41 protein-coding genes and 1 pseudogene (1 of these 42 running past the window's edge) are annotated in these 57671 nt (G+C 38.8%); 14 read left to right on the forward strand and 28 right to left on the reverse strand.

Translation table 11 applies throughout. The features are described from left to right. Positions 1 to 255: 255 nt before the first annotated feature. From OCI93_RS04575 to OCI93_RS04590, 4 genes are all read right to left on the reverse strand, one after another. Complete coding sequence (locus tag OCI93_RS04575) at positions 256 to 444, reverse strand: hypothetical protein (RefSeq protein ID WP_261625867.1); 189 nt, start codon at positions 442 to 444, stop codon at positions 256 to 258. A 58-nt stretch (positions 445 to 502) separates the two neighbouring features. Beyond that, complete coding sequence (locus OCI93_RS04580) at positions 503 to 3271, reverse strand: hybrid sensor histidine kinase/response regulator (RefSeq protein WP_261591403.1); 2769 nt, start codon at positions 3269 to 3271, stop codon at positions 503 to 505. 260 nt (positions 3272 to 3531) lie between these two features. Further along, complete coding sequence (locus tag OCI93_RS04585; RefSeq protein ID WP_261625868.1) at positions 3532 to 4422, reverse strand: cation diffusion facilitator family transporter; 891 nt, start codon at positions 4420 to 4422, stop codon at positions 3532 to 3534. 148 nt (positions 4423 to 4570) lie between these two features. Next, positions 4571 to 5053: a GAF domain-containing protein gene (locus tag OCI93_RS04590; RefSeq protein ID WP_261591401.1), complete on the reverse strand. Its 483-nt coding sequence runs from the start codon at positions 5051 to 5053 to the stop codon at positions 4571 to 4573. A 179-nt stretch (positions 5054 to 5232) separates the two neighbouring features. Between OCI93_RS04590 and OCI93_RS04595 the strand changes: the two genes are divergently transcribed. The 6 genes from OCI93_RS04595 (at position 5233) to OCI93_RS04625 (ending at position 16786) form a co-directional block, all read left to right on the forward strand. Continuing rightward, positions 5233 to 9930 (forward strand): ATP-binding protein, encoded by a 4698-nt coding sequence (locus OCI93_RS04595; protein WP_261626052.1) that lies wholly within the window; start codon positions 5233 to 5235, stop codon positions 9928 to 9930. 40 nt (positions 9931 to 9970) lie between these two features. Beyond that, a complete protein-coding gene (locus OCI93_RS04605) occupies positions 9971 to 11194 on the forward strand; it encodes an EAL domain-containing response regulator (protein ID WP_315942695.1) in 1224 nt (407 codons plus the stop codon). 126 nt (positions 11195 to 11320) lie between these two features. After that, positions 11321 to 12583 (forward strand): response regulator, encoded by a 1263-nt coding sequence (locus OCI93_RS04610; RefSeq protein ID WP_261625869.1) that lies wholly within the window; start codon positions 11321 to 11323, stop codon positions 12581 to 12583. A gap of 15 nt (positions 12584 to 12598) precedes the next feature. Further along, the gene (locus OCI93_RS04615; protein WP_261591399.1) at positions 12599 to 15256 is read left to right on the forward strand and encodes a PAS domain-containing hybrid sensor histidine kinase/response regulator; all 2658 of its coding nucleotides are present in this window, start codon (positions 12599 to 12601) and stop codon (positions 15254 to 15256) included. Further along, a complete protein-coding gene (locus OCI93_RS04620) occupies positions 15246 to 15614 on the forward strand; it encodes an Hpt domain-containing protein (protein ID WP_261591398.1) in 369 nt (122 codons plus the stop codon). The genes OCI93_RS04615 and OCI93_RS04620 overlap by 11 nt, the downstream gene beginning before the upstream one ends. A gap of 296 nt (positions 15615 to 15910) precedes the next feature. After that, positions 15911 to 16786: an AraC family transcriptional regulator gene (locus tag OCI93_RS04625; protein ID WP_261591397.1), complete on the forward strand. Its 876-nt coding sequence runs from the start codon at positions 15911 to 15913 to the stop codon at positions 16784 to 16786. 194 nt (positions 16787 to 16980) lie between these two features. On the opposite strand, the gene OCI93_RS04630 is transcribed toward OCI93_RS04625, so the two are convergent. After that, complete coding sequence (locus OCI93_RS04630; RefSeq protein ID WP_261591396.1) at positions 16981 to 18384, reverse strand: YfcC family protein; 1404 nt, start codon at positions 18382 to 18384, stop codon at positions 16981 to 16983. 571 nt (positions 18385 to 18955) lie between these two features. Between OCI93_RS04630 and OCI93_RS04635 the strand changes: the two genes are divergently transcribed. Beyond that, complete coding sequence (locus tag OCI93_RS04635; RefSeq protein WP_261591395.1) at positions 18956 to 19741, forward strand: hypothetical protein; 786 nt, start codon at positions 18956 to 18958, stop codon at positions 19739 to 19741. A 187-nt stretch (positions 19742 to 19928) separates the two neighbouring features. On the opposite strand, the pseudogene OCI93_RS04640 reads toward OCI93_RS04635, so the two are convergent. The 3 genes and pseudogenes from OCI93_RS04640 to OCI93_RS04650 form a co-directional block, all read right to left on the reverse strand. Next, positions 19929 to 21426: pseudogene (locus OCI93_RS04640) on the reverse strand (ISNCY family transposase); the annotation flags it as partial. A gap of 363 nt (positions 21427 to 21789) precedes the next feature. Further along, entirely contained in the window at positions 21790 to 22428 is a 639-nt protein-coding gene (locus OCI93_RS04645; protein WP_261591394.1) for a hypothetical protein, read from the reverse strand. A gap of 4 nt (positions 22429 to 22432) precedes the next feature. After that, positions 22433 to 23098 (reverse strand): class I SAM-dependent methyltransferase, encoded by a 666-nt coding sequence (locus tag OCI93_RS04650; RefSeq protein ID WP_261591393.1) that lies wholly within the window; start codon positions 23096 to 23098, stop codon positions 22433 to 22435. Between the two features lie 213 nt (positions 23099 to 23311). On the opposite strand from OCI93_RS04650, the gene OCI93_RS04655 reads away from it, so the two are divergent. Further along, positions 23312 to 23779 (forward strand): MarR family winged helix-turn-helix transcriptional regulator, encoded by a 468-nt coding sequence (locus OCI93_RS04655; RefSeq protein WP_261625870.1) that lies wholly within the window; start codon positions 23312 to 23314, stop codon positions 23777 to 23779. A gap of 304 nt (positions 23780 to 24083) precedes the next feature. On the opposite strand, the gene OCI93_RS04660 is transcribed toward OCI93_RS04655, so the two are convergent. Beyond that, positions 24084 to 25526 (reverse strand): M12 family metallo-peptidase, encoded by a 1443-nt coding sequence (locus OCI93_RS04660; protein WP_261625871.1) that lies wholly within the window; start codon positions 25524 to 25526, stop codon positions 24084 to 24086. 777 nt (positions 25527 to 26303) lie between these two features. Between OCI93_RS04660 and OCI93_RS04665 the strand changes: the two genes are divergently transcribed. Further along, on the forward strand, positions 26304 to 26978 hold the full coding sequence (locus tag OCI93_RS04665) for a type 1 glutamine amidotransferase domain-containing protein (protein WP_261625872.1): 675 nt from the start codon (positions 26304 to 26306) through the stop codon (positions 26976 to 26978). Between the two features lie 172 nt (positions 26979 to 27150). Here OCI93_RS04665 and OCI93_RS04670 read toward each other — a convergent pair whose 3' ends face one another. The 4 genes from OCI93_RS04670 to OCI93_RS04685 form a co-directional block, all read right to left on the reverse strand. Then, positions 27151 to 28458 carry a nuclease-related domain-containing protein gene (locus OCI93_RS04670; protein WP_261591389.1) on the reverse strand — a complete coding sequence of 436 codons (1308 nt, stop codon included), beginning with the start codon at positions 28456 to 28458 and terminating at the stop codon, positions 27151 to 27153. Positions 28459 to 28503: 45 nt separating this feature from the next. After that, positions 28504 to 29484, reverse strand: coding sequence for a WD40 repeat domain-containing protein (locus OCI93_RS04675; RefSeq protein WP_261591388.1), 981 nt, complete (start codon positions 29482 to 29484; stop codon positions 28504 to 28506). A gap of 15 nt (positions 29485 to 29499) precedes the next feature. Continuing rightward, positions 29500 to 30486, reverse strand: a complete 987-nt coding sequence (locus OCI93_RS04680) for a WD40 repeat domain-containing protein (protein WP_261625873.1) — start codon at positions 30484 to 30486, stop codon at positions 29500 to 29502. Positions 30487 to 30900: 414 nt separating this feature from the next. Further along, positions 30901 to 31788, reverse strand: a complete 888-nt coding sequence (locus OCI93_RS04685) for a LysR substrate-binding domain-containing protein (RefSeq protein WP_261591386.1) — start codon at positions 31786 to 31788, stop codon at positions 30901 to 30903. 111 nt (positions 31789 to 31899) lie between these two features. On the opposite strand from OCI93_RS04685, the gene OCI93_RS04690 reads away from it, so the two are divergent. Beyond that, positions 31900 to 32205: a hypothetical protein gene (locus OCI93_RS04690; protein WP_261591385.1), complete on the forward strand. Its 306-nt coding sequence runs from the start codon at positions 31900 to 31902 to the stop codon at positions 32203 to 32205. Between the two features lie 242 nt (positions 32206 to 32447). Here the strand turns inward: OCI93_RS04690 and OCI93_RS04695 are convergent, their stop codons facing one another. Continuing rightward, on the reverse strand, positions 32448 to 33500 hold the full coding sequence (locus tag OCI93_RS04695) for a DUF1570 domain-containing protein (protein ID WP_261591384.1): 1053 nt from the start codon (positions 33498 to 33500) through the stop codon (positions 32448 to 32450). A 267-nt stretch (positions 33501 to 33767) separates the two neighbouring features. Here OCI93_RS04695 and OCI93_RS04700 point away from each other — a divergent pair, with 267 nt between their 5' ends. Then, positions 33768 to 35159: an MATE family efflux transporter gene (locus OCI93_RS04700; RefSeq protein ID WP_261625874.1), complete on the forward strand. Its 1392-nt coding sequence runs from the start codon at positions 33768 to 33770 to the stop codon at positions 35157 to 35159. Positions 35160 to 35380: 221 nt separating this feature from the next. Here the strand turns inward: OCI93_RS04700 and OCI93_RS04705 are convergent, their stop codons facing one another. Beyond that, entirely contained in the window at positions 35381 to 36361 is a 981-nt protein-coding gene (locus OCI93_RS04705) for an LNS2 domain-containing protein (protein ID WP_261625875.1), read from the reverse strand. 587 nt (positions 36362 to 36948) lie between these two features. On the opposite strand from OCI93_RS04705, the gene OCI93_RS04710 reads away from it, so the two are divergent. From OCI93_RS04710 to nudB, 3 genes are all read left to right on the forward strand, one after another. Beyond that, positions 36949 to 37095, forward strand: a complete 147-nt coding sequence (locus tag OCI93_RS04710) for a hypothetical protein (protein ID WP_261591381.1) — start codon at positions 36949 to 36951, stop codon at positions 37093 to 37095. A 266-nt stretch (positions 37096 to 37361) separates the two neighbouring features. Further along, positions 37362 to 39602, forward strand: a complete 2241-nt coding sequence (locus OCI93_RS04715; RefSeq protein ID WP_261625876.1) for an alkaline phosphatase family protein — start codon at positions 37362 to 37364, stop codon at positions 39600 to 39602. Positions 39603 to 40109: 507 nt separating this feature from the next. Beyond that, positions 40110 to 40556, forward strand: coding sequence for a dihydroneopterin triphosphate diphosphatase (nudB, locus tag OCI93_RS04720; RefSeq protein WP_261591379.1), 447 nt, complete (start codon positions 40110 to 40112; stop codon positions 40554 to 40556). A gap of 248 nt (positions 40557 to 40804) precedes the next feature. Here the strand turns inward: nudB and OCI93_RS04725 are convergent, their stop codons facing one another. The 13 genes from OCI93_RS04725 to OCI93_RS04785 all read right to left on the reverse strand — a co-directional run. Then, positions 40805 to 42211, reverse strand: coding sequence for a hypothetical protein (locus tag OCI93_RS04725; protein ID WP_261591378.1), 1407 nt, complete (start codon positions 42209 to 42211; stop codon positions 40805 to 40807). Positions 42212 to 42247: 36 nt separating this feature from the next. Beyond that, positions 42248 to 43888 carry a cyclic peptide export ABC transporter gene (locus tag OCI93_RS04730; protein ID WP_261591377.1) on the reverse strand — a complete coding sequence of 547 codons (1641 nt, stop codon included), beginning with the start codon at positions 43886 to 43888 and terminating at the stop codon, positions 42248 to 42250. A gap of 39 nt (positions 43889 to 43927) precedes the next feature. Continuing rightward, positions 43928 to 44725, reverse strand: coding sequence for a thioesterase II family protein (locus tag OCI93_RS04735; protein WP_261591376.1), 798 nt, complete (start codon positions 44723 to 44725; stop codon positions 43928 to 43930). A gap of 29 nt (positions 44726 to 44754) precedes the next feature. Further along, entirely contained in the window at positions 44755 to 45447 is a 693-nt protein-coding gene (locus OCI93_RS04740) for an ABC transporter ATP-binding protein (protein WP_261591375.1), read from the reverse strand. Between the two features lie 12 nt (positions 45448 to 45459). After that, on the reverse strand, positions 45460 to 46716 hold the full coding sequence (locus tag OCI93_RS04745; RefSeq protein ID WP_261591374.1) for an efflux RND transporter periplasmic adaptor subunit: 1257 nt from the start codon (positions 46714 to 46716) through the stop codon (positions 45460 to 45462). Continuing rightward, positions 46709 to 46930: an MbtH family protein gene (locus OCI93_RS04750; RefSeq protein WP_261591373.1), complete on the reverse strand. Its 222-nt coding sequence runs from the start codon at positions 46928 to 46930 to the stop codon at positions 46709 to 46711. The genes OCI93_RS04745 and OCI93_RS04750 overlap by 8 nt, the downstream gene beginning before the upstream one ends. Before the next feature lie 19 nt (positions 46931 to 46949). After that, on the reverse strand, positions 46950 to 47447 hold the full coding sequence (locus OCI93_RS04755; protein WP_261591372.1) for a cytochrome b: 498 nt from the start codon (positions 47445 to 47447) through the stop codon (positions 46950 to 46952). Positions 47448 to 47460: 13 nt separating this feature from the next. Further along, complete coding sequence (locus OCI93_RS04760) at positions 47461 to 48378, reverse strand: cupin-like domain-containing protein (protein WP_261625877.1); 918 nt, start codon at positions 48376 to 48378, stop codon at positions 47461 to 47463. Between the two features lies 1 nt (position 48379). Then, the gene (locus tag OCI93_RS04765; protein WP_261591370.1) at positions 48380 to 49108 is read right to left on the reverse strand and encodes an aspartyl/asparaginyl beta-hydroxylase domain-containing protein; all 729 of its coding nucleotides are present in this window, start codon (positions 49106 to 49108) and stop codon (positions 48380 to 48382) included. A 52-nt stretch (positions 49109 to 49160) separates the two neighbouring features. Further along, positions 49161 to 51338 (reverse strand): M28 family peptidase, encoded by a 2178-nt coding sequence (locus OCI93_RS04770; protein ID WP_261591369.1) that lies wholly within the window; start codon positions 51336 to 51338, stop codon positions 49161 to 49163. Between the two features lie 44 nt (positions 51339 to 51382). Continuing rightward, positions 51383 to 53806 (reverse strand): ABC transporter permease, encoded by a 2424-nt coding sequence (locus OCI93_RS04775; protein ID WP_261591533.1) that lies wholly within the window; start codon positions 53804 to 53806, stop codon positions 51383 to 51385. 86 nt (positions 53807 to 53892) lie between these two features. Further along, positions 53893 to 54618 (reverse strand): aspartyl/asparaginyl beta-hydroxylase domain-containing protein, encoded by a 726-nt coding sequence (locus OCI93_RS04780; protein ID WP_261591368.1) that lies wholly within the window; start codon positions 54616 to 54618, stop codon positions 53893 to 53895. 236 nt (positions 54619 to 54854) lie between these two features. Continuing rightward, a protein-coding gene (locus OCI93_RS04785) for a type I polyketide synthase (RefSeq protein ID WP_261625878.1) crosses the window boundary here: on the reverse strand, positions 54855 to 57671 show its 3' portion. The gene runs 2310 nt beyond the window's last position; only the last 2817 of its 5127 coding nucleotides appear in the window; its start codon lies beyond the right edge, outside the window — the gene reads right to left on this strand; its stop codon occupies positions 54855 to 54857.

Below are 57671 nucleotides of genomic sequence, written 5' to 3' on the forward strand. Positions count from 1 at the left end.
ACCTTGCTCGGTTACTAATGCCACAACTTCTTGTTTAAATTCTGCTGTGTAACTTCTGTTTGTTCGTTTTGTCATTTAACACCTCAATAATTGGATTATATTCCATTATTAAAGTGTCCTGTTTGATTAAAGCAGATCAGTTTTCGGGATATGAAGAAATTGTTGATGAAGTTTCAAAGGCATGGGATCACTTTGTTTCAATACCGGATCGAGTGACGAAGATGTGTAGTCGAGAATGGATAAAGTTGATTTAATCTATATTCGGATTGGTATTAAACGAACTTTTTGAGCTCGCTCTACACCCACTATATCACTACAGTCACCCGGTGGTTCAACTGCTATTAAGTGTTGTTTTGTAAGCGCAGTAACTAACGGTGAGTAAGTTGCACGCCCTTGATAAGTATTAAGAGAAACCAATCTGTACGCACTTTTATCGTCAGTCACGCAAGCAATAGTGCTTGTAAGTATGGTATCCGTTAAGTGTTTAGGGTTATATCGCTATTTACGTAATATCTTGCTTACTACGTTTCAATGCTGTAAATAGCAACTCTTTATCAATTGGTTTGGCAACAAAGTCATTCATGCCTACTTGCAAACATTTTAACCTATCTTCACTATAAACATTGGCTGTAATAGCGATAATATAAGGTTGACCGTATTTTTGAGGCTCTTTGCGAATATGTTCTGTGCATTCATAACCATCCATATTTGGCATTTGACAGTCCATAAGAATGATATCAACGCTTTGATCTTGTAAGAACCTTAAGGCTTCAACGCCATCCATTGCCTTATACAAATTACACTGTGTACTTTGTAACGCTTTAGCGACAACAATTTGATTAACCATATTATCTTCAACAAGCAACACGGTTACATCACTGAGATCAAGCCTAGTCTGAGGCTGGCTAAATTCAACTGCAAGCTGCGCTTTTACTGCTGGTATACTTAATGTAAAACAGCTGCCTACTTCTGGTTCACTTAATACTTCTAAATCACCGCCCATCAAAGTGGCTAAACGTTTTGAAATAGTTAATCCAAGACCAGTACCACCATAACGACGGGTAGTAGATACATCACCTTGTGTAAACTCTTGGAACAGCTTTGCTTGCTGCTTGTTAGATATACCTATACCGGTATCTTTGACACAAACTTGCAATTGCTCATCTTGATAGCCCACTTGCAAAGTAATATTACCCCGCTCAGTAAACTTACCTGCATTATTAAGCAGATTATTGGCAATTTGCGTCACTCTCAACGAATCAATTAACAAGCATGCTGGTAATTCAGAAGACAATTGATACTCAAACTCTACGTGCTCTTTTAAGCCCGCTTGCTTGAAAAGTGATGCTATATTGTCAAACATTTTCAACACATCTGATGGGTGCGAGTCAATGGTTAATGCCCCAGCCTCTATTTTTGAGTAATCAAGTATATCATTTAGGATTAGTAACAAATTTTTGGCAGACGTGTGAACAATCTCTAATTGCTGTAAGGTTTCTTCATCCGCTTTTTTCTGTTCAAGTAAAATACCAGTTAAGCCAATAATACCATTCATTGGTGTACGAATTTCATGACTCATATTCGCCAAAAATCGACTTTTTGCCTTATTCGCATTATTAGCAGAAGCAACAGCCTCTAGCAGTTCCTCAGTTTTCTCGTTAACTTGTTGCTCAAGTTCACGATTAAAATTAGTAAGCTTTTTGTTTAACTCTTCATTTTCATTATTAGCTAACTCTAGTTTAGAAAAGTTCATCGTAAGCTTAAAAGCTAATTGATTGAAGTGCTGCTGCAAGGTAATAACCTCTAAGCAACTTGCGTCCTCGCTTGCAGAGTTTTTCAATAACGAGCTGGGTTCAAAACGATTTATATCGTCACTTAATGCACCAATGGGTTTTACCAAAAACCGTGATAATTGACTAACAAAAAAACTACTGAGAATTATTATAGCCAGTGCCAACAACAATGATTTCATCCATGCAGAAGCTGCCGCTAAACGAATTAGGTGGCCTTCTAAAAGGGTAACAACAGTCCAATTGAGTCCGTCGACTTTTACTGCATGGCGATAATATACTTCTCCTTGATCTGTAGTATAGGACGATTGCATATTATCAAACCAGCCATCAAGTATTGGGGGGGCCACAATATCAAGCGCACTGAATGATGAAGAAAGTGAACTGAATACAACTTGATTCGCGTTATCTAAGATGATTAAATCGCCTTTATTTGACAAAATATTCGGTTGAAAACGAGCAAATGAGCCAAAAAGTACTGAAGCTTCAACAATACCGCTAAACTCGCCCTTCTTAAAAACAGGTGCTGATATTGCAACAATTAGATCATTTCCAAAACCTCGGCCTTTTAAAATTGGCGAAATATAGCCATTAGGATAAAATGGAGCCTGAACAAAATACTCTCGCTCAACCACAGACAAAGACTCTTCGATACGGTTACTTTTAAACACCCTTGGGTAAAATGATTGAACCAAACCCTGATTATCAGCAAAAATTGCGGTTCTTAAGTCAGGCTGAAGGTCTACAAGAGATTTTAAAACTGAATGCTCATCTAAGCCTAACTCAACAGCTTTAGCCGACCCGACTACCGCGCGACGATAATTTTGTAAATAGTCATGCAGCTGAGTACTAATATTAGTGGCTGAGCCATGTAGTTGCTCTTGAACCTCAAACTCAATCCGACGATAGTTATTATTAGTTAAAACAATGGAAGTAATGAGCACAACTAGCACTATCAACAAGCTTATGGTGTAGTTTAAGATGGAATTAAGAGGCCGTGCCCGCCATAAGTGGCGAACAAAGAAAAAGCTAAGCAAGTCAACTACGGCAAGATAAAGTGCTGCATTGATAAAGTACTTAGCCAGCGCTGTCACAATCACTAAATTCGGCAAACTAAGTAAATAGTGTCCAAATATCAATAAAATAGGCAATCCAACTGCAAGCCAAAAGCCTAAGCCCCGTATAAAAAATGGTTTGCCTTTTTGCACGCAAAATATTTGCAACCAAATAATTTCTAATACAAAAACGACAGATGGCCAGCTATGTCCCCATCGATAAAAAATAAACCCTGCACCAATTGCCACAGCAAGCAGTGCATATTTCCAGCCAAACAATACCAAACATAACAATACAAAAAGCTGACCGAATAAAAATTCAGATGAGTCTAAAAAAAAGAAAGGGAGTAAATTGGCTCCTCCACCTAACCCACCAATAACAAGCGTTAAGATAAAAGGCATATATTTATGAAGATAATTTGGCACAGAGTATTCCTGATAAACTACCCTATAAAGGTAAAAGAAAATAAGCTTCTTGCCAACTATTTAGTCACTTTTGACAACTAAAAAACCAAATTTAATCTATATTATTGCAAATATAGTCATTAACAAGCGAAACATCGCTGTTGTGTATTTTTCTCGGCAACTTATCTTTAGTCCAAAGCAGTTAATCCATAAAGTCATCTTAGGGCATGATTTTGCTACAGTAAATTCAACAAAATTCATACCTCAAAGATAAACACACCCTAATGTAAAGGGCATTGATGGCTTTCTACTTGCAGCACACATTGCTCTACATTAAAACGATTTTTTAGTGCACCCTCAACTTGTAGCCTGCATGAAGAATCATGTAATTCAACAGTACAGTGATGCTTTAATACGATATGTGCACCAATAGCCAGCTGACCATCTAATTCACTAACAGTAATATTATGCACACTTTCAACATGCTCTGTAGATAAAATCTCTTTTTCAACTTGAATAATTTTTGGTAATTTTTTATGAGGCAGAAACAACCCAATAACACAGCTTTTCACTACCTTAATACCTGTAAATAAAACAAACACAGAAATCAGTAAGCTCGAGATAACATCTATGATTCCCCACCCTGTTACATAGATCATAATACCAGCTACAAAAGTAGAGACGGTAGAGAGTAAGTCAAAGAAAGAATGTAAAAACACTGCATATACGTTAATGCTGTCTTTTCTTCCTTTATACAATACCCAAGTAGACAAGCCATGAAACAAAAATCCAATAGCAGCAATAACAGACATTAGATAAGAATTAACTTCCAACTGATGACCATCATTGTGGTGAAGAATACGCTCTGTTCCTTCTGCCATGATAAGTATAGAAATAGCCAGATAAAGCATGCCATTAATAAGGCCGCCTACATACTCAGCTTTTTTATAACCATCGTTAAAATTTTTAGCAAGGTATACAGCAATACTCGAAGCGATCAGAGCGATAAAAAGCGAGCTATTGTGAACAAATAAGTGTCCAGCGTCTGCCAACACCGCTAATGAATTAGCATAATACGCTCCAATTAGCTGAATAACCATAAATGAGCAAGTGATTGCCAACGCAATAAGTAGCCTGCGCCTTGAAGCTTTGTGAGTTGTGATGTCAGTCATTGACAGATGGAAAACCTTAAAAAAGTGAAATGCACCGCAAGGGTAATGATATACAGTCTCAATTGTAACTATTTTTCATGCTTGGCGCATTAAAAACCTGACCTACACTTTATTTTTATTCATTTCTCCCACTAAAATATCTAATGCGCTAATGGCAAAACTCAGCCATTACTTTGTCTGCTACCTCACGTAGCACTTTAATATCGTCATCATCAAAAGCTCGAGGCTCAATATCAATCAAGCATAAAGTACCTAACGCACTGCCATTTTTATGAATTAATGGTGCACCAGCATAAAAACGAATATAAGGAGGACCAACTACCAAAGGATTATCCTTAAAGCTCGCGTCGGTTAGTGCATTGGAAACTACAAACACATCAGGCGACAAAATAGCATGACCACAAAATGAAATATCTCTGCCTGTCTGACATGCTTCTAGCCCAACTTTAGACTTAAACCACTGTCGGTCACTATCTACCAAGCTAATTAAAGCAACAGGTACACAAAATACATGCGCAACAAACTCGGTTAGTCTATCCAACTTAGGGTCAGGCTCCGAATCTAATATCCCAAGTTGATTGAGTGTTTGAATTCTTAACGGCTCATTTGCAGGTTGTTCGGGCTTTTTCATAATGAAAGTTAAATAGCAATTTGGAAACCTTGTTCTATAGTAGTTTATTAACGCCCCTTAGTGATATGAATATGCAAAAATTTTTTAAAAAACTCCTTTGCTTTATCTTACTATTGGGTTGCTTTTACATGTTAGATCGTATTTCTATCAATTATGATCAGGCAAATAAGCATTTCAAGATGCACCAGCACGTGTTCATAAATAGCAAACAATTTTTGCTGTTCAGCAATATCATTTTTTCACTGCAAAAGGAAAGGGGATCAACCGCCGTTTTTAATGAACAAAACAGTTCTGCCATGCCTACCCTATTATCTCAATACAGACAAGCAACAACACAGCACTTTACGCAAGCAATCAGCTTCTACACTCAAAAAGGTAATACGTCGACTTATACCAACATGGTTGAGATGCTAAACATCTATTTTCAGCGCACAGAAAATATTAGGAACCAAGTAGACTCACAGCAACTTTCAGCAAATCAATTATTTGCTCAATATACCGCGCTAATAGAATTTTTATCAGACTCACTATTAGCTATCAAACATCGTACATTTACTGATAACAATACTAAAAACACGATATATCCAGACTTATCCCACTACCTAGATTTAATTTACTTAATTGAGTATGCAGGAAAACTACGAGCAAAGATTGGCATACTACTCAATAAGCCAGATGCGAATAAAAACATACTAATACCAACAACTCTCTACCTTAACTCGAACATAAACAATTCATTATCGACTAAAAATTTAAGCAAAAAAACCTTGAATATTCTCCATGCTATTGAAAATTCAGCAGAGAAACAAAAAATAAACAACTTAATGGTGGGGCTGAAAAGTACAGGCCAAGCTAAAATGAAACCATCACTTTGGTGGGAAACAAGCACATCATATATTAACCAATTGACCTCATTGGTCACAGCCATCACTGTTAATGGACAAGAAAATGCTCAACGTAGTATGCATACCGAAAAAGTAAAAAGTCAGGTTATTTTTATTACCTCAATTGCTGTGGTGTGTGTGGCTATTTTCTTACTTTACTCGATGTGGTTATTAATGAAGCCCCGCGATAAACATCAACACACGACGATAAACTATTGGCAGCTTTGCATTGTATTAATTGTCATATTACTCATTACCTTACTAACTCATAGAATCAGCCAAAGAGACCTTGATAATCAACTAAAATTGCAGTTTACAGCTGAATTAAAAAATAGTGCAATAAATACGCTAAAAAGTATTAAACAGGTTTGGTTCAATCCCACAATAGAAAGTTTAACTGCAACTCAAGCGAACCTGTTTAACCTAACAACTGCCGACATAAAAGATAACGCTTTACTAAACCAGCTAAACATTGGTAGTGACTTTGCTATCTATGATGTGCAAAACCAGACCTGGTTATTAAATGACAATAAACAATTAGCAATTGCATTAGAGCAAGTTAATAAACACTATGAACTTATTAAACAGGGTCATGTTGTATCAACAACCGTTGTTACAAATGAAGCTATGAGTGCACATTTTGTAACCTCTTTGGTAAACGAACAAGGTATTCAGCCGTATTTTTTGTGGTACTCCAAAACCGATTTAACTGCCCTTAAATCAATTCTAAAATCACCCTTTTTAGATTCTGATTCGACCGTGCTTTATTTTGATAGAAATCATACCCTGACGAGCCAAAAAAATTATAAAAATCACTGGCTGCAAGACCACACCACGCCAGCCACGATTCCCCTCGCCCTAAAAAACAAACTCAAACGACTCGAATACATTAATTACCTCAACAAACCAGTGTTGGGGGTTTTATCTTGGAATAACGAGCTACAGATGGGAGTAGGTGCAGAACAAGAAGTGGCTATTATTGATAACATTGTAAAAAATGTACAAAGGGAATTTTCTATTCAATTGTTTATTTTACTGTTCCTAAGCGGCGCTATTCTATCAATTGTCTATCGAATCCAAAACAAAGCATTTGAGCAACTTGCACTTTCAGAGCAACAACTAGAAAAAGATAAAATTCAGCTTAATAATGCCCAAAAAATTGCTAATACTGGCTCTTGGGAATGGTACTTTGGTGACCCCCAAGTCACTATTTCTAAAGAATTATCTAATATGCTTCAATTGCCAAGTGATACAAACAGCTATTCGGCTCGCAGCTTGTTAAGATTTATAGAACCTGCATGTCGGCATGACTTATTGCACTCAATAAAAAAACATAATGGTCGCAGCTCCATTACCATGCGATTGATAACACAAAACCTCTCAAGTATTTCTCATATCGGGTTCGCAGCCAACTGGCAAATCACTGAAATGGCTCATACTGGTACGCAACAAAAGAACCTTGTCGGCATCATCAAAAATGTCACCGAACAAGTCATGGAGCAAAACCGTCAGCAGAAACAACAAACAGCGCTAAAGGCAGCTCGAGCAGCTGCACTTGCCAAAATGGAAGAAGCGGATCAACAACGTTTTGCATTAGAGTTAGCGTTAAAAGAAAATAAAGAAACCGAACGCCTTTTACAGCAAACTCTCGACAGCATACCCGCGTTTATTTTGTTATTAGATGCTAGCGCTAAAATAACCTTAGTGAATCAATACTGGTTTAAAACACAACACGCGGACCAGTTTAGTGGTGGACTATTTCTTAACACTTTCTTTAACGTAGGAGATGACTGTATTGATGCTATCAACTCCTTACCCTTAACAAAAAGAGAACCCTTACTAAATGGTCTAACAGAAGCTAAATTTCAAGACAATTATATAAAAGAACTTGAATGCGAATATATCATTACTGAAGGCCCAATATGGTTTGAAGTCATTATAACGACCATTGAGACACACAACGGCAAATCAATTTTAATGTATCAGCATGACATAACGCAGAGAAAACAAGATGCTTTTCAATTGCAAGATGCTAAAGCTAAAGCAGAACTCGCCAATGATGCTAAATCTCGTTTTTTGGCCACCATGAGCCACGAAATAAGAACCCCCATGAATGGTGTTGTTGGTATGCTTGATTTACTTCATCAAAGCACCCTTTCTCAAGAGCAGAGTCATTTAACATCTGTAGCCAAAAACTCTGCACTGATGCTGCTTAGGATCATTAACGATATTCTCGACTTTTCCAAAATCGAAGCAGGTAAAATGTCCATAGACTGGTTACCGTTCGATTGGCGCGATGTTATTCAAGAAATAGCAGAGCTGTTAGCACACCAAGTTAAAGAAAAAAACCTTCAGATGTACTTTATGTTTGATCCAAAACTTGGTTATTGGCAATTGGGGGACCCAATAAGAATTAGACAGATATTGCTTAACCTAATCGGTAATGCCGTCAAGTTTACAAAAACTTCTTCCAGTAAAATTGGCTTGATTGAGGTTCATATCTCTATAGCCAAGAACAACGATGAAATAATCGAAATATCTGTAAAAGATAATGGTAAAGGCATGACAAACGAGCAACAGAAATCCTTGTTTAAGCCATTTATGCAAGCCGACAATAGTATTCATAGAGAGTATGGAGGTACAGGTTTGGGTCTGTCTATTACTCAAAAGCTGACCGATATGATGCATGGTTCAATCAGCTGTGAAAGTACAGAGCATCTAGGTAGTACTTTTAAACTATCACTTCCCTTTCGTGAACATATTCCGCAACAAAACAACAAAATTGCAATTTACTTCAATAATATCAGTGTCTATGTATTGGGTGATGATGACATCTTTGAGCAAGATTTACAGGCAAATCTAATAGCGCACGGTGCCAAATGCGAGGTAATTAACTGGGTGAATATTAATGACAGTAATATTAGTGCGGTCAGCGCCGATTATATTGTGGTAACACTTGAACGCTACCAACAAATTATTACTTCAAATTATCAATTTCAACCTAATAATGATAAGGCTATTTATATTATTCTAGTGGGTGACAACTTTACCACGCCTCTACCGACAGAAAACTGCTTTGAACCTATTTACTACAACCCTTACTATAGCTTCAAAATAGTTGAGCACATCGCCGTTCGCGAAGGCATTATTAGCCCTGACATCCCCCTCCCCCAGATCGTCAACAATAACGACACAGCACCACCAAGTATTGAACAAGCGCAAAAAAATAACCAGCTTATTTTAGTTGTAGAAGACAATGCTTATAATCAAGATGTATTCAGGCGCCAGCTAAGCTTACTTGGTTACCAATGTATGATTGCCGAACAGGGTCAAATGGCTTTAGAATTTATAGCCACACATTCATTTGCCTTAATAATTACCGACTGCCATATGCCTATAATGGACGGATACACCTTCACTAAAAAGTTTCGTGAAATAGAGCAACAACAACCCACAATCAAAGAGCTGCCTATTATTGCCGCCACAGCAAATGCCCTAAGCGGTGAACGTGAAAAGTGTTTATCATGTGGCATGAACGATTACATATCTAAACCGATTGAATTAGCGCATTTAAAAAATTTACTACACAAATGGATGCCTAATCAGCCAGAGCAAAAAACAGCCCAAACAAGCGTTACCCCAACAAGTAACGCATTGATTGATTTAGCATTGTTGTCAAGCTATGTCGGTGATGATAAGCAAATACAGCTGCTATTTTTAGAAAACTTCATGAGTGATTCAGACCCTCTTATGAAATTACTCATAGATCACACTGCTGATATCGAACAGGTCAAAAGCTTAGCTCATCAACTAAAGTCCTCTGCAAAAGCAATAGGTGCAACCGAACTTGCCAATAACTATCACGAGCTAGAGCAGGCAGCCAAAGACAAAAAATCTGAAAAAGTTAGCACAATACTTCCAACCTGTGTTTCACAATTCAATGCTGTATGTTCTGAAATTACAACTATACTTAAGCTTAGTGATTTGCACTGATAGATGCGTCGAAAGCTCAGGTAGATACAAAGGCTAACTAATGGATGTAAGAGAATCATTAAACGTAATAGCAATTGATGACAATAGTCTGATCTTGACACAGTTAAGGCTGCTGCTGTCTCACTCTTATAGTGTCAATTTTTCAGGCTTTACCAAGGGTTCTGAAGCTTTATTACACATAAAACATGAACAAACAGATTTAATTTTTTTAGATCTAAATATGCCTGATATGGATGGCATTGAAGTATTGAGGCACCTATCTGATTTAAATATTTCAGCTTCAATAGTACTTCTGAGCGGTGAAGATAACACCATAATAAAGATGGCAAAAAACTTAGCACAATTGAGAAATTTAAACGTTATAACAGGGTTAGATAAACCCATTACGGCAGCACAAATTAAACAACTCATGGAGTCATTATTTAGCATCGCTCATAGCCAAGCCCCTAATCTGTCATCGCATTCATTCGAGATAGAAGAATTAAAGAGTGCGGTCGAAAATAAACAAATGTGCCTGTATTTGCAACCTAAAGTCGCCTTAAAAAATGAAGAAATTATAGGTGCAGAATTTCTTGTCAGGTGGGATCACCCCGAGTTTGGCATATTATCGCCCTATTATTTTCTCGATATTATTGAACAATCTGACCTTGTACATGATTTTTCGATTGTTATTGTCAATGAAGCCTTCGCATTCATAGAGCAGCACTTTAAACTTGTTCAGTCTCTCACCTTTAACATTAATTTAAGTGTAAAAAACTTAGAAGACCTTCAGTTACCTGAACGACTTGCAGATTTAGCCAAAAGTTATCGTGTACCACCCAGCATGATAGTTTTTGAGGTCACAGAGAGCCTGTTAATTGAGAACTTAGCACAGTCATTAGATGTTTTATTAAGGTTACGTCTAAAAGGATTTTCACTGGCGATAGATGACTTTGGTACTGGCTACTCTTCAATCAAACAATTGAGTCAAATCCCATTTTGTGAACTAAAATTAGATAGATGCTTTATTCACGACTGCGCAATAGACAAAGATAAACAAGCGATTATTGAAGCAACGGTATCTCTTGCTCAAAAGCTTAATTTAAAGGTAGTGGCTGAGGGTATTGAACAACAACAAGACCTCACTTTTTTAGACAATTATCAAATTGACTACGGCCAAGGCTATTTATTTGCACTGCCTTTAGAAAAAATCCACTTTTTAAAAACGATTGAGCAGCAATCAAGTTATACGCGAGATAGTAAACGCAACATAATGAGAGGATAAGGCAATTAAATCGCCAAATTGGTATTTTTCATTATTCACGATATTTAAAAACTCTTGCCAAAATTAGTCGCATGTATGTGCAAATGTAGCAAGGTAAGTTTCACCATGGTAACTAGGAAGTGAAACATGACTCGTAAAGAAGTGGAACACGTTGAACGCCACCCAAAAGTTGTACTTTTGTGTGAAGATGTAGAAGAGCTTGCTGGAGTTACTGAGGTCATATCCTCACAAATATCGGCCTTCAGAACGCTCTGTAATTTCGATGATATGCAACAAGTATTAGTCGACTCAACACCTTTAGTTATTATTATTGCAATGTCAAGCGTGAGTAAAAGTGTTGAACTATATAGTCTATTAGCCAAAGGTGGCATGCTAGATTACCCGCACGAAAATATTCTATTGTGTGAAAATAGAGAGTCAGGTATTGGCTTTCGATGCTGTATGAAAAATATATTTCGGGATTACTTCATCTACAAACCCATGTATGAAAATTACCGCTTACGGATGATATTACACAACGCACTTTTACGTAGCAAAGAAGCGCATGATATTACTCACATCAGAGAAGAGCACTTTGGCAGAATTGATGAAGATCTAAAGCAGCTTATTGATGATGCAGCCCAATATCACCAATCAGCCGAGCAAACCTTAAAAGATGCCAGAAAAGATTTACAAAATGCTTCTGGTATAAACGAGGTACAATCAGCTTTGATACAAGATCTCAAAGCTCAGCATATCGACCCGCTATTAGATAAGCTGGAAGCACAATTATCTGATAGTGTTATAGAGCTCACCAAAAGATTGAAAAGCAAACAGTTCTCTGTGGCTGAACTATCAGCACTACTCACAGAGCGCGCCATACCAAATACCAACCACCAAGCGTCCTTGCTTAAGGAAAGTAAGCCTGAAACACAAAAAGTACAATCGAATGGACACAATGGTTATTTGGATCTTCCCTCTTCGAAGGAAGAAAACACTCCGCAGCCTGTCAAAGAAGAGCCGTTAAAAAACGCTAAAATAATGGTCGTTGAGGATAATGAAATTTATCGCGAAATGATAAGCAAAATACTACGTGATGAAGGTCATTATGTTGAAAGCGTAAGTAGTGGACTCACAGCGATAAAGATGCTGAGAAAGCATAAGTATGATTTAATTTTCATGGATTTATTTATGCCTGAGCTTGATGGTTACAATACCACTAAAAATATCCGAAATATTCCTAATTGCAAAAGCATTCCTATTATCGCCTTAACAAGCAATAAAAACAAAGAGCTCATCCGAAAGTGGGCGAGCTTAGGACTCACCGCTTATATTGCGAAACCATCAACTAAGCAATCAATTCTTAAAGCTGTCGAAAAGTGTAATGCTATAAACCAGCTTAGAGTGTGATTAAAGGCTTAATGTATGAAACTCAATGTCAGCAACACCCCTGCTCTAATGGTGTCACATAGCCTGCACATATTAGACATTAACGAACCAGCCCTTGTATTAATATCCCAAACATACAAGGATGTTATAAACAAGTCGGTAGAAAACTTCTTTACTTGCCCGCAAAAAATATCTTTAAAGCAATTAAATGCTTATGTAAACCAAACTATTTTATTGGAAGTTGACAACAAGCCTTTTACTGCTTTGATTTTACCGCAACAAGAAAGTACTTTTTCAATAATATTGATTGACCAACAACCTCAAGACAAAACACCAGCCGAGCATAAAAACCAAGTGATTGGTCGCTGGATGTACAACACAATAGACCGCACGTTTCAACTTTCAAAAACCTGTGCAGCCTTATTAGCGTTAGAGCAAAAAACTGCAATTTCACTTGACTATATCATAGAAAACTTGGCCAAATCGGATACTGGACAGGTTGTTAATGCCTTTAAAGAAGCGGGTATTAATAAACAACCTTTTAGTCTTGAAGTTCATACAAAACACTCTCTAGACGTTGCCCCTTTACAGTTAATTTGCCATGGTTTACAAGATGAATCTGCACCTACATTGCTTAAAGGTATTATTAAACGAAATATCTATACGCAAAAACTAGATTGCAAACTTGATGAACAACATGAAAGACGAGGACGTGCATTAGAAGGTGGGCAAATAGGTACTTGGAGTATCATACATTACAAAAATGAAATGTCTGTTCGCTGGGACAGTCAAACTTGCAAGTTATTACACCTTCCAGCTACGAATAATCATGGTAGCATTTGCACATGGATTAACCATATTCACCCTCAGGATGCACCCTCAGTTAAAGCGGCAATTGAACACGCATTTATACAAAACAAAGACTTTGAACGCGAATATCGCTGTATATTGCAAGATGGAAGTTGTATTTATATCTATGCCAAAGGTGTACTGAGCAACGATTCACGTACTAACACCTCCTTTTTGGATGGCGTCATCATTGATCATACGCCAATATATGAAGCACGGATGCGACTCGAAGAGTCTAACTTACTACTCGAAGCAAAAGTAAAATCACGTACTGCTGAACTAGATCAGGCCGTCAAGCATGCTGAGATGGCGAGTCAATCAAAATCAGAGTTTTTATCTATGATGAGCCATGAGTTAAGAACACCAATGAATGCAATTATTGGTGCTTTAGACTTGTTAACCGATCAAGACAATAGCTTTGAAGAACAAGAGTTACTTGATACCGCTGCAATTGCTGCCAATAACCTAGTTTCAATTCTTAATGATATTCTTGATATAAACAAAATTGAAGCAGGGAAACTTGAACTAGATTGCTTTGATTTTGATGTCTCTAAAATGTTGAATAATATTATTGTTATCTTCGGCCCAATAGCAGAGCAAAAAGGCGTGAAATTAAAGGTTTTAGAATCTGACAATCTGCCTGCTGAGCTCAATGGTGATGAAAACCGTATTCGACAAGTTATGTTTAATTTAGTGAGTAATGCGATTAAGTTTAGTGGCAACGACTCTAGTAACATGGGACTTGTATCAATCGCTTTATCTTGTGAAAAAGTTAATGCTCTGGTCAGTAAACTTATTTTTGTAATTAAAGACGATGGTATAGGCATTGATAAAGAGACATTAAAAAAGCTTTTTACGCCATTTACGCAAGCAGATAAGAGTACGACACGGCAATTTGGTGGCACAGGCCTTGGATTAGCAATTTGTGGTCGGCTCATTGAATTAATGGGTGGCGAGATCGTAGTTAATAGCGAAGTCAATATTGGCAGTGAATTTACAGTCAGCATTCCTATTTGGAATTTCAAGCCACGAGAGCTGCAAACACTTTATTCTTGCATTACCCTCTTCTCTAATATTAACGACACGCCTGAAATAGAAAACTTAAAGAACAAGTTATCTTTTTATTGTAATGAGATTATTGTCATACCCATTAACAGCTTAACCTCATATGATACTAGCAGTGAGAACCTTAATATTCTGATTGCCACAAGTATGGCTGATATACACGAACTTGATTCTTGCTCATTTACTCCCCATGACGTTTTACTTTTATACAAAAGAGACTTGTTTGAGCAGTTAACTGAGCGCTTTAAAAAAACCTTCAAATTAAATTTAGACACACTGACTTTTTTCACATTACAAAAGTATTGCTTACAGTTGAAAGAACGCTCAAAGCTGGAGTTTGAACCTTTACAAGAAGATGATTTTGCAATTAACTTAGATTTAACAACCGAACCTAATAACGACTCTCCTTACCAGCTCCCGCTGCTCGTAGTTGAAGATAACGAATTCAACCAAAAGCTGATGGTTAAACAGCTTTCAAGGCTTGGCTACAACTGTGAATTGGCATCTGATGGATTACAAGGATTAAAAATGTGGCAAAACAATGATTATGCTCTGATTTTAACTGATTGCCATATGCCAGGTATGGATGGATTTGAACTAACACGCCAAATAAGAAAATTTGAAGAAAAAAGCGCTGAAATTCCCATAATTGCAGTCACTGGCGCAGCAATGAAAGGCGACCAAGAGTATTGTTTATCCGTTGGGATGTCAGATTTTATTAGCAAACCAGTTACTTTGGCTAAATTCAAAAATACACTAGAGAAATGGTATGGAAATTAATACGCTAGATAGCTTGAAAACGTTAAATGAAGATGTAATGTTAGAACTGCTTGGTGATGATAGAGATGAAATTAATAGTTTTCGCCAACAATTTTTGGTACAAGCCAAAAATAGTCTGCAAAAAATTGCTGGTTACTATCGCCAAAACCAAATAAAGGCAATCAAAGATGAGGCACATTATTTAAAAACATCCGCTAAAGCGATTGGGGCTGAACGTTGCGCATACTACTTACAACAACTTGAAGACACCACTCAAACACATGCTACTGAAAATATAAGAAAGCAACAATGTAGGGCATATATAGAGTCACTTAGCAACGAAATAAAAAGTGTTTTTCATGCCTGCAATAACAAATAAATACATCTCTTAATTAATAATCACACACATTCCTCAGCCTTAAAACATCAAGGCTGATACGGTTTATCTGTGCAAAATTAACCGGTTACTTACTGCTAATTAAATGATTTTATCTATCAAAAGAGCATATATAAGCTTAATTACGTGGCACTATTACAAAAAGTTAGCAAACATTATCAATAGCACCTGCGATACATTATCCATGTTGTCGCTAAAGCGAATATATCAATCTACATAACCAAGCATCTTTTAAAAGTAGATTGTGTTAGCAAAATAATACCTTCTAGGAAAACGTAATGACGCTTAAAAATACGACGAAACATAGCTACAGGCAAAGATTGCTCACTGTTATAGATTATCTTTACGGGCACCTTGATATGGACTTAGATGTAAATACCCTCGCAGAGCGAGCTAACATGTCAGCCTATCATTTTCATCGCATCTATAGAGAATTTACTAATGAAACGGTTAACACCACGGTTAGAAGGATGCGTCTGTTCAAAGCGGCAACATTGTTACTACACAGCAACTTGAGTCAAATTGACATCGCGAAGCAAGTGAAATATGCCAGTGTTGAAGCTTTTAACCGAGCATTTACTAAGCATTATGGTGAAACACCCAACCAATACCGTAAGCACCGCAGTGCAACAAAGCTTGAATCATCTGTGTTTTATCCAACTGATCCGAAGGAGTATAACAAAATGTATGACGTAGAACATATTAACAATGAAGGCTTAACTTTAATCGCATTATCGCACCAAGGCGATTACATGCAAATTGGCCAAACATTTGACAAACTTGCCATGTTAACTGGCAGTGCAGGGTTAATTAATGATAATGCTCGTTCTTTTGGTATTTATTACGATGACCCAAAAACAGTTAATAAAGATCTATTAAGATCAATGGCATGCATTAGCATCGAAAACCCAAACTCTGAGCTACCTAACAAGCAATTACAAATTATTCAACTACCCGCAGGCAAAGCCATTAGTGTAATATTTAAAGGAGATTATACAGAATTAGATAAGCCATATGACTGGTTGTTTGGTCAATGGATACCTAATAATCAAGTAGAACTTGAAGATTTCCCGCCGTTTGAAGAATATCTAAATGATGTGAAAAGCACCCCGCCATCGCAATTACTAACTCGTATCAGCTGCCTGATAAAGTAATAACAGCAATAGCACTTAATAGCATTTGAATACACCTTTAGAATCTTCAGGATTACCTTAAGATTAGGGTAAGATTTAAGTAAGCTATTTAGTCCACTTTCTTCGTCTAGTTAACCACACATAGCCGACAGCAAAATAGTAGGAGCTTGAGCTTGGTAGGCTAGTTAAAAGCCTACCAATAAAGATTAAGCTCACTAAAGCTGTGGTTGCACGTCTAACCCATAGCCAAACATAACGGCCAAAACTAATACAACACTTGCTGTAAGCATTAACTTGGCCATAAGCGGTAAACAGAATTTAAACCAATGAGTATAAGGTACCCCAGCCATGCCAATTATTCCCATTAAAACAGCATTTGTAGGTACTATCATATTAGAAAATCCATCACCAAACTGATAAGCCAATACAGCAACTTGACGAGGTACACCAACTAAGTCACCAACAGGTACCATTAGTGGCATAGTTACATACGCTTGACCGGAGCCTGATGGAATAAACATATTCAACAACGTTTGGATAAATAGCATGCCAACAGCCGATACTTCAGCAGTAACATAAGACAAAGGCGTAGACAATCCATTAACGATAGTATGCAAGATTTGACCATCTTCTAAAATTAAAGCAATGCCTCGTGCTACCCCAATCAAAATAGCGGTTGTCACTAAATCGGACACCCCCTCAATAAATTTATTCGCTGCATCATCTGCTGAAAGCTTACCTATGATTGAAATGACTATGCCCCATGCGACAAACAACCCACCTAACTCATACAAATACCAATGCAACGTAGCAATTCCCCAAACCGCAATTACGAGCGTAACGATGAATGATAGCAAGACTGTTTGATGGCGTTTATTAAGCGCAGGGTAGTTTTGCTGTGCCTGGCCATTAAGCGGGCAAGGGCAGTCTTTTAACATAGATAATTCAGGGTTGGCCTGCACTCGTTTAGTGTAACTCCATACATGATGGAAACCGATGAGTACGAAAGGTAAAAATATTGCCAACCTTAACCAAATACCAGAATAAACAGGAATATCAGCAATTTGTTGTGCAATCAATACCGTAAATGGATTAAAGGCAGAAACACCATAGCCTATACCATAGCCGGCGATAATCATGCCCACTGCAGTCATGGCATCTAACTTCATCGCTTTACAAAGTGCCACCAAAATCAACACAAATGGTATGTACTCTCCCGCGGTACCGATAGCACTAGATGCCAATGCAAAGCAAAAAACGACCATAAATATAAGCTTTTGAGGCTTATCACCATGCTTTTCTAATAGCCGGCCAATAAGCGCATCAACCGTGCCCGTTGCACGTGCAATAGATAAAACACCACCTACAATCAAAACAAAAAATATTACATCTTGTGCCGCAGCAAAGGCTCTAGGTATTGCTTTGAGTAAATCCCAAGGAGTAAGCAGCACCCTATCCTCAGTTAACTGATATGTACCAGCAAGTACCATTTGCCGTCCAGAATCGGTGGTTGCTGTATCAAAAAACCCCTGCGGGGTGATCCATGTGGCAACCAGCGCAACAACCATCATACCTAACAGTAACACTAAGGTATGAGGCACTTTCATATTTTGTCCCATTAAGGCACTACCTTAAAAAATTATAAGTTATTTGTGTCCACATATTACCTATATAAGGCTCAAACTTCATCACTTTTACGACCAAAACCAACTATCACAATCAAACGCCCTAAAGCTTATTGTCGGTCACAATGAAAACTAATTAACCTCAATTCTGGATAAGCGAATTAGCTATTTTCTCACTCTCGCGTTGCTTTCATTTGTAATAGTCCACTATTACTGCATAAAAGCGCCTTAGTATTGAACAAAGTATTATCATTAGATGGTACGTAATGTTTATTCACAACAATATTTTCTATTCCAAAACTCTTATCCAAATCTGAGGTTGATTAATAAGCAGTATTTTCAATCATATAAATGTCATAAATTTATGTATTACACCACCTAAAGCATTCACAGACCTTACTTATACACTAAAAATTAAAAAATTTGTAATATATTGATTTAAATCAATATAAATAAAAAACACCAATTGACAGCGCTGTCATTAATAACTATGATCGCCTTGCTTAGCAGTAAGGGCCCACTGCTTAACCTAGAAACATTGAATGACACAAAAGGAATAACTTGTATGAAAAAGTTCAGCGTAATATTTGCTCTTGCAACAATCACAGCGTCAACTAGCAGTTTTGCTTTACCTAATCAGGCTTTTGATACTGATGGCTTTGAACGTGTTACACAGTATGCCCATGGACCTATCGCGACCTCTATAATTACTAGCGAATTTGCACATAAACTTAACGTTTACCTTCACCCTCGTAATGTAGGTGATTTTTGTAGCTATGGTAACATTTATGCGCAGACTACTGGCGAACACATTGTGCATGCTGATATCTCCAGAGTGCCTGCACAAGTTGTGATCCAGCAAGCAACTGCTGATATTCCAGAACAGTATTTAACACAAAACAAGCAATTACGTGTATCTTGTACCACAGTCCAAGGTGAAGATTATGATGTACTGGTTAATATTCCGGGTGCACCAATTATAGAATGGGAAGTCGACGTAGAGCCTCGCGGTGAATTTGTGCATCGTCCGAATACCTATGGTTATCACAGTGCATACAAAGTTAATAGCCACTTACGAATTAATAATCAAAGCAACGATGGACGCTGCCAGACACTTTCTAACAGAGGCATTGAGTTAGGCCTTTTCCACAACAAAAATAGTAAAGGACCATTTCATTCAGACGTGTTCTCAACACTCAAGACTATAGATAATACACAGGCCGGCCAACCCGTTCTATATCAAATGATTGAATGTCAAAATGCTGCAGGAAAAACCTTAGCAATTAAAGTGTTTACACTGACAAACCCTACTGACATTTATATTGTTGAAGAAGACTTAATCGTTAAATAAATTAAGTAGAACGGATACTGCTTAACCAAACAGTATCCGTTATATGTAGTAATGTGATTACCAAGGGAGTCTGACGGTATGATTACCAAGGGAGTCTGACGGTATGATTACCGAGCGACTTTGACGTAGCAACACTAACAGCCTCAACCCAAGTTGACAACTTAGGCCGACTTGGAAGCAACTCTAATTTAGCAAGCCTCAGTGCAGCAGTATTCATATTTTCTCTTAGCCAGATGTAGCGTACACCCGCAGGACTTATTTCAACTGAGTAGTTTGTCTTTAGCTGACGAGATACCTGAGCTTGCCCCAAGTGTGGGTTTTGCAGACTGAACTCGATAACGAGCTTTTCTATTTCTTCCTCTGTTCGATTTAAGTGACGATGGTTGGGCATTTCTTGGCGTCTTAGCGCATCAATACCGGCTTCTTTGACTAATCGCCTGTGACGATAAATAGTATCTCTAGATACACCACTAAGCCGAGAAGCCTCACAGACGTTACCAAGCTTATCAGCTAAGGCTAATACATCTAATTTCTTCTGTATTTCAATGTCCTCCATTGACGTCTTGATTGGCTCAACCACCTCATTTATCTTTAAGTGACGGCCAGCGAAGTAAGCACTGAATTTGCCTTGTGATTGACTTCGTATTTCAATTTTTTGATTCGCTATTGAATGCTTAAGCGCAGACTCAATGAAGTAAAACTTATTCCCATAGCTAAAGGTATGGTCATTACGGATCTTACGGTATTGCTTAATCACACAGATATCATCGAGATTAACATGGGGTGGCAATAGCTTATATTCCAAGTTATTCAGCTTAGCTTCTACGGTTAGTTTTTTATGCCAGAACTGAGGAATAAACACATGCTGTAAATAACTGTTGGCGCTAACCATATCGTTGATATTGTTCAGCCTTAATTCTGGTATTAAACGGTCTTGTAACGTATCGAAGGCTCGCTCAATTCGTCCTTTACCTTGTGGCGAACTGGCAAAGATGATTTCAATACCCATCTCCTCACAAGCACGTTGCATTTGTGAGAAGTTACTACGTTTAGGCCCACCAAAAATGCCTGCACTATCCACATAAAGCGTTTTAAAAACACCACGTTTTTCGATGATACTGCACAAGACTTTTAAGCAACCGGCAGTGGTTTCTGACGGAAAAAAACTCAGCAAATAGCTCACTCGTAGCATCATCTATCGCAGCAATGAGACAAAACTTCTTATTACCAAACCAGCGGTGTGGACTACCGTCCATTTGCAACATTAACCCAGCAGCTTCGATGCGTTCTCTATGTTTATGAACTCGACTTCGTCTACGTTTAGCTCGCTTTACGTGATGGATATCATGCGCCCAGCACCTCAGGGTTTCTCGTTTAACAACAATATGCTCATTGGTCTCTAGCAACTCAGCAAGGTGAAGTAGATTAAGATCATAGTACTTTTCTCGAATCAGTTGTTGCACGCTCTGCTTTAATTTTTCGGGCGTTTTATTAACTGGCGCTTTACCAGAATTACCATGAATAATGAACTGAACACCAACCTGACGATATCGGTGCAGATAGCGTTTAATAGTTCGTCTAGATTTATTGAGAAGTTTAGTGGCATTACCAATGGTCAAACGACCTTCAGCTACCTTGGCAATCACATCAACAGCCAACTGAGCTTTGGAATTCATCATGATCATCCTTAGCACCTTTTAAATACTCAAATAGTTATTTAAAAAGCATGGTCAAAGATAACCGTCAATTTCCCTTGGTAATTAGCGATTACGACAAAATCGCTTGGTGTTAACACCGTTATATATAGTAACTCATATCTAATCTGACACCTTTCAGTTTTGGATTCGACCTAATCGTACAGTTGATTAGGTCAACTATGAGTCTAGAGCAGTCAAAATGGTGGTTAATACTCACCTAATAAATTTAAGTCGGCTAGGATATGAAACCGGACGTTAGCCTTGGCAAATCTAACGACTGCTGATCCGGTTATATAGTCATTAATTCCTGTGTTATTTGAAGGCACAAATTGAATAGTCGGTTTGTTTTAGTCAAGATATTCGTTGAAAAAGATACAATGGAGCCGTTTTTTTGTAATCAACCCCTTTTCTGGCTTCATGTAAAGATTCTTTATTAATAGATACATCTTTCTTGGGAAGAAAATATGCATCCAAATCTGAAATAGAAAGGCGGTATTTGTTGTATGATTTTTTTATCGCTGCAACTAATTTATAATCTTTATCAATAGCGGCTAATCCGGCATCCCCATGGCTATTATTTACTAGAAGATAACCATTAACTTTCAAGTAATTTTTACATGTATCTGAAATGAATCCTGCATATTGTGAAACTAACAGGTCGAATTGGTTTTCTAATTTTGGAATTGGGATTGTATAGTCTTGAGCATAGAAAGTAACATCAGGATCTGCAGAATATACTTTTCTATCAATAATGTACGAAATATATTTATAGTCTTTAAAAAATTTATTAGCCTGCTTGTCCGAATCTATAAAAACCACATGCGGGAATATAAAGGCAGGAGATATATGTACGTAGCTTCCCGGATATAAAACACTTTCAATTTCAAATTTGTCTTTAAGTAATTGAAAAAGATCAATTTGCTCATAATCTCTCTCTACATAATATTTTTTATAAATATCAATACTATTGGTGTTAGTTTTAATCGTCATTATTTTACCCTAAAGATTCAATAGGCTTTTTATATCCTGTTATCACAGATGCAATTGCATCTTGCTCACGGCATTCACTGTTTGAAATGTTTGAAAAGCCAGCATTGTTAAGTAATTTAACAATCCCACTTCTTGTTTTCAGTTCGTGTTGGCATGAGGAGTCGTCTTTATCGCCAACTTGTTCTTGGCTGTATTCCACCGACTCTTCCCAAAGATCATCAATAGCAACAAACCGGCCAGATGGCTTTAATATTCTAAGCACTTCTTTCAGTCCATCGTTAACATTAACCCAATGGTGCAGTGTATTTACAGCTAGCACTAAGTCACAGCTTTCATTTCCTATAGGAATTTTTTCTGCTCCTGCAAGTAAAAATGTTACTCGTTGAGAGCTTTGCTCTTTAACTGTGAGTTCGGTCGCAATTTCAAGCATTTTAGGTGTTGGATCTATACCTATTACGTGTCCTGTCCTGAGATTTTTTGCTATTGCTCTAACAGCGGCTCCGCTTCCACATCCGATATCCAAAACAGTTTCTGATGGTAACAGGTTACATAATTCAGGGATTTTTTTATGCAGAACAAGTTCTCCCCACTGTTCAACATAATTTTTGGTAAGCGTCTCATTCCATGCACTAGCATGTAATTCCTCTTTGTTATCTTCTATATGTATCATATTCACACCAATCATTGTTAGGTTGTCTAACTATTATTGACATTTAAGTTAGTTTGTCAAACTAAATTTAATGTCAAGTTGTTTTCTTAAACAATATATTGGGTGCTATGTACAAAAATTTGTTTTGAAGTCAGTCATGTAGTTCATTGTTAGTATTTATCCAAAAAAAATGTTATTTTGTTAGATAAGCTAACTAAATAATTTGATTTAACTATGAAATTTGAAGACTCTCTAATAAAGTTTCAGCGAATGATATCTAGAACTTGGGATATTCAAACATTTGATAGTAAAGGAAACAATTTGAGTTACAGTGAATTTGAATACTTGCTATGTGTTCATAATGCAGAGAATGCAGAAATTGATCCTGAAAGTGATAAGCATGATGATAGTACTCATTTATCGGCACTAGCTGCTGAAATGCAGGTGCAAAAATCATCTGCAAGTTTAATGGTTAATAAGCTTGAAAAACGAGAGTTGATATATCGCGCAACTTGTCAATATGATGCAAGAGCACAGCATATACTATTAACCGAAAAGGGTCGGAAGTTGCTCTTAAACATACAAAGTTCTGTTTATAATAATTTGGCAAAAACGTTTAAAGGTCTTTTGGAAGAAAAAGAATATAATAATTTTGAGCAAACTCTAGCAAAAATTTGTGCGACATATCCTACAGAAAAATGATCGTCATTCTCCCAAATAAATATTAAATCTATTGAGAGTATTGTCAACGACCGCTTCAGGCTTAGAATTGCCGTTAGCTGCTCAAAAGCTAATGTCGGCTTATGGCTAAATGAAGCCACAAGGCATTAATTGATGTTAATGGTTCCTTTGTCGGATAAGCAGCCCTTTTCATAACTAAATAATTACGTGTAAATTGTCAGCCTATATAAAGCCCTAGTTTTGGATTTATAAGATCGAATACTGACTGACCCACGTTATAAGCACCTCATAGTTTAATCACTTTTAGTGATTAAACTATGTCAACTTACTGACATACCGTCATTCTTTTCCACACCTCTTGCCATTCGCTGTTACTGCTAGTTATACTTGGATCATCATTGTAGCTCCACCAGTTAGCTCGATATATAGCCCCCCCATGCACGACTTCTGTCCCTTTTTTATAAGCTTTATTAACATGCCACTGAGTAAATTGCTGACAATCTGCACCTTGACTCAAGTTGGTTAACAGAGGTGCCCAGTCATTATGCTGACGTGCATTATCATGCTCATCGGCCGTGCCAATATATTTATTATTGAACTCTTTACGAGGCGTAGAGAAATAATTGATTCGTGGACATTCCTTTGGACCTTTGGCAGAACTAATACAGCTGTAGGACATGATTGTTCTGAATGTCCAGTCTTGCGCATCGTAATATCCATGAGCATATTGAGCTCTAAAAGGCACTTCAGCAGTTGCTTCCCAATTATGTTCAGCACCGAATAAATGCCCCATTTCATGCGATAGCGTATTTCTTTGTAAACAATGAATATTAGTAACTGCCATAGATTGTTCTCGAACTTCTGCACCTATTGTTCGAGCAATACCACAGTAACCTTCTAGTAAGTTAGTTATCAGCATATCCATATCTGAGCCATATTTTTTACTCTGCTTAAGCTCTTCATCCATTGAGTTATTGTCCCAAATGTAATCAGCATCAGGAAATAAAAACTTTAACTTGTTAAGGTTTTCTCCTTCACTCAACCAAAAATCGACTGCAGTTATAAAGGGATTATACTCGTTATAATCAACCGACGTTACATTTGCGATTTCAATACTGACATTCACATCACTGTTTTTATACGCTTGATTCGTCTCGTCGATATAAAATTCAAAGTACTGCTTCGGATCTGCACCTATTTCTGCTAGAAAATTAGCGACGTCATTAGTGTAATACAGAGATAACCTTAGTGTTTGTTGCTGCGAATGAGATACGGCGCCAAGCTCAGCAATTTTTGCAGGTAGTGCCAAAGCACCAGCCTGTTGCCTTGAATGCTTCAACAACTCTTGCTCAGCTTCCTCACTCAAACCCGATGGTAATTTTGATTCCATAATGATGAGTTCATTGCCTCTGCTAATTAAGTTAAAAGCACCTTCAGGCGTGGCAAGAAAGCCTTGTGTGAGTCCATTTCGAGAGACACTTATCGACCCTCGAACCTCTCCACGCTTATCTCTTAGAAATAGCGTACCTGTTACTTCACTCACTTCATTATGTTCAAACTGGAGTGTGTATTGAGTACCACTTGGAAGTAGAACTGGATATTCAATTGATTGTAAATTTAGCTCGGCAGAGGGGTTTTTTATTACTCTGTATTCAACTTGCTCTCCACCAGAGAGTAACGCGACCATGCTTTCTACAGAGTTATTAGCTACAGCTGGTAGAGCAAATATTGAGCTTAACGAGAGTAATGCGAGTGTTTTTCTTTTCATTTCATGTTCCTTATATAATAAATTTAAGTTTCTATTAAAGGAAAATACATTGATAAAAAGAAAATAAAAACTCAAAAAATGTATCAAGTTGTAGCTTTTAATGGTTGCTTTTTACATTTAAGACAAAAAAAACTTAAATTTACAACTCCACCCCTAGGGTGATAAAAACGTTTGATACTGAAAATTCCGATATAACGACACTCACGGCCGCTCACTTTAATTTTGCCTCTGGCAATTTCAGTGATCACAAATAGATAGTTCGATATTTTATGACATCAGCACCACTATCATAAGTACTGGCGCTCAAGTTTCTTCAACTGCTGATAGAACAGGGCTCCTCTCGGCGAAAGCTAATCATGGGAAAAACTGATAGTACGTTTATCTTAATATTCAAAAATAGCGACACATTTGCCAACCTATCCACATCTCATACTCTAGAGATAACGTTTTAACAAGCCATAAGTTAGCCAACAAAATGAGCAATACAGCATAATGTATTATGTCAGTCGCGAATGACAAAACAGTGGAAGCATTTGGTTTAGACCAAAAAGCAGCGCGGGTTGACAGTTTATTCGACATTGAGGCGAACTCACATAGAATGATGATGCGACTTCGCCTCTTCAGGACAGCCCTTGCCTTATCTAAACTGCCAACTCACTAGGGGAAAAACAACAAAGGTCGACAAACCCTAGTTGCAAAGCTGTAAAATGATCTAAAGTTAATCTGTATCCGTAAACTTAACCTAATATTGTAGCAACGCAGATAAAGGACTTTTCAATGAAAAAAATACTAATCCCAGTCACCAACCACCCCACACTGGGCACTACTGATAAAGAAAACGGTACTTTTTCTCCTGAACTAACACATGCTTTACACATATTTTTAGAGGCAGGATATGATTACGATATTGCCTCAATAAATGGAGGTAAAGCACCACTGTATGGTACAGATATAGAAGATGATACAGTGAATAATGAAATTTTGAGTAATGAAATCTTTCAAAGTAAAGTTGATAATACCATTGCAATAACAGAGCTTGATATTAATGGTTATGATGCAATTTATTACCCAGGTGGTTTCGGTTTGCTATCCGATTTAGCAAGCAATCAGAGCTTTGCTGCTCTGAGCGCTAAGCATTATGAGAGTGGTGGTATACTAGCAGCTGTGTGTCATGGCCCTGCGGGATTATTACCTATAACATTAAGTAATGGCGATAAGTTATTAGCCAATAAATCTGTAACAGGCTTTACGCGTGAAGAAGAAATTGATTATGGCACAATTGAAGATATCCCTTTTTTATTAGAAGAGTCGCTGACTCGAAACGCGGCACGCTTTAACAAAGTGCAACCTTGGGGTGTATTTGTAGTAGAGGATGGTAGATTAATTACTGGGCAAAACCCTGCAAGTGCCCAAGCTGTGGGCGAAGCTTTAGTTAGGCAACTAAGCGAGTAAAAGTTTATAGACAAATAGCGCACATTTTTTGTCTAAATAAATTATTTAGTTCCTCACTAAAGTCACCACGTAAAGAACTTATAGCTTAAGTTCTTTACGCTACAGCACTGCTTCTGCACCATCATAAGAGCCAATCTAAACTAGGCTATACCTTTTTGTGGCACAAAAATAATTAAGGCCCTTGAGTCACAAGCTGACTAAAGCGCTCTGTGAATGATGTGTCTTTCTGGTATAACTTAATTTGTTCTTTGAGTGCCTCTAGTCGTTGCAATTCAAAATATGGCGTATCTATTTGTTTAATATAGCTTGGGGCTTGGTCATACAGGCAGACTTGGCTGGGCACTGTCGTTCTAAAAGATACGTCATTCGGAAATATAATACAGCCTTGAACATGCCCCTCAATATCTAATAAGTCTTTTAAAAAAGCCACTTTCTTATCCAAATCCACAATAGGATTATCGAAATAATAACGTTCATCGTCAACACTTTGCGTCCATAGTTCTGAATGCGTATCTTGCCAAATAGACCCGCACTGAGTTTGATATTGCACAACAAAAACACCAAATTTTGAGAGAATCAATTGATCAATATGGTGCGTTTTGCCATCACTTACAAAGTGTATTTTCCCAGCTAAATAGTAATCAGTCTTTGGTAATGATTTAGATAAAAAAGTACTTAGGAATAGTCTACTTATTTGGTTATTAAGAATTCTTCGTGTATAGGGCCAAAGCGTAACAGTTACAACCACAATACTTGTGATAAGTAAAATAAGCCAAATATAGCGGCCGATAAACAACCAAGTAGAGGCTTGTTGAGGGCTTTGCTTATACTGGTCACGACTGTTAGTGGTATTTGGTTTAACATGACTGCTGTTAGTGTCTTGAGTACTGGGGTTTATTTTTTGCTCTACACTGTGATTAGTAACAACGTGCTTTTTCGGTTCAACTTTTTTCAGTGCAGCCACATCACGCTCTTTTGACTGCTCCAAACCTTCCCAGTGTAGGTCAAATAAACGTTTTTGCTTTGATATTTCCTCTGTACAATACACGTGTTCTTGTGTCGTCTTTCGCATTTTTGTACAACGCTCTGTGGCGCGATAAAACGCTAGCCATGCTTGCTGTTTTTTTGTGCTCTCGTATGGTTCTATACCTTGCTTTAAGTCAATAGCAGCCACTTGCAAGATAGGTTTATTATCACTCTTTGCTTTATTTTTACTCACATTTTTTGATAGTGCCTGATAGCTAATATCGGGACAAAATAACCTTAAACGCTCTTCTAGTCGTTGAAATCGCCCATACGATGGAGCCCCTTTTTCACTGCTACCTGCACGTTCAAGTTGCTGTGCCTCATATAAAAAGCCCTTGCACACTTCATTCGAGAGCGTCACATTTGCTGTCGCATTAGTAGCACAAAACACAGCCACCAAAAGCAGCTGAATTTTATTATGCTGTAAAAAATGAATTAAGCTATTCAAACGCATTATTAAACCTGTCATTTGATCATTATACTAATATAAAATAAGTGGTTAAAGCTGTGTCAAAATAGACATCAGCGGCCATACTTCAATCACGCCTTCGCTGCTAAGCGTTATTAACTCGTTGTTTATGATCACCATGTCTAGCAATGTTGTTCCCATGCTATGTGAGTCTATTTGCCAGCTTACCTGCTCTTTACCTAGTGAAGTTTCCCAAACATTGAGTTCTGATTTTGGGGTTGAAGTCACCAGGTAGTTAGAATTTGGTATAAATAGTGCCTGCCTAAACCATTTAAAGCGCGAGATGTAAGTTAGCTCACTTGCAACCTCACCATTTTCAGCTAGCAACACCTGCTGAGTCTTCAGTCCATCAGCTACAAAAAGCTGTTGCTTATCTGCTGATAATGCCAAACTGCTTAACCTTGAGGTGTACTGACGTTGATATTGCGTAGTACCTGTATGCGCATCCCATGCTTTAACAGAGCCATCATGCGAGCCCGTTATGATCTTGTTCTGGTAAAACTCAATAGCCATAATGTTACTAGAATGTGGCATAAATTGTTTCATCTTTTTATTTTCATAATCAAATAACGCCACAGAACCATCGGTGAAACCAACTGCTATTTCACTGCCGTCTTTTCTCGTTGTCAATGCAGATACTCTAGCCAGTTCATCCACTGCGTAAAGATCTATGGTGCCAAGTAATTTGCCACTAAGGCTATGCCACAACTGCACGCTGTTATCACCCGCGACAATTAATAACTTCGCGCGCTCGCTTAACGATATAGCACGCACTTTCGCTGGTAATTGCTCTTCATTTAACGTCATTACAATTTGCTTATCATGAGTGCGCCATACTGCTAAGTTAGGGCCCTCAATCAATAACATCACTTGCTTAGCATCTGCCGATATTTGCCCGTCAAGTACCAACGCATCACTAAACTGATGTTTTTCAGTTGATGTGAACATAGCTGGCTCACCACACGCGACTAAAAGGCAAGTAAATAGCCCAAGTAACATTACTCTAATCATATTGGTGCCTTTTATTTAAAGCGTTAGCGCATTTAAATCCCAACGTTGAAGCATTGCATCACTATTTAACGTATAAAGTTTGCCAGTTTGTGTTGCGTGCATAGATATAATGGTTGCCCCTGAACGTTGTGTGCTAATAGTCCAAGTGCCTAACTCATCTCCCGTTTGTGTATTCCATAAACTTAGATGTGATTTAGAAGATGAAGTTGCTAGTAACTGAGTTGAGGGAATAAACAGTGACTTCCTAAAGACTTTAAAACGCGCAGAATAGTTTAGTTTTGTTACTTCATCACCACGGGTTAATGTTTTTATATGTTGAGCGTTCAAGCCATCCGATACAAAAAGGCGTGAGAAACCATGATCAACGCTTAAACTTGTGACACGATGTGCAAACTCTTTTTCAAACAAAGGCTTTGGTGAGCCAAATTGCCATAACCCTACTTTTCCGTCTTGCGCACCGGATAAAAATAACTCACCTTGATTACCAAACAACAAAAAGTCGATAGGACGAGCGTGCGGTTTAAAGCGGTTATTAAGACGGGTATTTAAGTCAGCCATATTTAACGAACCATCCGTCATCGCAACTAAGACCCGACCATTGTTAGGCGATAACGCAATGTGACTGATTGCGGCCATTGAATCAACACCATTAAATTGTACTTTATGTATGAACGCCTTACCCGACACAGACCATACGCCTAACGTATCGTAGTTAGCAATCAGTAATAATGAATTATCATTCGACAGAAGCGCATGACGAACAGGCTTGAGTAACTCACTTTCAGGCACTTGGTACTCAACTTGCTTTGATGCCGCTCGCCAAATTTTAACTTGCTCTGAGGTGGTCACCGTTAATAACAACCGACCATCGTCAGAAATTTGGCCTGTAAGTAAAGGCTCCGCTTCAAATTGATGCACCACCTCTTCAGCTAACGGAATATCTTGACCGCATCCCGATAAAAGCAATAAAAAGAAGATAGTAAATACCACATGCTTGCGCATTTTACACCCCAAATAGACTTTTCATGCAACACCTACTTTGCATGACCAAAACAGCTAAACAGATAAAGCAAGCATAGTGCCAAGCCAATTTACCTCAATAGGCACAGAGTACCCGTTATTCAACCGTGTAATCCAGTGTAATTTACACAAACCACACATTGGTAGAGTTTCACACACCACAAACTTTCATAAGCACTTTAGCATAATCTAGGTATAACCCACTACGATCATGGAGGAAAATGCAATGACAACTTCAAGTCAAGCGCGAGTCAATTACCACCTGTATCGTATAAAGTCTCAGGCTGGAATAAGAATTTTGAAATAGTAGATGCTTTGGAACCGGTTTCAAATATCGCCAATAGCACAGGCATTAAGCAAATAAACTGGTTGCGCTAATATAGATCACCATCACAATCAACATGATTGGTTAAAATGTAACTGAAGCCAATTTTTAAAAGCCATTACTTTAGTCCAAGAAAAATGACTCATGGGGCCCACTAGATAATATTGATACTCACAGAGTAACTCAAAGCCCGGCCAGATTTGTAATTGTAGGTGTGCTAACTGACTCTCAATAAGTCTGCGCCTAAGCATGCCAACCCCTTGTCCAGACAAAACGCTTTGCACCACCAGCGCCGCATTATCAATTTCTAAAAAGTCTGGCTTTTGCTCCTCTGTTACGCCAAGCTCATCAAACATTAACTGCCATGCCCGGTCTGCATCGGGGCAAACGTCCATGATTAGCCTTTGCGCTAACAGCTGAGGTTTAAGTGGCTTTGTTTTATCTAACATGTCTGATTTATAAACTAATAGCATATGATCTCCACCGAGCAGCTCACTATGCACATCCATATAATTTCCTAAACCAAAGCGTATCCCTAAATCAGCCTCTCCTTGTTCAAAATCTATCAGTTTATCACTTGGGTCAATTCGTAATTTAATATCACTATGGTGCTGTTGAAAGTCATGAATTTTGGGAAGTAACCAACAGGCAGCAAAGGACGGCAATACTGATAAGTTAAGGGTATGTGGAGAAGGATCTTGGTGCAGCGCTTTTACACCCTCTTCAAACTGGCTAAATGCTGCCAATACATAAGGTAATAACTGCTCACCTTGTCGAGTTAACGTTACCTTTCTAGTTTGGCGAATAAACAATTCACAGCTTAAATGTGCCTCTAAAGCCCTTATTTGTTGGCTAATGGCAGCCTGTGTAACAAACAATTGCTGTGATGCTAGCTTAAAACTACCTAGCTGAGCTGCGTATTTAAAATACATCAGGCTTTTTAATGGAGGTAAACTCATGACACGAACATAGTTAAGAAAAACTTAATTATAGAGCAGTTTTTATCGTTTGTCAGTGATGTCAAATAAGCCAATAATTTCCTCAAGCCAACTAGCAATAGAGAGTACATAATGAAAACGTTAATAACACTATTATTGATTATATTCACCACTGCGACGTATGCAAAACACCAACATGTTGAGCATATCAATACCAATGAAGGTTACCCATATAAAAATGTGATCCGCAAGGCAGAGCGCGTAGAGCTGCGTTATAGTGAAGTTGAAAACAACATTGAGTGCAAAGTCATAGTACTAAATAACACTCACAAACATAGCAGTACTTTGCAAACGGTAAGTCGAAAAAAATTTAATAAGTCTCCTATGGCAGCGTGTTTAACCAGAAACACCGCAAAACAAATTCTTGCAACACTATAACTTCTCTCCCCCTGATATACGCCCCTTTATGTTTATAAAAACACAAAAGGGGCAATTTTATCTTAACTACCTTAAGTTCTAGCCAACCGATTAAGCAGCATATAAACTGCTTAATATCCGTACTCGCGTTATACCCGACCTGAGGTTTTATTGTTAATAAGATGAATTTACCAGTCATTAGCAGGCCTATAATTACCTGCAATTAAAATACCACTCACTGTAAAACAAACCATGGAAACAAGTTAATTTTCAGAGGAGTTAATCGCTCTTTTTATAGCTTGTCGCCAATCATAAAATGCTTGCTCAAAAGTAGGAAACGCATTTTGTAATACCTGATAAGTGTCGTCGCTATTGAGCACATCACAGGGATTAGCCCCCTCTTTTTTTAATAGTTTTTTTAATGTGTTTGCGCCTTGAGGTTCTCCCATCATAAAGCTCAGCCACGACCAACCACTGTAATACAAGAGGTTTGTATCTATGCTCTCCCACTGAGATTCAGAAGCTAATAATGCATAGATATCATATGGTTCAGTAAGTAAGCTTTTTCCTTCAGTCTCATAGTCTAACTGTCCATTTTTAAACTCAACAGCTGAAAATAACTGTGCCATGCCTTCGTTAAGCCATCTAGGTGTTAAGCCCACTAAACGTAAATTCATTGCATGTATTGCTTCATGTACCGCCGTTTTTACAACTTGCGGATCACTCTTATACTCAACAAATGCGGAGTTACTGCCATGAAAAAATACACCTTGGCTAGTTCGTGGGTCAAAGCCATATCGCGACGTGTAATCTTCATAATCAGCCCGGCTAGATAAAATAACTAAATTCACATTCACTACCTTATTATTACTACTAGCAATCAACTGTGCGTAAATACCATGCACCGTATGCAAACGTGTAATTAAAGCATCGAACACGGATGCTTTTAAGCTCGTATAATAAATAGATAGCATGATTGTTGGCGCACCCTGAGCGCTAAATTCATGTTGTATATTTTTAAACTCTGGTCCTAACATGCCTAGCTTTTGTTTAGAGCGCGCTTGCTGACGTTTAATAAAACCATCCATATTGCAATAGCGCTCCACCCGTTGAATCGGTAACGGTGCTTGAGATTGCAGGTTTTCATTCACCTTTAATTTATTAGCAGCTTCGCTGTCATCTAGCTGCACCACTTTATGGACACTACCTTGGGCGATATCATAAAACTCCAGCTCACCATTTGCCAAAACCCATGCAAATAACAAAGCTAATACAGCAATACAATAACCTAACGTTCGAGAATTTTTTAAAGCCAATCGTTCAAATCCATTACCAACTTAATTTAACTAACTTAGCACCACCGATGGACAAAACAAACCACTTGCTACCACCTTTAAACGCTCAAATAACAGACTTAACATCACCCCCTCCAACTGTGTACCCACAATAAAAACTACTATATAGTGACAGAATTACTGCAGATAATTATTCAGACAAATCACGTCACAAAACGCAATTTGAATCATGCTTATACGTTTATATTTCGTTACGCTGTTTGTCTGAAATATCAATCAAGGACATGAATGCAAGACTTAACAAAAGGCCCTATACAAAAACATATTATCAGTATGGCGCTGCCCATCGCCATTGGCATGTTAATACAAACACTCTATTTTATTATTGACTTATACTTTGTAGGCCATATTGGCAAAACTGCATTGGCTGGCGTTAGTACCGCGGGTAATTTATTCTTTTTTGTGATGGCACTAACACAAGTGTTTAATGTGGGCTGTGCCACTTTGATTGCCCATGCCATTGGTCGCAAAGACAAACAGCATGCCAACAAAATATATAGCCATACAATGTTTTATAGTGTGCTCGCCACTTTGTTAAGCTTGGTTGTTGGTTATGGTTTTTCAGGCAATTACTTTTTAGCGACAGCCGTAGATAACGCTACTTATCAAGCGTGTATTGATTACTTTTACTGGTTTTTACCTTCCATCTCTTTGCAGTTTGTATTAACAGCCATCATGGCTTCAATGCGAGGTGCAGGATTAGTAAAACCATTTATGATGATGCAAATGTTCGCTCTGATCATAAATGCAATACTATCGCCTATTTTGATTACTGGGGTTGGTGTATTTACTCCCATGGGGGTGAGCGGTGCCGGGTTGGCCAGTTCCATTGCCGCTATTATTGCTCTGTTGCTTAGCATGTTGTATTTAAAAAATAATAAAAAGACATTGCAATTACGCGTTGCTGACATACGCTCTGATTGGCCTACCCTTAAAAACTTGCTCAGAGTTGGTGTACCCGCTGGCAGCGAATTTATGCTTACCTTCTTGTATATGGCTGTGATTTATTGGGTATTAGCTGACTTTGGCGCACATGAGCAAGCAGGGTTTGGCTTAGGCAGCCGCATTATGCAATCATTGTTTTTACCCGTACTGGCTATCGCTTTTGCAGCGCCCGCTATTGCAGGCCAAAACTATGCAGCAGGTAAGTTAAAACGTGTGTATGTCACCTATAAATTTACCATGCTAATAACCGTCACATTAATGTTATTGATCTCTATTCCTTGTATTGTAGTACCACATATCTTTTTCACAGCTTTTAGTGATGACCCACAAGTGATAAGAGCTGCAACAACTTTTTTAAGTTTTATTGGCTTTAATTTTGTGCCCGCTGGAATTGTATTTTCTGCCTCTGCCATGTTTCAAGCATTTGGCAATACTTGGCCGTCTTTACTTGGTACAAGTATCCGAATCGGTAGTTTTTGTTGTTTACTATTTTTTTATCTCAGCCAACAAGCGCTGACAATATCAACGATGTGGACAATTTCAGTGGTAACGGTATGCATTCAAGCGATATTGGTTTTTATCATGCTACAGGTAACGTTAAAACGGCGAGTCTTTAGCAAAGCCTTAAAACGAAAGTCAGATGTTCGGCTAGTCACTAACACTACTGTGTCTTAATACTAAGGGGTCTATTGCTATCAGTAATTAAACCCCATAAATCATAAATGCAATTGGGTAAGAGATCCTGACCTTCGTCAGGAAGACAACAGATATATGATTAGTTACTGCCGTCTTCCTAATTAGTCTCATAGTTAAGGCTTCTTCGTCGTTTTGAACTTATTTGAGAATTTCATCATATTAAACGTGTGGCATTTCATCAATCACAGGCTTAGCTGTCTTTATTGACAACTTGCAGCGTCAAAGTTATCAACATGCTGTGTAATATGCTCAATATAGCCATCATCCAAAATAGCCGTCGTACCATAGTGACCAGCATCTTCACCAATCGTGAAGCTATGATCATGGCCAATGCCTGCTTCAATAAAAGCTTGAGCATCGGTTTTCGCATTACCATAAGCACGAACAATATTTAGCCCTTGTGCTCTAAAGCGGTTAATTTGATCAACTTTATACTCGGCTGTTTTGAACAAACTGGTTTCATTACTCAAAGAGGTTCTAAGTATACCCTCGGGTAAGCCCATCCAATCAAGCCAGCTGCGTGTGCCCTTTGCGTACCAATACACCCGAGCGGTTAAATAAAGTGGCTGATAGCCTAAATCTATATAGCGGCGAACTAAGCTATATGCGCCATCACGCGCATCAGCTCTATCAATGCCTGCATAATCACCGATTGCCTCTTCATCAGAAAGTGTTAATGTACCATCGATATCAAATAAAACTGCGGGTGTATTGGGGTCAATAACAGTTACAAAACCTTCTGTGCCACTGCCATCTGCTGGTACCCCTGCATATACTCTATATTGCCCCGCGGGTAATTCTGGAATAGTCACAAATGCTTTACCATCGCTATTAGTGACTTGCTCTGATAAAAACTGCCATTGGTTATCTTGTTGACCGCGAATATAAAAACGCACTGTTTCATACTCTAAGTCTTTGTGTGCAATTGCACCGTAATCAAACTTGGCAGTAAGCGTGGTGCTACTACCCTGAGCAACCACTACATCATGGATCATATGAAAACTAGGCAGCCATGTTATAAAGCGGTTAAGCCCATTTCTGTAACCATTATTAGGTAAATTCGGTTTTGTGTAATTAATTTCCATCCATGTTGAGTCTGCACACTGGGGTAATGCTTTGGCGCAACAAGCAGTTATTGCCACTAGCATGGCGAATGATTTTACTAAGCACGAGGTTTTCATTTTAATCTCTATGAATTTATTGGAGTAAATACACTATAGAATTAAAGTTAAACTTTTATTAATAAAAAATGAAAAACCAGCAATTCATACTAGTGTTATATACTCAATAACAAAAATGGTTGAGAGAACAGGAAGATTAGCGCACTAACATCTTATACCAATTGCCATAATTAAGTGCTCTACTGTGAGAAAATGAAACCTTGTCGATAGCACCGCTCTAGCGTCCTGCTACCGCCAAAGTACCTACATCCATATAGGCAAGACGGAAATTTTGCTATTTAGTTGTTCTAAATCAGAAATTTTCAACGCAACTAGCGGCAGGTTTAGTTCCTCAAAATGATTAAGTATTATGGCCCATCGGTATAATTTCTTTAAATAAAGTGGTACTGAACGCGATCCAGCACCACCAAGTTTTGGGAGAAAGCTATTGTTGCGAGATCTTTATCCACTTTAAGTAATTGTTATAAATATGGCTAACTTCCATGGTCGAGTCACCACTGCTAATACCATGGCACGCAAAACAATTCTCACGCTATATTTGCGGATTGGAGCCTGTTACGTCGCTAAAAGTTTGGGTTTAAGTTGCCATGGTCATATTTGCTACTGCCAAAGAGCCACGTAATGACTCATTGGCACTTTTACCGACAATGTTGCTAGATTCATCTTTGCCATTAACAAACGCGAAAGGACTATTTTTGCCTTCAGGTGGGTTGCGAACAGGTGAAGCAAACTAATTTGCTTGCAGGTTACTCACCTCATGTGAGTATGCATACACACTTAAAGATGTTGATAGTAATGCGCACTGTTTTACCCATATGGGTCGTTTGAACGGTAACGGCAACATAATATTATCCTTGTTACATTAAACACCATTTTACTATAGTGTGCTATTGACGATTTGCTCAATTACAGCACGTTACACCAGCCTTGTCCTTATGAGCAGCTGCACATATATTGAACATAATTCAGCCCACTCACTTTCGTTTAGCAAGGAAATCTCATGGCTACACAACATAATATTGAACACATTGTACTTCTAATGCTAGAAAACCGCTCATTGGATAATTTACTTGGCTGGTTGTACGAACACGATGTACCCAATGTTAACATTCCACCATTAAAATCAGGTGAACGCGCTTATGAAGGATTACAAGACATAGATTTGAGGCAACTCACTAATTATGCTGGCAAGTTAAGTCAAGCACCTATTCATGGCGCTTCAGGCTTAACGGTGCCCAGTAATTCTCCAGGAGAAGACTATGACAACGTACAAAAGCAGCTATTTTATATCAACAAGCCAGAAACTGAAGATAGCGAAACTGATAAAGATGGCGACCTTGCTAACTATGTAACTATGGGTGGCTACTTTGCTGCCTATATAAAGAAACTTAGTGGCGATGAAGAACACCCTTCCCCTTTAACAGAGCAAGATATCACGTTTTTTGCTCCGCATATCATGCAAACCTACAGTGCTCACCAGCTACCTGTACTCAACGGGTTAGCGCGCCATTACGCAGTGTGCGATCATTGGTTTTCATCAGTACCTTCACAAACCAACCCCAATCGTGCATTTTCTCTTACTGGCACCTCTCAAGGGTTAGTTGATAATGGTTATCTTGAAACTAATCCAAATGCGGAGGCGATTGAAAACCATCTTGGAATGGGAGTTGGAGACGACCGTTTTTTACATAAAACCATTTTCAATGCACTGGAAGAGAGTAACGAAAGCTGGATGGTATTTTGGGAAACCAGCATGCTCCCTGAAAAAATCTCAACAATCCTCAACGTGTTATCCTCTAATACAGTTGATTGGATTCAACAAGAAATTGATTCCATTATCAAAGGTGTTGAGTTTATCTCAACGAATTTTGATTTAACATTTGACAGCGAAACAACCAAACGATTAGAAGAAATTAAGGAATTATTGCCTAAGATTGTTCCCACTAAAGACTACTTAGGCGAGCTCTGCTCCGGTGAGCTTGACTCATGTTACACCTATCGGTTGTTTCCTGCACTACATGAGGGCATTGACAACCTTGACAGCCACTTTGACAAAATAGAAAAATTTCATTCTATGGCTCGTGATGGTAGCTTACCCAAGTTTAGTTACCTTGAGCCCTACTGGACTATTTCTACAAGTGCCGTAAATAGAGGTATGGAAGCACTATTTACCGAAATGGGCAATGACTACCACCCTCCTGGTAACGTAAACGTCGGTGAAAACTATGTACAATCCGTGTATGAAAGCCTAATCTCTAATCAACAAGCTTGGCAAAAAACATTATTAATTGTTACTTTTGACGAACCTGTTGGTGCTTATGATCATGTACCACCTGGCCCAGCAACACCACCTTGGGGTGATGGTCAGCCTGATTTTGAGCCAACAAAAGGGTTTGATGGCAAGCCAAAGGCATTGCTACAACATGGTTTTGAATTTAACCGTTTTGGTGGCCGGGTTCCAACCTTATTAATTTCACCGCAAATTGCCCCAGGTACGGTATTTCGCTCAAAAACTAACACTCCGTTTGACCACACCTCAGTGATTAAGACCGTACTGACGATGCTTGGCCAAGAAGATAAAATTAGTGAGTTTGGTGAGCGTGTCAAAAATGCCCCCACTTTTGAACACTTGCTTGACTCAACCAATCTGCGTACTGATGCTCACGCAGTGAGCTTTTTAAACCATACAAACTCAGTAGGTCAGCCACTCAAATATTACGACCGTTTCTATTTGAAAAATCAAAATGGAGATTACATTTGTCAAAGCTCTGAAGCGTTAAAACACAGCGCTTTAACGCTCCCAGGTTGGTTGAAGCATATTGGCGCAGATCTTGGTTTAACTGCATATTTCCCCACAGTGAACAGGCAAGATAAGCGGGTGGTGTTTTATGCACAAAAAAGTGATGATCGCCCTTGTCAAGGCTCAATTAAGCAGGGAGATGTGATCAAAATCATCTCTACTGAGACGCAGCAAAGCACTCATGTTGTACTAGGTGCATGGAGCGATTCTTTCGATTGCTATTACTTTAACGACTATTTACATGGCGACAACAACACCCGCCAAGAGTGGCGTGTAGAGAGTACGAATGAAAACGAGTCCATCAAGTTTGGTGGGCAAATTAAACTAGAAAATAAATGGTTTAGTGGAAAGTTCCTCGCTCATGATGACCGTTTATTGCAGGGCAAATGGTTAAGCACCGCCCACAACGGCGATACTTGGACTGTGGAGCAATTAGGGTGATATTTTAAAGATAACGATAGGTGTGATTAACACACCTTTTTAACTGATGTAAAAGTCGTTTAAAGCGCTCATCCGTGAGCATTTGGATTTGCAATAACTCTGCTAACAAACAATCTATTGCTAACACCCAAACTAAATGACAAATGTGGATAAAAAATGGACATGCAAAAAATAAAGCAAATTCAAAAGGTTGATCAACACATTAGGCGACTATTGTGATAAGAACAAGGCGTATAAGTTAAAAAATATTAAATAATGTGTTTACAATAAATAAACATACCTATATCATTGGTTACGCATTTAAAGCATTATCTCCTTAGCAAAGTTGATATAGCTATAACCAATAAGGATGTTGGTGGTGTTTTATCTTCCTTAAGCACACTGTTTAGGTGTTGTTATTATAGCAGGTCCAGTTTTGGGCCTGCTTTTTTTAGGTCCATGTTTTTTACATCTCACTAGTGATATCATCAAAGCAATACGAACCGACTCATAGTTAACATCTGCTCTATGCAATTAAGAAAACCTATTTCCGTGTTAGTAATTATCTATAATTATGCGCACCAATTTTTATTGATAAAACGTACTGACGATGCCAACTTTTGGCAATCAGTAACCGGTGGTGTAGAACAAAACGAATCATTACTAGAAACCGCTTATAGAGAGCTAAAAGAAGAAACAGGAATAGATGCACACGCTTTAGGTATTAAAATTAAAGATCATAAAAGTATCAATCAATATGAAATACGTCCATGCTGGCGTCATCGATATATAGAAGGTGCCAATATGAACACCGAACATGTCTTTAGTATTTGTGTGCCAAATGATATCAAGATCACTCTCAACCCTCATGAACACACTCACTATGAGTGGCTAACACAAAAAGCAGCAGTGCTTAGAGCTTGGTCTCCTAGTAACCAAAAAGAAATACGCTCAATAAAAAGTAATAGCCAATAAAGAATAAATGGTAGCCTTGGTGCTTTTTGCTTCACTAATTAATGCATTACCACTTTATCAGTATCAGTAAGCGTCCAGCGAACCAGGCTTTAGTTATCGTTTTAAAGCACAATGATGTCGTGATAGGATAACAATACACAGAGGAACACCATTGACTCAGTAAGCCAGATATTCTGGTATACACTTTAACGTCGAAGTGTTGATTTAATACTCATTTTTGTACTGGTTGTACTAAAAAGTAGTATTATTTACTCTATGACGGAATCTACCACAAATACTTGGGTCTCTTCTGCTCCTTTGTGAGAGTTAATGATACCACTGCTGTTATCTGATGACATTAGACGTATCCAAGCTCGACTCAACTTGTCTCCAAAACAGAAGGTTCCCCAGATAAAGTTAAATCGACCAATACCATTGTCACCGCTTTGTGCGATATATTCATTCGACTGATAGTATTGCTGAATAACCCACGCGTTGTCTGATTTTGTCTGTTGTAGGGCGCTTAACCACTCTTCTTTACTCACTTTGCAGCCAATGAATAAATCGCGCCCCTGCATGCCTTTTGCGTGCTTAAGCACAAACTGATCTTGAAGCTCCGTTGCCAACTCATACAAGTTCCATGTTTTACCCTCATACTCAACTTCTTTCAACGAAATTTCTCGTGTCCAAGGCAGGTGGGCATGAATGATGCTCCGCTCTCGCTCTGTGAATAAGTCATCATTGTCAGCGTGGGTAGACAATAACGCTAAACACCTTTTATCCCCGTAAATAAAGCTCAATAGGTTGTCTATAAAATAAACTTTGCATGACATATATGCTCTAAGTAGTTCCTTTGGTACTCTTTCATCTAACGGGTTGAGTATACCTATCACCCGAGTGTCACCGTACCAAACCTTTCTTTCTCGCATTGTCAGCGCTTCAAAGGAGTCCAAAATAAGCGACCCCTCTAATCCATGTTCCATCAGCACTCGCTGATATAAGCCTTGAAAATATTCTTTCATTCCATCACGACGATACTCCATGGTAGAACTGACAAAAATATTTAACTCACATTCTTGACTAAGCGTTTGTTGCTTTAACTTAGTGACAGCATGATTTAACCAGTCATAAACCACATTAACAACCTTCGCCTGATAGTTGTTTTCCATCAAAAAAGTTTTAACTTCATCACTTTCTAGGTAACTTTTAGTAATGATTTCTAACTGCCAACCACCAATGTTACTACTTACATTCTGCTCCAGACACATAAACCCCTGTGCGGTGTTGATAAAATCTCCTCGAGCTATCACGCTTTCATTACGCCATTTATGGCTCATCAACATATTAACTAGGAGCCTGTCCTGCACGCCAAAATAGTCGCACACGGCTTCACTGTTATTCGCAAAGAATAACTCGGGAACCCGAGTTAATAACTGCGGCAACACCGTTACTGCATCTTGAATCTTGGCCATATACTGTGAACTGATAAATAATGGCCAAGACTGAATCGCATGCTTGTAGTTTTGGATCATACCAGGTAGGTTGCTCTGTACTCGGTAGTCCTGCTTCTTATGTAACGACTCATTTTCTATTGCGTATCTTACAAATGCCTCCGACGCTTCTCCCAAAGGGCGGTAGGATTGTTCAATTATTTTTTTAAAATTAATTTCTTCCATAATTCCATCTCTTATAAAGCTTATTTTACCTATCAATTAAACATGTTCTAACACGGGCTTATCTTGTAACGCACCTGCTACCAACTTTCCTTCTCGTAGGGTATATATTTTGTCCGCGAAACTGAAATAATGCTCATCATGGCTCACAACAATCACAATTTTGTTTTGTTGCGCTAATCGAGGTAATAAGGTTCGATAAAAGAACCCTCTAAAATGGGGGTCCTGGTCCGCCGCCCATTCATCAAATAAAACGACTGGTTTACTTTCAAACAAAGTCGCTATCAATGCGAGTCTGCGTTTTTGTCCAGACGATAAGTTGGTGCTATTCCATTCATTGCCATGTATAGAAACCACATGCTCCAGTTGCAACTCCGCTAGAAAGTCGTGCACAAATTCTAGCTGCGCCTGTGACAACTTGCGTTCTTCCACTGGAAGGTCTTTAAATAGATAAAAATCAAACAATTGACACGAATATAAGGATCGTAACTGATCTTGTTCCGTTACTTCAGTGCCATCAATATATACTGCACCACTGTGGTAGGGATACAAGCCTGCTATCAGCTTACATAGTGTTGACTTACCACTACCATTGCCACCATTTAACATGGTCACTTCGCCTTTTTGGAAAACGATATTCAAAGGCCCAAGTTGAAATGTAGGCCTGTGCTGCTCATCTTCGTAAGAAAAATACAGCTCCTTATAACTGAGCTCATTAACCTCATTTAACGAACTGGGCCTCGCTGAAAAGGGCTCATCTGCGAACTGTGATAAAGCCGACAGGCGGTTAAATGCCACTTTGGCGTAGAGCAGTGTTGGTAGACTAGACATGATAGTTGCGACCGCACCTCGTAGGTAGAAAATAATAAGTACGGTGACGGATAAAACCTCCACTTCTACATGACCCGCCATAAGTAGCATACTCAAGATGATCATCAAGACCATCGAATCGCCAAAAGTTATTAATCCTGACCACTTTAGATCCAATGAGATTACTTTGGCTTTCAACTGCTTAATCAAAACGCTTAACTGGCTATTATGTAAGTAGTTAGTACGTGTGTAGCTTAGGCTAAGCTCTTTTTTGCCATAAATGATCGACTCGTAAAGTTGATACAGCTTGTCTTTCATGCCCCGCTCATTAAACGTTTCACGCTGCACACTACGTTGAATTAGCGAAGAAATAAGCGCCGCAGCTAAAGTAAGTGAAGACAACAAAACCAGCATATCAATAGACAAGTGACCAATGTAAATAAAACCAATAACTATCAGTAAAAAATTAAAAATCAAATGGGGCAAAGTTGCAAACAAAGAGCTGATCAAGCCAACATCCTCTGTAAGCAAGTTATAAAGCTTTGCAACACCTATCTTTTCAATATTCTGCAAAGTACTACCCAGTACCTTTTGCACGGCCTTTTCGCGAAGTGCCATTAACACGTCTTCTTTAAAGCGACTCATTAAAAAGCGTGACACGATCGTTAGCAACATCACAATCATTACCAATCCGGCATAATAGGCAGGCCCCATAGCCATCACCTTATCTGAACGACCAATTTGGCTGATGGCTTGTCCTATATCCGCCAGTAGTCGAATACTAATCACTGCTGGAAAAATACTGACTAATACCGAGAACAGCAGTGTTACCATAAACACCCGCTTGGAAATTGAACTAAATAATTTCATTGTGATTCCTTGTTTAAAACATCCAACAACACAGCACCGTTAGGCGTTTGAACATGCAACATGGTTGATTTGCGGTGTTTTGCTCAGATCTTTGAGTAGCTCAATAATAGGGGCCATATGATTACTGATAAAAAAGTGGTCTCCTTGATACTCTTTTACATGAACAGAACAGGAGGTGACCTCTTGCCAATTATGGAGCGCATCAATGTGGTAGTGACTATCTTCAGAGCCACCCAATACAGTTAGAGGAATTTGCAGCTTTACCTTTGGCTGCCATACATACTCACAATTGAGTTTAAGGTCAGCCCTAAGTACAGGCTCAATCAAATCCAGCATTTCTGGAATCGCCATTATCTCCTTTACCATACCCCCTTCTTTAACAATCGCTTGCCAAAACTCTTGTCTTGGCAATGTATGAACTAGACTGAGCGTGGGAGCACTACTGGGCGAACCGCGTCCTGATAACACAATGTGCTCAATCGAAAACGACTTGTTAAACGCCCGTTGGCCATGTTGATAAGCAACCTCATATGCCATTAGCGCCCCTAAGCTATGACCAAAAAAAGTACAGCGAGAGCTCTGTGGCAGGTGTTCACATAAATTTTCGACGATCTCTGTGGCACATTGTACTAATGAATCAGGTAAGGCTTCCCCACTTCTTTGTTCTCTTCCGGGTAGTTGCACTAAAATCACTGACGATTGGTCAAGCTCTTTTGCCCAGCGATAAAATACCGATGCGCCTGCACCAGCATATGCAAACATGACTATAATCGGATTATTGGGCTTGAGTCCGTTTATATTGATTAGCCAAGGTGACAAAGTGTCAATTTGATTCATTATAGTGCCTACTACCTAATTGTTATTATTTACGCAATTTTGCTTTGTAGATCCGCTTCATCCGATACAAATTGTCCATCCAGCATGCGAACTATGCGGCTCGCATACTTCGCATGTTCATCAGAGTGGGTAACCATCATAATGGTGCATCCTTGCTTGTTAAGCTCGACAAGTGTATTCATGACTTCTTCACCACTTGCTGAGTCTAAGTTACCCGTCGGTTCGTCCGCTAGGATCAGTGATGGTTCTGTGATCAAAGCTCTACATACCGCAACCCTCTGTTGTTGGCCTCCTGAGAGTTGTTTTGGGTAGTGGCTAGCACGGTGAGCAATGCCCATTTTTTCTAGTATTTGCGTTACTTTTAACTTTCTTTGGTCAGCAGCTTCACCTCTATACAACAAAGGCAGCTCTATATTTTCGTAAACCGTCAATTCGTCTATCAGGTTAAAGCTTTGAAAAATAAACCCTATATTTTGCTTTCTAATTTTACTCAATTGGCTTTGCTGCTTATTCGACATTTCTTCACTAAGAAATTCATAACTACCATCTGTCGGAATATCTAACAGACCTACAATATTCAACAATGTAGATTTACCACAGCCAGAAGGGCCCATTACAGCCACAAAATCACCCGCTTCGATGTTAAAATTTAGGCTTTTCAAAGGTGTAGTTTCAAGATCTTCAGTGAAATAACTCTTTGACAGGTTTTGCATTTTTATCATTTTGTGACCTCTCTATAATTTAAAGTTAATGCGTTCTCTATCCGACAGGTTCGTATATTTTGAAATAACGACTTGTTGGCCCGCATTTAAGCCGTTTAGTACCTCAATATACTGCGTATTGATGGCACCAACCTTTAGTTCTTGTTTTGTCGCATAAGTGCCTGACTCATCCACTACAAATGCCCAATTACCACCCGTGTCATCATAAAAACTGCCACGCTCAAGTAATAAAACATTTTGTTTGTGCTGAAACGTCAAATCTAAAGCAATACTTTGACCATTGCTAACGCTGCTGGGGGCATCACCAAGGAACGTTAAATCTACCGTAAACTTATTGTTTTTCACCTGCGTATAGATTTTGTCCACACCTAAGATATAACTTTGATTGTTAATCAAAGCTTCACCCTGTTGGCCTTTTTTGACTTTGGACAAGTAGAATTCATCTACTTCAGCCACTATCTTATAGTTACTACTTTGTTCTCCCAAAACATCAATTTGTCCTAAACGCTCTCCTGAGGTCTTTGACTCGCCAACGGTAATATCAAAGCCCGTTAAGAACCCACCGACGGGTGCTCTAACGACTAAGCTATCTCGTGCTTGTTGTAACTGATTCCTGTTTTGTTCTAACAGTTCAATAGAACTGTGTATTTGCTTTGCTTGAATTGCACTCAATTTATTGTGAAGGTCCAGCCTCTCTTGTTGCAAAACAAGCTTATTTTTGTTGTAAGCTAGCTCTTTTTCAGCATCTTCAAATTTTGACTTTGCGACCGCGCTACTATCGAGCAATGGCTCTATGCGTTTAATATCCTGCTTTAGTTGAGTTATTCTATAGCTGGTATTTAGAATTGCTTCTCTAAGTGACAGCGTTTCTTGATCCAAATTCAGCAACGTTGTGCGCAACTGGTTGCTTTGCTCTACAATGGCCGTATCTCGAGCCATAGTGTTCAAAATCAGGGGGGTATTGTTAAATGACAGTAATGCCTGCCCCTTCTCTACATAGGCACCATCGTGAACCAATACGGCTTTTACGTTTCCACCTTCTAATGCATCAAGAAATACCGTTTCCTTCGGCTTAACAACCCCTCTTAAAGGTACGAAGTCTTTAAACTCACCAACAAACACTTTACTCAGGGTAAGTTTACTTTTTTCAAGCTCCACCGCACCGGCTGAACTTTCTAGCATGTTGTAAAGCAAATACCCCACAACTGCCAAACCAGCTAAAATATAGATGGGCTTAGGGCTTTTCCTTTTCTGGATCTTCTTATCCACAATCCCCCCTGTCGCTTGATGAGTTAGCTAAATCTTGCTGTAAAGACACTGGTGATATATCAGTCCAAACATCTGCGATATAAGCAAGGCAGGTTTCCTTATCACCTTTGCAATCTGCTAGCGTCCAACCATTTGGTACTTCTTTTTCTTGTGGCCAAATACTATATTGACCTTCATGGTTATAAACCACGACAAACGATTTAAAATAATCCATATTTCACTCCAACTAGAATTTAAATGTCGCTGTATATAGCACCAGCAATATGAAAAACAATGAGCCACCACACTGCATCAATTAAGAAATGATGTACTGAAATAGCCATATTAAACAAATCTCTATCTGGCTCTGCAAAGTCGAATAGCGTTATCCCAAACAGCTCAACACTATCAGCACTATTTATCAACATAACCATACCTGACGCAGCCAGTGAGAACAGTGTTAAATAAAAAATCGTATGTACTAGTTTTACTAAACGACCATGATTAGCACTTTTATACTGTAATCTAGAGTAAGATTTTTGTCCTATTCCACTGTAGATTAACCGTATAATAAGCAATACCAACATGGATATTACCAATCTAAAATGCAGCTGAATTGCGTCAGGTCTAACCTTCTCTGGTTCATTTACATCGTAAAATATACCCCATGTACCCATCAGTATTATTAACATCAAGATTGAACTTCCCCAATGGAGCCCTCTGTCTACGATATATTTATTTTTATCATTCATTGCTACTCTCCGGCTACTCCATATTTGCTACTAATTTTCTGTTTTTTATTGATGATAATATTGCTGGCATACCATGTTTCATAATTAACCTAGCCAGACCCTTATCAAGCAATGCATCTTTCCATATTTTTCGTACCATAGGCTTATTAAAGTCAGCCAGCTTATAGATTGGAGAAGCCCAGCACTGCGCTAATGTGATCCCAAAATTTTTATTTACCGGCTCCACACCATGCCACCAGAAAGGCGGAATATATAGGCTATCCCCCTCCTCGACCGTAACTTCCCAAGGCTTAATTTCATCTTTATAGTTGTCAAAACATGTCGGGCCATCAAGGTACTTATATTGCATCAAATCTTTATACAATTGCTTAAACGCAATGCAACTTGGCGCTAATAATCCAACCTGCTTTGTTCCCTTTATTTGGCACATCAATGTTTCGTCAATTTGATGAAAGTGCCATGCTGTACCTGCGCCGCTATACATAAAAAACCTTTGCTCAGGATAATAAAGAGGCGCTGGTATATTAGACAAGAATGAAAAGTTACCTAAGTCATTCTTTAATGGTGAGAATGGTCCGCTAGCATTACAAAAAATTGAAGGCATGCTTACGATGCCATCCTCGTTATCTACGATTTTCTGCAAAGCATCTTTGAACCTTCCTTGTTGTTCACGGCGCGCCATATTTTTATGATCTAAGTAATTCGAGTGCTCATAAAACCTAACTTGTGGATTGCCTGTTACGTCAGCCAGATAATCAATATCATGCCACTTTTGCATTACAGGCCAATGACTAACGGCTCCTTTGATCAGGCAAGGCTTGTTAAGATTTACGTGATTCTCTACAAAATGTGCTTCTGATAGCTCACTAGCCTCATATGTAACAACCTCCATGGCGTCAACTCTGTTTGGAATATACTTTAAAATTTCCATACTAATTCATATCCACAGTAGTCAGTATCTGACGGTACTGGCGGTTTAAAACCTGAGCGACTTTTCTCCCTTTGGTACGAGCAAATTGACGATACCCTAGCCACTTTAAAGCTTTGCTGGTTGGACGCACGAAATCGACAATAATAATTGTACGTTCATTTTCTGATGTTTTTCGAACCCAATGAGGTTGGGTTACATCGGCTACAAAAGCTTTACCCTGCTGCCAAGAGCGCTTTTGACCTGATACACTGATAAAATTCTCGCCATCCTGTGGTGTCGTCAACCCTAAGTGGATCCTTAAAGTGCCATTTCTATCATCGCTGTGTTCAGGAATATCTTTGCGCTCACTCGGAATTGTTGAGAAAGTTACGGAGCAATATTCAGGTACTATGCGACTAACAAGTGCCAATGTTTTAGGAAAATGCTTTGCGATTGCTTCAATTTTATAACCATAAACCATCAGATGAAGGAGCTCCCAAGGCTGGGTACCAAAGCTACTCGTCATGCCGGGGAACAAGTCTTCTTTATCAATGTTACGCTTACTGGCATTTTTAAAGTCCGCCAGTTCATCAGATATAATGTGATGATTTTTTTCAAGCTCAATCAACCAATCAAGATCCTCTGCATCCCAAAATACCCGACCTGACAAGGGTGAGCTTGCCAACACTTTTTGATGAACAGCATTAAAGTAGGCATTACTTAATGATCCAATAAATCTTTGTACCGCCATATCCGTTCCCTCTTATCCTTTTGCATATGTTTATATTATTGTTTTTAATTTTTTATAACTTCAGGCTATGCACCTGCATAGTTGTATCACCTTCACTGAATTGCAGCCTTTCTCCACTAGGCAACTCTAGACCTTCGTTTTCAAGCCCCCAGTTTTTTAAAACCATGTAGGCATGTCCATCAGGTTGACCACTGTAGCTGAGTTCAATATGCTTCAAGCTATCTGTCAATTTATAAAAATGAACAACTTGGTTACCTTGGCCCGGTGTCACTTTGATATGCTCGCCTGCAATACTGATCACCTCAAGGTTTTGTTTTGGGACTATTAACATGAGACTGTCCGTTGTAGTGGTAGTGGGTATACTAACTAAATATTTTCCACTATCTTGTGCCACAATGTTGAACAGCTCTGGTAACTTACTTTCTGCAGTTGGCAATGGCAAGCCGTATGATAGATAACCCGGTGCCCAAGGGTAATACTCTCGCATAGGTGTCTGATACAAATCATGACTGCTATTTTGAGCAGTTCGTGTATTGCCAAATGCAATAAGAAAAGACTCCCCCTCTGCATTTTGCAAATTGATATAGTTGAGATGATCTGTTTTGGTATGCTGTGCATTTGTAACCGCCAGCACAGCTACGATAAACGCACCAGAGATACTGAGCCACTTTGCCTGCTCAGGAATAGCCAGCATGCTCAAACTTGAACTGAGCAAGGTGCCCGCTAATGTCCACAATACGAGTAATGCTATGGGATATTGATAGCCCATGGCCAAATATAAAAGTTCACTGATGGTCCAAAGAGAAACCATGGTTACCATCGCTACACCAATAAAAAGTATAAACATTAAGGTGGGATACTTATTTAGTTTAACTGCGGTAATTAGCACCACAAAAACCAAACCCAGCAGTGGTAGCACTGGCGCAACTAAGCTTGGGTTTGCCAGTAACAATATAAGTGACAGAAAAAACACGCCCAGCCACGGGACTAAAGCAATACTATATCTATCTCGCCCAAACGTACTAAACAACGGATACAGTAGACCCAGTAACATACTGACGATCATAAGATATGGTGTACTGTGCTCTGATAAATGAAAAAAACCTATGCCCCAGCCAAAGACAGCAGCCAATAATAAGACCCCAACCCACACCAACATTTGGAACATTAAGACATCTATTTCTAGCCTTTTAATTTTTTCCAAATGCCAAACCAGCACACAGAACACACCTATAAAAATAAACAAAATTAGCGGTGTCCATTCCAAAGGCCAACTGAACAGTTTAACTGTCAACAAATCTGAAAATGCTAGATTATCTTTATCATGGTTGCTTTTCTTGTTGCTAAGCATATGTGTGGCTAAGCGCAGCGCATTCTCGCCTTGATGCTGGACACTTTGTAAACTTAAGTTATGTAAATTGTCTGCATCAGTATGATAGTGTTCACTGCTGCCAATAAACGCAAAGTTTGCCCCTTGGTAACCCGCTTGCTTGTACAATGTAAAATCGGTATTGTTCGGCATCAACTCATAAACACCGGTAAAAAACGAGCTGGCTAGTGGCCGCACCAATGCCTGCGTCATTGCAGATACGGTTGAATAATTATCTTTTCCTGTTTCAAAAATGAGACTAGGCCCTGACGTACCTCTTGCCTCTAAATTGATAACGGATTTAACCTGTTTAGCCCAACTGTGATGTTCAATAAACGCTTTAGCACCGAGCAAGCCTATTTCCTCCCCGTCAGTGAACAATAGCATTAAGCCTTCATCCATTAACCGATGCTTTGCAAGCTCAAGTGCGATCATCATACCAGCACCAGGATCAGCGTCACCAGAGCTTGCTGGTACAGTATCGTGGTGAGTCGTGACCAGTACATAATTCTCACCCCGATAGCTTGAACTTCTCGCAACAACGTTCACTACTTCACTGCATTGCAAACTGGTGTGATTACATACTAATTGCTGTTGTAGCTCGACCTGAAGCCCAAGGTCTTTGAGATAACTGTATATATTGTTAACTGTGTTCAGGTTCGCCTCACTCCCCGTTGGGCGGGGAGTATTTGCTACAACGACTTGCTGATATTCTATCTTGGCTTGTTCAGAAGAAAATAAACTGTCCTGCTCCGATGGTACTAATGAAGATTGAAGTATGCTTTTGCTTGCAAACAAAGTGATGCCAGCCAAACATGCAAATGCAGTCAGCCAACTTAAATTTCTTATAAAAATATTCATACTACTACTCTTTAAGGCAGCCATCCTTGATGGCTGCCCGATTATTACTCATCTCTTAGAGAGTTCGCTGGAGGTATGCTTGCTACACGGATAGCCTGAGAGGCAATCGTGATGAAAGACAAAATCAATGTAACAACAATCACCGAAATCAAAGACAATATGGGAAAATCAATTCGGTAAGAGAATTCACTAAGCCAATTTGACATCATAAAGTAAGCTAATGGTGCTCCAATCAAGTTAGATAGTGCTACCAACTTCAAAAAGTCTTTGCTTAACATAGAGATAATATCAGGCATTTCGGCACCAAGTACCTGACGAATACTGATTTCTTTGACTTTGCGTTGCGCAGTGAACATCGATAGACCAAATAATCCAAGCAGTGCTATAGTCACAGCGATGATAGAAAAACAAGTAAATAACTTGAGCCGGTGCTCTTCATCCCTGTACAGACTGTCAAAACCAACATCTACAAAGCCATCAATCATTGATATATTCGGTAACTTCTGTTTCCACACATTTCTGATATGAGCTAGCGCTTCTTGCTGATCACCATTAATCCTTATGCTTATGTCCTTCATGTACGGTCTCATAACAAAATAAACCTGAGGGTGAATTGGGTCATGCACTGACGACACATGAATATTTTTACTAACACCAATAATAGTTGTCATTACATCACGTTCGCCATCAATTGACTTGATAATCATTTGTTGGCCTACCGCTGTGGCTGGCGTTTTCCACCCCAACACTTCAACAGCGCGCTCATTAATTATTACACCTGCTCCTGATTCAGAAGTAAATGCTTCACTTTTACGCTGCTCGCTAAACGCCTGACCAGCAACCATATTTATGCCATAGGTGGAAAAGTAATTAAAATCAATTGCATTAAACGCGATATAATCAAACTCAGGTTGATTTTTTGATGGAATTCGATACTGGACACGACCCATTAACGATACAGGCGGTGTAGACGAAGAAGCAGTAACATCTGTTATCTTTGGATGGCTCTGCCATTGTGATTTCATGACTTCGTAAGCGTCGCGTACCGCAGGGTTACCCGCACCATATAAAACCACCATATTTTCTTTCTCGTAACCTACGTCTATATTTTTCGCAAATTGCACTTGCTGATAGACGACTAACGTTGCAACCATAAGTACAACAGAAACGGCAAATTGTACTATGACTAGTAACTTACGCAGCTGAGTTCCACCAAAACGACCTGGTTGGAAATCACTGTTACGTAGTGCAACTATAGGGTTAAGAGCAGCTTGATAAAATGCCGAATAGCCACCTCCCAGCAGAACAACCACCGCCAGAATCACGAATAACCCAACCCAAAACTCTACATTTTGCCAATCAAACTGAATATCTAAAGAAAGGAAGCTATTAAAATAAGGTAAGAAAAATACAATACCAATCAAAGCAAGTATGGCAGAAATGACTGACGTTACTGCTGATTCAGTAATAAACTGCATCGCCAGCTGGCCTTTTTCAGCCCCCAATACCTTACGAACACCCACCTCTTTCGAACGCATGGTGGCCAGTGCTGTAGATAGGTTAATGTAATTAAAACAAGCCATAAGCAAGATTGCTAAGGCCACTATTGCCATAGTAATAACCGCTGAAATATCGCCGCCTTTTTTCATTTCAAATTTGCGTGATGAGTGCAAATGGATATCTTGAATCGATTGAATTTCCAAGCGAGAAACTTCCGGGTTTGGCAGTCGGTTGTTAATAAATTCTGGTAACCCCATCATGATAGGTGAAATTGACTGACCTTCATGTAGCTTTATATATGTATAACCGGCCGCTCGACCATTCCAATCTTCAAGAATATCTTCACCAAAAAATTGCTGTAGCATCGGCATGCTTAGTAATACATCAAATGACAAGTGAGTATTTTTTGGTAGATCATCCAACACCGCTGTGACTATGACATTGCGTGTGCTGTCAAGTAACATGCTCTTATTAATCGCGGCTTCAACTGAACCAAAGTATTTCAACGCTTTATTTTTTGTTAATACTACAGCTTCAGGTTGACTCAGCGCAGAGCTTAAATTACCAGCTAATACAGGTAATTCAAATATCTCAAAAAAGTTTTCATCCGCAAAATATACTCTTTCATTAAAGCTTTTATTTTCGTATTTCAGATCAAATCCGCCCATCATTAATCTGGTATAACTTGCAATGCCATCGAAATCACTTTTTAATAATACTCCGACAGGGGGGGATGTTAATGCAACGACTATCGGATCTTGGTTTTCTCCACGCTCAACTCTCGTAGTTACACGATAAATTTGCTCTGCTTGTTTGAAGTTCTGGTCATAGCCTGTTTCATTCTGAATGAATAGCCAGATGAGAATACAGCAAATGAAACCCACAGTGAGTCCAACAATGTTGATTGCTGAATACAGCCATTGTCTGAGTATATTCCTGTACAGAATTGTTAAATAATTGGAGAGCATGTTCAAACTTGTTCCTGTATATTGTTATTTTTTAGGAGCTTTTAGTGTATTTAGTACCCTAAAAGCTCGTACAACACTAAATAAACTTACAATCGAGCGTCATTTAGTGCTTTATCGTGAAGTTCGAAAATTTCTTTCACTGGTGCATTTTTGACTTGATAATTGAAAACAAATCTAGATAAAGCCCGAACCCATTTTGGAACTGGCCTAAAGGTATCAATTAAAACGACGAGCCTTTCTTCATCTGACTCTTTTGTAACGGAATGCAACGCCGATGCATCAAACGCAAAACACTTCCCTTCTTCCCAAGGCTGGCGCACACCATTTATCGTGATCGAACACTCCCCCTCTGGCACAACCAAAGGTAGATGACAGATTATGCATTGGTTATGCCCATCTCTGTGCGGTGTTATTTCTTTACGATTACCACCTAATAATGAAAAGCGAATGCTGAATAATTCAGGAACATGTGTTTCTAAAAGTTTGACTGTTTCAGGGAAATGAGTACTCAGAAGATCATTTTTTTGGTTATTAATACGCAGGTATAACATGCCCCAACGCCCGTCACCAAAATTGGCCTTATTGTTTGAAGTTCTTAAATCTTCCAAATCAGGAAGGCGGGATAATGACGCTCTGTAACGATTAAATTCGTTAAGAACCACCTTATGGTTTGCTTCTAACTCCTTCATCCATGGCATGTCTTCTGCGTGCCAAATATAGTCGGACTTCACTTTACTAAACTTTCTATTTAAAAATTCAGTGAATATGTACAGAGGATTAAAAATAAGAACGTTGAGAATTATATTTATCATTATTATATTTCCTTTCAATCATAAAATTCAGACAATGTAAATGTGATATCTATACAGAATTTTTTGACTTTTACACTGCTATGGCCGATGCTTAATAAAAGTGCTATCAGCATTCCATGCTTCTCAGCAAATCAGCCCAGCCTTTATATAACACAAGCCCAAAAAAGTCAATATACAGTAAATACATAGATAGTAAAACCTACACATCAATCACATTTACTACATTTAAAACCTTTTTATAACTTCAATGAAGATAAAAACACCTTTTTTGTCACATTAATATGACTCGGATTAAACAAACTTCTGTGTGGACCTTCAGTAAAAAATACTTCAACTTTACTATAAGTATACTCACACCAACCCAAATCTATAATATCGTTTCTATCATTATGGTAATTCTCATCATCTATTCGGATTAAAATCGTATTACCATTATATTTTTCGTTTGGTCGGTAATCATTTCGTGCATACATTTGAGAAATGTTGTGACGAAAATATTCCTGTGCCCAAAACTTCCAACTCGAATTAGCCTCCCCCTGCTGTTCAATACATGCACTTACTTTTTGCTCTATTGTGCTACCACTGGGCAACTCAAGCTTTATCGGTTCAAGGCCAAACTGCTCACATAAGGCCAAATAAAGAGTTTCAAACAATTCATCCTCGCTCATTTGCATGCAACTTTGATCGTGTTCATCTCTAAATGGAGGGAATGGGTCAAACAATACTAACTTTTCTACCTGCACTGCCCGTTGCTGTAACTGTAATGCTATCTCAAACGCAATAATGCCACCGAGGCTGTACCCTGCCAGATTATAAGGGCCTTCAGGAACGGCTAGCAGAAGATTATCAACATAACTTGCTGCTAGCTCCTGCATTGTCTCGAAAACAGGCTGTTGAGTATCAGCTTCTAAACCAGAACGATAACCATAACATTCATAATGACCTTCAAGCGCCGTTGCCAAATCTTTGTAACACAATACACTTCCTCCACCGCTGTGAATAAAGATCATTTTTTGCTGATGGCTTTGTGAATTCATGCGAAACACTGGCTGCCATAGAACCTCTGCACTTTCTTCATGACTGGCTTTTTTAACCAATTCCACTAACTGGACAATACTAAAGTCATTCACAATGAGATCTTGCATCGGAAGCGAGAAGTTAAACTCAGTTTGTAATGATTTGACCAATAACATGGCATACATCGAGTCACCACCCGATGTGAAAAAGCCAGTATGGTCACTATCAGGAACAACACCAAAAAGCTGACTCCAAATTCCGCGCATACGCTCTGTAACATCCCCCTGAGAGTCACCACCATTTAGTGTTCGTAAGCTATTTAATTTGACCCATTTTTCTATCCGCTGTTGCAACGGTGAGCAAGTAGCAACAACTTGAGCAGGTGAACTGGGATCTCCCAATGCTTGCTCTAACAATAGCAAGCCATCTTCATCGCTAAGTGCATGTGCTTTATCAGCATCATTGAGCTCTAAACCAGTTTGCCAACCATCCCAATTGATGCTTAACCATCGAGTAGTAAAGCTAGCAAGCTGATTATGTCTTTGAACAAAAGCATCCTGATAGCAATTTGCGGCGCTATATGCACTGTGTCCCAAACCACCCAATAATGCAGAGACACTAGACATTACAAGCACAAAATCTAATTCAAAAGGTCTCGTTGCTGCTTGAATCACTTCCAAACAATCAACTTTGGCTGCAAATTCATTTACCCATTGCTCTGTAGTGATCTCGCTCAGCAAGCCAAAACTTTTTACTCCTGTTGTGGCACAATGAAAAAGACCATTGATTTGTCCCCATTTAGCACTGACACGACTCAACAGCGCTTGCCAAGTATGTAAATCATCTAAGTTCATGCTTTCCAGCATAAATTGTTCGGTATTTTCAAACCCTGTGATATGCGAATTGGCAGACCCGACACGCGAGATCAATACCAACTTGGCCTGATATGTGTCACTCAAGTACCGACCCAGAAGGCGGCCTACTTTCCCCATCGCCCCTGTGATGATATACACGCCACCGTGTTTTATTGCTGAGGGCATATTGTGTTGTTTCATCGCTTCAACTTGCTGCAGCCAACGCATACCTGCACGCCACATAACGGCAAGCTCAGGTTCTCCATGCATAAGTTCACTGGCTAACAAATCAATTAATTTGGTTGTGGGTATCGCTTCATCGATTGCCATATCAACCAACTGAATATCTAAACTACTATATTCTTGTTTTACGCAACGCCAAAAACCAATATTCATAGCTGCAGACACAGAAATATTGTTTTCCAACCCCAGAGCCATGGCCTGATGACTAACCATCAAAGTTTTTAAGTTGTTTATAGAACGTTGCTGTGAAGCTTGTAAGTTCCTTAACAAAGACAGTTGCAACGGTACGTAATCACTCGGTTGTAGTTCACAAGGCTGTATAATGATAAATGTCGCTCGACCATGAGCGAATGAGGCAAAGTCATGGCTAGTATGCCAGCCTTCGTGTAGCCAATTCATCGTCAACTGACTATCTGTCGCTATGCCCGCTAAAACATTCGGACTAACAACTCGCGCACCATGTTGCAACACCAGCTCAGTAATAAAAGGCGTATTTCGCTCACAAAAAATCAGTAACGAATTTTTTGCTAAATCACCGTTCGGTAAATAACTCGGATGAAATACTTTGCGGTAACAGCCTATGGCTTGCTCAGCTGGCTGTAATGATATATTTTTGTTAACAGGAGTTGCTGGCAGGTAGTAGTCTTTGCCAGTAAATGGGTAATCTGGCAATCGAATTGGGTGGCCTTCCCCCACCTCAGACTTTTGCCAGTCTACTGGTACCCCAGCCTGCCATAATTTAGCTAACATATCTTCCAAGCCTATCAAACAACAGGCTTCGTCTTTACCCGATAATGACACACATTGATGTTGCTCTAGCTTTAGTAATGACGTTAATACCGAACCAGGCCCTAAATCTAACATGATGTCGCAATGCTCAGTGATCGACTGTAACCCCTTGGCAAATTGCACTGGCTTGAGAATATGTGCCAACCAATA

Source organism: Pseudoalteromonas holothuriae (assembly GCF_945859825.1).
GTDB lineage: Bacteria > Pseudomonadota > Gammaproteobacteria > Enterobacterales > Alteromonadaceae > Pseudoalteromonas > Pseudoalteromonas holothuriae.

Coding starts and splice junctions, on each gene's coding strand:
- OCI93_RS04665 (WP_261625872.1), top strand. CDS start 26,304: ATGAAAAAAATACTAATCCCAGTCACCAACCACCCCACACTGGGCACT.
- OCI93_RS04605 (WP_315942695.1), top strand. CDS start 9,971: ATGGATGTAAGAGAATCATTAAACGTAATAGCAATTGATGACAATAGT.
- OCI93_RS04690 (WP_261591385.1), top strand. CDS start 31,900: ATGAAAACGTTAATAACACTATTATTGATTATATTCACCACTGCGACG.
- OCI93_RS04660 (WP_261625871.1), bottom strand. CDS start 25,526: ATGAAAAGAAAAACACTCGCATTACTCTCGTTAAGCTCAATATTTGCT.
- OCI93_RS04615 (WP_261591399.1), top strand. CDS start 12,599: ATGAAACTCAATGTCAGCAACACCCCTGCTCTAATGGTGTCACATAGC.
- OCI93_RS04625 (WP_261591397.1), top strand. CDS start 15,911: ATGACGCTTAAAAATACGACGAAACATAGCTACAGGCAAAGATTGCTC.
- OCI93_RS04655 (WP_261625870.1), top strand. CDS start 23,312: ATGAAATTTGAAGACTCTCTAATAAAGTTTCAGCGAATGATATCTAGA.
- OCI93_RS04680 (WP_261625873.1), bottom strand. CDS start 30,486: ATGCGCAAGCATGTGGTATTTACTATCTTCTTTTTATTGCTTTTATCG.
- OCI93_RS04670 (WP_261591389.1), bottom strand. CDS start 28,458: ATGCGTTTGAATAGCTTAATTCATTTTTTACAGCATAATAAAATTCAG.
- OCI93_RS04675 (WP_261591388.1), bottom strand. CDS start 29,484: ATGATTAGAGTAATGTTACTTGGGCTATTTACTTGCCTTTTAGTCGCG.
- OCI93_RS04750 (WP_261591373.1), bottom strand. CDS start 46,930: ATGGATTATTTTAAATCGTTTGTCGTGGTTTATAACCATGAAGGTCAA.
- OCI93_RS04730 (WP_261591377.1), bottom strand. CDS start 43,888: ATGAAATTATTTAGTTCAATTTCCAAGCGGGTGTTTATGGTAACACTG.
- OCI93_RS04765 (WP_261591370.1), bottom strand. CDS start 49,108: ATGGCGGTACAAAGATTTATTGGATCATTAAGTAATGCCTACTTTAAT.
- nudB (WP_261591379.1), top strand. CDS start 40,110: ATGCAATTAAGAAAACCTATTTCCGTGTTAGTAATTATCTATAATTAT.
- OCI93_RS04740 (WP_261591375.1), bottom strand. CDS start 45,447: ATGATAAAAATGCAAAACCTGTCAAAGAGTTATTTCACTGAAGATCTT.
- OCI93_RS04610 (WP_261625869.1), top strand. CDS start 11,321: ATGACTCGTAAAGAAGTGGAACACGTTGAACGCCACCCAAAAGTTGTA.
- OCI93_RS04635 (WP_261591395.1), top strand. CDS start 18,956: ATGAAAAAGTTCAGCGTAATATTTGCTCTTGCAACAATCACAGCGTCA.
- OCI93_RS04715 (WP_261625876.1), top strand. CDS start 37,362: ATGGCTACACAACATAATATTGAACACATTGTACTTCTAATGCTAGAA.
- OCI93_RS04710 (WP_261591381.1), top strand. CDS start 36,949: ATGGTCATATTTGCTACTGCCAAAGAGCCACGTAATGACTCATTGGCA.
- OCI93_RS04630 (WP_261591396.1), bottom strand. CDS start 18,384: ATGGGACAAAATATGAAAGTGCCTCATACCTTAGTGTTACTGTTAGGT.
- OCI93_RS04760 (WP_261625877.1), bottom strand. CDS start 48,378: ATGGAAATTTTAAAGTATATTCCAAACAGAGTTGACGCCATGGAGGTT.
- OCI93_RS04770 (WP_261591369.1), bottom strand. CDS start 51,338: ATGAATATTTTTATAAGAAATTTAAGTTGGCTGACTGCATTTGCATGT.
- OCI93_RS04595 (WP_261626052.1), top strand. CDS start 5,233: ATGCACCAGCACGTGTTCATAAATAGCAAACAATTTTTGCTGTTCAGC.
- OCI93_RS04585 (WP_261625868.1), bottom strand. CDS start 4,422: ATGACTGACATCACAACTCACAAAGCTTCAAGGCGCAGGCTACTTATT.
- OCI93_RS04700 (WP_261625874.1), top strand. CDS start 33,768: ATGCAAGACTTAACAAAAGGCCCTATACAAAAACATATTATCAGTATG.
- OCI93_RS04590 (WP_261591401.1), bottom strand. CDS start 5,053: ATGAAAAAGCCCGAACAACCTGCAAATGAGCCGTTAAGAATTCAAACA.
- OCI93_RS04645 (WP_261591394.1), bottom strand. CDS start 22,428: ATGACGATTAAAACTAACACCAATAGTATTGATATTTATAAAAAATAT.
- OCI93_RS04735 (WP_261591376.1), bottom strand. CDS start 44,725: ATGAATCAAATTGACACTTTGTCACCTTGGCTAATCAATATAAACGGA.
- OCI93_RS04650 (WP_261591393.1), bottom strand. CDS start 23,098: ATGATACATATAGAAGATAACAAAGAGGAATTACATGCTAGTGCATGG.
- OCI93_RS04725 (WP_261591378.1), bottom strand. CDS start 42,211: ATGGAAGAAATTAATTTTAAAAAAATAATTGAACAATCCTACCGCCCT.
- OCI93_RS04755 (WP_261591372.1), bottom strand. CDS start 47,447: ATGAATGATAAAAATAAATATATCGTAGACAGAGGGCTCCATTGGGGA.
- OCI93_RS04780 (WP_261591368.1), bottom strand. CDS start 54,618: ATGATAAATATAATTCTCAACGTTCTTATTTTTAATCCTCTGTACATA.
- OCI93_RS04620 (WP_261591398.1), top strand. CDS start 15,246: ATGGAAATTAATACGCTAGATAGCTTGAAAACGTTAAATGAAGATGTA.
- OCI93_RS04685 (WP_261591386.1), bottom strand. CDS start 31,788: ATGAGTTTACCTCCATTAAAAAGCCTGATGTATTTTAAATACGCAGCT.
- OCI93_RS04775 (WP_261591533.1), bottom strand. CDS start 53,806: ATGCTCTCCAATTATTTAACAATTCTGTACAGGAATATACTCAGACAA.
- OCI93_RS04705 (WP_261625875.1), bottom strand. CDS start 36,361: ATGAAAACCTCGTGCTTAGTAAAATCATTCGCCATGCTAGTGGCAATA.